This window comes from Novipirellula artificiosorum, assembly GCF_007860135.1.
Classification (GTDB): domain Bacteria; phylum Planctomycetota; class Planctomycetia; order Pirellulales; family Pirellulaceae; genus Novipirellula_A; species Novipirellula_A artificiosorum.
On sequence record NZ_SJPV01000006.1, the window covers coordinates 291,304 to 348,974 of the forward strand.

General features: G+C 55.5%; 45 protein-coding genes and 2 pseudogenes. 19 read left to right on the plus strand and 28 right to left on the minus strand.

Going from position 1 to position 57,671, the window contains the following annotated elements; all coding sequences use genetic code 11:
• Positions 1–837 precede the first annotated feature (837 nt).
• The 3 genes from Poly41_RS18005 (at position 838) to Poly41_RS18015 (ending at position 4,563) form a co-directional block, all read left to right on the plus strand.
• The gene (locus Poly41_RS18005; RefSeq protein WP_231615754.1) at positions 838–2,136 is read left to right on the plus strand and encodes a hypothetical protein; all 1,299 of its coding nucleotides are present in this window, start codon (positions 838–840) and stop codon (positions 2,134–2,136) included.
• Positions 2,137–2,241: 105 nt separating this feature from the next.
• A complete protein-coding gene (locus Poly41_RS18010; RefSeq protein ID WP_146528103.1) occupies positions 2,242–3,897 on the plus strand; it encodes a PP2C family protein-serine/threonine phosphatase in 1,656 nt (551 codons plus the stop codon).
• A gap of 117 nt (positions 3,898–4,014) precedes the next feature.
• Positions 4,015–4,563 carry a hypothetical protein gene (locus tag Poly41_RS18015; protein WP_231615755.1) on the plus strand — a complete coding sequence of 183 codons (549 nt, stop codon included), beginning with the start codon at positions 4,015–4,017 and terminating at the stop codon, positions 4,561–4,563.
• A gap of 53 nt (positions 4,564–4,616) precedes the next feature.
• On the opposite strand, the gene Poly41_RS18020 is transcribed toward Poly41_RS18015, so the two are convergent.
• The 9 genes from Poly41_RS18020 to Poly41_RS18055 all read right to left on the minus strand — a co-directional run bounded on the left by Poly41_RS18020 (position 4,617) and on the right by Poly41_RS18055 (position 14,018).
• Positions 4,617–5,516, minus strand: coding sequence for a PSP1 domain-containing protein (locus Poly41_RS18020; protein ID WP_231615756.1), 900 nt, complete (start codon positions 5,514–5,516; stop codon positions 4,617–4,619).
• Between the two features lie 4 nt (positions 5,517–5,520).
• A complete protein-coding gene (locus tag Poly41_RS18025; protein ID WP_146528104.1) occupies positions 5,521–6,525 on the minus strand; it encodes an AAA family ATPase in 1,005 nt (334 codons plus the stop codon).
• Positions 6,526–6,665: 140 nt separating this feature from the next.
• Positions 6,666–6,872, minus strand: a complete 207-nt coding sequence (locus tag Poly41_RS34180) for a hypothetical protein (RefSeq protein WP_197231415.1) — start codon at positions 6,870–6,872, stop codon at positions 6,666–6,668.
• 42 nt (positions 6,873–6,914) lie between these two features.
• Positions 6,915–9,206, minus strand: coding sequence for a ferrous iron transport protein B (gene feoB / locus Poly41_RS18030; RefSeq protein ID WP_146528105.1), 2,292 nt, complete (start codon positions 9,204–9,206; stop codon positions 6,915–6,917).
• A gap of 149 nt (positions 9,207–9,355) precedes the next feature.
• On the minus strand, positions 9,356–9,598 hold the full coding sequence (locus Poly41_RS18035; protein ID WP_197231416.1) for a FeoA family protein: 243 nt from the start codon (positions 9,596–9,598) through the stop codon (positions 9,356–9,358).
• Positions 9,599–9,794: 196 nt separating this feature from the next.
• Positions 9,795–10,427 carry a hypothetical protein gene (locus Poly41_RS18040; protein WP_146528107.1) on the minus strand — a complete coding sequence of 211 codons (633 nt, stop codon included), beginning with the start codon at positions 10,425–10,427 and terminating at the stop codon, positions 9,795–9,797.
• Positions 10,428–10,671: 244 nt separating this feature from the next.
• Positions 10,672–11,622, minus strand: coding sequence for a ribose-phosphate diphosphokinase (locus tag Poly41_RS18045; RefSeq protein ID WP_146528108.1), 951 nt, complete (start codon positions 11,620–11,622; stop codon positions 10,672–10,674).
• 7 nt (positions 11,623–11,629) lie between these two features.
• The gene (locus tag Poly41_RS18050) at positions 11,630–12,385 is read right to left on the minus strand and encodes a sugar phosphate nucleotidyltransferase (RefSeq protein WP_146528109.1); all 756 of its coding nucleotides are present in this window, start codon (positions 12,383–12,385) and stop codon (positions 11,630–11,632) included.
• A 529-nt stretch (positions 12,386–12,914) separates the two neighbouring features.
• Positions 12,915–14,018 (minus strand): coiled-coil domain-containing protein, encoded by a 1,104-nt coding sequence (locus Poly41_RS18055; protein WP_146528110.1) that lies wholly within the window; start codon positions 14,016–14,018, stop codon positions 12,915–12,917.
• Between the two features lie 188 nt (positions 14,019–14,206).
• Here Poly41_RS18055 and xseB point away from each other — a divergent pair, with 188 nt between their 5' ends.
• From xseB to Poly41_RS18075, 4 genes are read left to right on the plus strand one after another with little or no spacing between them, the layout of a single operon-like run.
• The gene (gene xseB / locus Poly41_RS18060; protein ID WP_146528111.1) at positions 14,207–14,623 is read left to right on the plus strand and encodes an exodeoxyribonuclease VII small subunit; all 417 of its coding nucleotides are present in this window, start codon (positions 14,207–14,209) and stop codon (positions 14,621–14,623) included.
• 13 nt (positions 14,624–14,636) lie between these two features.
• Complete coding sequence (locus Poly41_RS18065) at positions 14,637–15,623, plus strand: polyprenyl synthetase family protein (RefSeq protein ID WP_146528112.1); 987 nt, start codon at positions 14,637–14,639, stop codon at positions 15,621–15,623.
• 8 nt (positions 15,624–15,631) lie between these two features.
• A complete protein-coding gene (gene dxs / locus Poly41_RS18070) occupies positions 15,632–17,581 on the plus strand; it encodes a 1-deoxy-D-xylulose-5-phosphate synthase (RefSeq protein WP_231615757.1) in 1,950 nt (649 codons plus the stop codon).
• Complete coding sequence (locus Poly41_RS18075; protein WP_146528113.1) at positions 17,568–18,479, plus strand: NAD(+)/NADH kinase; 912 nt, start codon at positions 17,568–17,570, stop codon at positions 18,477–18,479. The genes dxs and Poly41_RS18075 overlap by 14 nt, the downstream gene beginning before the upstream one ends.
• Before the next feature lie 72 nt (positions 18,480–18,551).
• Here Poly41_RS18075 and Poly41_RS18080 read toward each other — a convergent pair whose 3' ends face one another.
• The 6 genes from Poly41_RS18080 to Poly41_RS18105 form a co-directional block, all read right to left on the minus strand.
• Positions 18,552–19,367 (minus strand): glycoside hydrolase family 16 protein, encoded by an 816-nt coding sequence (locus Poly41_RS18080; RefSeq protein ID WP_146528114.1) that lies wholly within the window; start codon positions 19,365–19,367, stop codon positions 18,552–18,554.
• A 79-nt stretch (positions 19,368–19,446) separates the two neighbouring features.
• Positions 19,447–20,724 (minus strand): aminotransferase class I/II-fold pyridoxal phosphate-dependent enzyme, encoded by a 1,278-nt coding sequence (locus tag Poly41_RS18085; RefSeq protein ID WP_146528115.1) that lies wholly within the window; start codon positions 20,722–20,724, stop codon positions 19,447–19,449.
• 225 nt (positions 20,725–20,949) lie between these two features.
• Positions 20,950–22,758, minus strand: a complete 1,809-nt coding sequence (locus Poly41_RS18090) for a peptidylprolyl isomerase (RefSeq protein ID WP_231615758.1) — start codon at positions 22,756–22,758, stop codon at positions 20,950–20,952.
• Between the two features lie 185 nt (positions 22,759–22,943).
• Positions 22,944–23,666, minus strand: a complete 723-nt coding sequence (locus Poly41_RS18095) for an ABC transporter ATP-binding protein (RefSeq protein ID WP_146528116.1) — start codon at positions 23,664–23,666, stop codon at positions 22,944–22,946.
• Between the two features lie 199 nt (positions 23,667–23,865).
• Positions 23,866–25,461, minus strand: coding sequence for an ABC transporter permease (locus Poly41_RS18100; protein ID WP_146528117.1), 1,596 nt, complete (start codon positions 25,459–25,461; stop codon positions 23,866–23,868).
• 196 nt (positions 25,462–25,657) lie between these two features.
• Positions 25,658–26,230 (minus strand): glutathione peroxidase, encoded by a 573-nt coding sequence (locus tag Poly41_RS18105; protein ID WP_146528118.1) that lies wholly within the window; start codon positions 26,228–26,230, stop codon positions 25,658–25,660.
• A gap of 324 nt (positions 26,231–26,554) precedes the next feature.
• Here Poly41_RS18105 and Poly41_RS18110 point away from each other — a divergent pair, with 324 nt between their 5' ends.
• The 6 genes and pseudogenes from Poly41_RS18110 to Poly41_RS18130 all read left to right on the plus strand — a co-directional run bounded on the left by Poly41_RS18110 (position 26,555) and on the right by Poly41_RS18130 (position 32,521).
• Positions 26,555–27,970 (plus strand): cytosine permease, encoded by a 1,416-nt coding sequence (locus tag Poly41_RS18110; RefSeq protein ID WP_146528119.1) that lies wholly within the window; start codon positions 26,555–26,557, stop codon positions 27,968–27,970.
• Between the two features lie 263 nt (positions 27,971–28,233).
• A complete protein-coding gene (aspS, locus tag Poly41_RS18115) occupies positions 28,234–30,021 on the plus strand; it encodes an aspartate--tRNA ligase (protein ID WP_146528120.1) in 1,788 nt (595 codons plus the stop codon).
• Positions 30,022–30,041: 20 nt separating this feature from the next.
• Positions 30,042–30,527: pseudogene (locus tag Poly41_RS18120) on the plus strand (DUF1501 domain-containing protein); the annotation flags it as partial.
• A gap of 160 nt (positions 30,528–30,687) precedes the next feature.
• Positions 30,688–30,879 (plus strand): annotated as a pseudogene (locus Poly41_RS34965) (c-type cytochrome domain-containing protein); the annotation flags it as partial.
• Between the two features lie 44 nt (positions 30,880–30,923).
• Positions 30,924–31,217, plus strand: a complete 294-nt coding sequence (locus Poly41_RS34970; protein WP_231615772.1) for a hypothetical protein — start codon at positions 30,924–30,926, stop codon at positions 31,215–31,217.
• Between the two features lie 122 nt (positions 31,218–31,339).
• The gene (locus tag Poly41_RS18130; protein ID WP_146528122.1) at positions 31,340–32,521 is read left to right on the plus strand and encodes a redoxin domain-containing protein; all 1,182 of its coding nucleotides are present in this window, start codon (positions 31,340–31,342) and stop codon (positions 32,519–32,521) included.
• Positions 32,522–32,526: 5 nt separating this feature from the next.
• Here the strand turns inward: Poly41_RS18130 and Poly41_RS18135 are convergent, their stop codons facing one another.
• The 6 genes from Poly41_RS18135 to Poly41_RS18160 form a co-directional block, all read right to left on the minus strand.
• The gene (locus Poly41_RS18135; protein WP_197231417.1) at positions 32,527–33,276 is read right to left on the minus strand and encodes an ankyrin repeat domain-containing protein; all 750 of its coding nucleotides are present in this window, start codon (positions 33,274–33,276) and stop codon (positions 32,527–32,529) included.
• A 111-nt stretch (positions 33,277–33,387) separates the two neighbouring features.
• The gene (locus Poly41_RS18140; protein WP_146528124.1) at positions 33,388–33,879 is read right to left on the minus strand and encodes a 6-pyruvoyl trahydropterin synthase family protein; all 492 of its coding nucleotides are present in this window, start codon (positions 33,877–33,879) and stop codon (positions 33,388–33,390) included.
• Entirely contained in the window at positions 33,876–34,784 is a 909-nt protein-coding gene (locus Poly41_RS18145) for a triphosphoribosyl-dephospho-CoA synthase (protein ID WP_146528125.1), read from the minus strand. Before Poly41_RS18145 ends, Poly41_RS18140 begins: the two co-directional genes overlap by 4 nt.
• Positions 34,771–35,694: an alpha/beta fold hydrolase gene (locus tag Poly41_RS18150; RefSeq protein ID WP_146528126.1), complete on the minus strand. Its 924-nt coding sequence runs from the start codon at positions 35,692–35,694 to the stop codon at positions 34,771–34,773. The genes Poly41_RS18145 and Poly41_RS18150 overlap by 14 nt, the downstream gene beginning before the upstream one ends.
• A gap of 40 nt (positions 35,695–35,734) precedes the next feature.
• Positions 35,735–37,705, minus strand: coding sequence for a sialate O-acetylesterase (locus tag Poly41_RS18155; RefSeq protein ID WP_146528127.1), 1,971 nt, complete (start codon positions 37,703–37,705; stop codon positions 35,735–35,737).
• A 336-nt stretch (positions 37,706–38,041) separates the two neighbouring features.
• Positions 38,042–40,627: a dockerin type I domain-containing protein gene (locus Poly41_RS18160; protein WP_146528128.1), complete on the minus strand. Its 2,586-nt coding sequence runs from the start codon at positions 40,625–40,627 to the stop codon at positions 38,042–38,044.
• A 179-nt stretch (positions 40,628–40,806) separates the two neighbouring features.
• On the opposite strand from Poly41_RS18160, the gene Poly41_RS18165 reads away from it, so the two are divergent.
• The 5 genes from Poly41_RS18165 (at position 40,807) to Poly41_RS18185 (ending at position 46,575) form a co-directional block, all read left to right on the plus strand.
• Complete coding sequence (locus tag Poly41_RS18165; RefSeq protein ID WP_146528129.1) at positions 40,807–41,388, plus strand: hypothetical protein; 582 nt, start codon at positions 40,807–40,809, stop codon at positions 41,386–41,388.
• A gap of 12 nt (positions 41,389–41,400) precedes the next feature.
• Positions 41,401–42,069 (plus strand): hypothetical protein, encoded by a 669-nt coding sequence (locus Poly41_RS18170; protein WP_146528130.1) that lies wholly within the window; start codon positions 41,401–41,403, stop codon positions 42,067–42,069.
• 290 nt (positions 42,070–42,359) lie between these two features.
• Positions 42,360–43,436, plus strand: a complete 1,077-nt coding sequence (locus tag Poly41_RS18175) for a beta/alpha barrel domain-containing protein (protein WP_146528131.1) — start codon at positions 42,360–42,362, stop codon at positions 43,434–43,436.
• 265 nt (positions 43,437–43,701) lie between these two features.
• Positions 43,702–44,280 carry an RbsD/FucU domain-containing protein gene (locus tag Poly41_RS18180; RefSeq protein WP_146528132.1) on the plus strand — a complete coding sequence of 193 codons (579 nt, stop codon included), beginning with the start codon at positions 43,702–43,704 and terminating at the stop codon, positions 44,278–44,280.
• Between the two features lie 63 nt (positions 44,281–44,343).
• Positions 44,344–46,575, plus strand: a complete 2,232-nt coding sequence (locus tag Poly41_RS18185; RefSeq protein WP_146528133.1) for a rhamnogalacturonan lyase family protein — start codon at positions 44,344–44,346, stop codon at positions 46,573–46,575.
• 22 nt (positions 46,576–46,597) lie between these two features.
• Here Poly41_RS18185 and Poly41_RS18190 read toward each other — a convergent pair whose 3' ends face one another.
• A complete protein-coding gene (locus tag Poly41_RS18190; protein ID WP_146528134.1) occupies positions 46,598–47,866 on the minus strand; it encodes a glucuronyl esterase domain-containing protein in 1,269 nt (422 codons plus the stop codon).
• A gap of 230 nt (positions 47,867–48,096) precedes the next feature.
• Positions 48,097–51,873: a DUF5696 domain-containing protein gene (locus Poly41_RS18195; protein ID WP_146528135.1), complete on the minus strand. Its 3,777-nt coding sequence runs from the start codon at positions 51,871–51,873 to the stop codon at positions 48,097–48,099.
• Between the two features lie 219 nt (positions 51,874–52,092).
• On the opposite strand from Poly41_RS18195, the gene Poly41_RS18200 reads away from it, so the two are divergent.
• Positions 52,093–52,329 (plus strand): hypothetical protein, encoded by a 237-nt coding sequence (locus tag Poly41_RS18200; protein ID WP_146528136.1) that lies wholly within the window; start codon positions 52,093–52,095, stop codon positions 52,327–52,329.
• A 9-nt stretch (positions 52,330–52,338) separates the two neighbouring features.
• On the opposite strand, the gene Poly41_RS18205 is transcribed toward Poly41_RS18200, so the two are convergent.
• From Poly41_RS18205 to Poly41_RS18225, 5 genes are all read right to left on the minus strand, one after another.
• Positions 52,339–53,568 carry a PQQ-like beta-propeller repeat protein gene (locus tag Poly41_RS18205; RefSeq protein ID WP_231615771.1) on the minus strand — a complete coding sequence of 410 codons (1,230 nt, stop codon included), beginning with the start codon at positions 53,566–53,568 and terminating at the stop codon, positions 52,339–52,341.
• A gap of 95 nt (positions 53,569–53,663) precedes the next feature.
• Positions 53,664–55,040 carry an outer membrane protein assembly factor BamB family protein gene (locus tag Poly41_RS18210; protein WP_146528138.1) on the minus strand — a complete coding sequence of 459 codons (1,377 nt, stop codon included), beginning with the start codon at positions 55,038–55,040 and terminating at the stop codon, positions 53,664–53,666.
• 462 nt (positions 55,041–55,502) lie between these two features.
• The gene (locus Poly41_RS18215) at positions 55,503–55,913 is read right to left on the minus strand and encodes a hypothetical protein (protein WP_231615759.1); all 411 of its coding nucleotides are present in this window, start codon (positions 55,911–55,913) and stop codon (positions 55,503–55,505) included.
• A complete protein-coding gene (locus Poly41_RS18220; RefSeq protein ID WP_146528139.1) occupies positions 55,910–56,131 on the minus strand; it encodes a hypothetical protein in 222 nt (73 codons plus the stop codon). The genes Poly41_RS18215 and Poly41_RS18220 overlap by 4 nt, the downstream gene beginning before the upstream one ends.
• Positions 56,132–56,360: 229 nt before the next feature.
• Positions 56,361–57,308 carry a tetratricopeptide repeat protein gene (locus tag Poly41_RS18225; protein WP_146528140.1) on the minus strand — a complete coding sequence of 316 codons (948 nt, stop codon included), beginning with the start codon at positions 57,306–57,308 and terminating at the stop codon, positions 56,361–56,363.
• Positions 57,309–57,671: the final 363 nt, after the last annotated feature.

Sequence of the window (57,671 nt, forward strand, 5' to 3'; positions counted from 1 at the left end):
GCGGCTTCATCGATCGACCAAAGAACGATCCTGGGACGCAAACGCTTTGGGTTGGAATCCAGAGATCCTACGACCTGTCCAACGCATGGAACGCTTTTGGGCCAGGTGCAAAAAATTTTTCAAGCGTCTAACTTATGTGGTACAACGAGCCCTCTGGGAGAGGTCGAGCCTAAGCGAGGGAGAGGGAAAACGGGCTGCGATTACAACATGAAATTCCAGCACTGTTTCTATACCGGCCCTCCCCCTCGCTGCGCTCGACCCCTCCCGCTGCGCGGGCAGGGGTGGATGGATACCTAAACACTTCAGCAGTCACAACTTAAAAACTGCACGACCTCTGCGCGGGCAGGGGTGGTTGGATACCTCAACACTACAGTAGTTACAGCTTTAAACTGCACGAGCTCCTGACGGGGGGTGTGTTTTTGCCCGACACGAATGCGCCCCGGCGAGGCGGCGAGGCTGTTTTTCCCATTCCATCTTGACTCGATGTCGCCGCGCTGAGTAGTTGCTTGAATACGAATTTCAATTACTTTCGCGTTTCGATTAAAGTTCAAGCACGACATGGCATGGATTCGCCATTCTCAACCGAGCCAGACGCCTCGTCTGTGGTCCCCGCTGCGCCGAATTTTTGTGATGGCACTGGGTTGTGTCATTTTGACACTGACTTTGATTTCCATAGAAAACGCCAGCGGCCAGGGTTCGGCCTACCCGCCTGGCAATTCGTTTGACACGCCTCAAACCAACTTGCAACCGATTGGCCCACCACCGGGGGTCAATTCTCCGTCGACATTTTCGACGCCGCCTCCGTACCCTACGACGGGATCGGTAGGATCCCCCACGATGGACCCTTACGCGACCTCCGGCTCTGGCGCGAGTCTTGGCTCTGCAATCCCGATGTCGCCGGGAGGCACCAGTTTGTTCGGCATTCTGTTCTCGAATCCCAACGCGCCTGTTGCCCCGCTTCCAACCAATCCATTCAACGTGGGGGCACCGGTTGGCTATGGCTCGGCGCCTCCATCCTATCCACCGTCCGGCGGCTACGGATCGGTCTACGGAGCGCCAACGACGAGTGTTCCACCTCCGGTTTACAACACGCCCCCTGTCTATTCAACGCCTCCCGTATACTCCACGCCACCCGGCTACCCCAGCCCGACGTCCCCGTATCCGACGTCCCCGTATCCGACGTCCCCGTATCCGACGTCCCCGTATCCGACGTCCCCGTATCCGACGTCCCCGTATCCGACGTCCCCCTACCCTCAATCCACACCGTCATCCCTGTATCCTGGCGGGATGTTCGGCAACACGAGTTTGTGGGACACGGCAACGATGAGCGCCTATCGATTGCTCCAGGGACCTCGTTTTCGCTACACCTACATCGATTCAGGCGATTCGCCAAATGATCTGAACATCAACGATTTTGACACGTCCATCGTATTCGCATGGCAAGATTTTTTGTGGTGCACCGAACCGTTGATGATCGCTCCATCATTTTCGCTACATTTGTGGGACGGCCCCGACGGAATTACCGGCGCCGACTTGCCGCCGAATGCCTATAGCGCGTTCCTTGATTTGGGTTGGCAGAGCGATCCGAACCAGATTTTTGGTGTTGAACTGGGAACACGGATTGGTGCGTTCACCGACTTCAATACTTACAACTCCGAGAGTTGGAGGTTGATGGGCAAAGCGTTACTGAACTTCCGTTTGACTCCTGCATCCACGCTGAAAGCAGGCGTCTATTATTTGGATCGCAACAAAGTCAAATTGTTGCCCGCGGGTGGATTGCTGTATCAACCCAATCCCTACTCTCGATGTGACATTTTCTTTCCTCAACCGAAGTTCTCGAAGTATTGCCGAACCGTTGGCACTCAAGACGTTTGGTGGTATGTGGCAGGTGAATACGGGGGAGGGTCGTGGACCGTCACGCGAACCGATGGCGACGAGGACAGTGTTGATATCAACGACCTGCGCGTGATGATGGGCTTCGAATGGGGCCAGCACGAGTACATTCGTACGGGCCGCCGCAATTCGTTTGTCGAACTTGGCTATGTCTGGGATCGCGAAATCGAATATCGCTACAGTCCACAAGACAACATCTACCCGAGTGACGGGATCATGCTGCGCTTGGGAATCGGTTATTAGCCGATTATGCGGCTTTCGCAGGCATCCTGGTAAGTTTCGTTGACTTTGTGGGTCATTCCTGTCAGCCAAAGCCTGCCCTCGCTCCGATGCTCAGTTGTACCACTGATGGATAACGGTGCAGATCAACGCCTAGCTGCTTCCTCGACGACCGAGGAAACGTTTCGCACGTTCTGTTCATTGCTCTGGCATGGATCGCCAGCGACCTGTTCCCCTGCGATCCCCTACCACTATCGAGCAACAATCAGCGTGACCACGACCACCCCAAGCTACTTGCGCATCCATCAAGGGCCGAGAACAACGGCCGCCAGCAAAAACAATTACGACAATGCTGAGGCCATCGAGGGGTTTTGGCAAGCGTTTGGGGATGCGACGGGGTGGCGTGTCGCCCCTTCGAAACCGCGGAGTTCAGCAGGGCTGAAACTGCTGCCGAACGTCAATTGCGATTCGCTTGCTGACCCAAGCGAGTCCTCACCATCGGTCACGCAGAACAGTGCGTTGCGGCTTGCCGAATCGGCAACACGGCTCGCCGAACAACTGATCCGATCACGTGAATCGCTGCGTCAGCAAGAGATGGAGCTCGCCGCTCGTGCGACGATCATCTCGGACGCCGACACGCGTCAGAAACTGGCGGATCGCATTGGTCAGATTCTTGCGAATGCAGCCGAAGCCTGTGGATGTGACGCGGCAGCGCTGTACTTGCTTGATGATGACACGCAAGTCTTAAACACACGAGCGGTTTACGGATTGCCTCTGTCTCGATTGGAGGATGCACCCCGTGAGCTACGGGGCAGTCGCGGCGACTTGGAGGCGTTGGTACGAAACGTGGTGACCGTTGATGAATTCCATGCCGGCGGTGTCGATACGTGGTCCAGTCCTGAGCCATTTCAGGCAGGCATTTGCGCGTCCTTGCTTGACGACTCGGTCCCGATCGGAACGCTGTGGTTGTTCGCCGATGAAGTCAAGGCGTTCAAGAAATCAGATCAGGCAGCGGCTCGCATGGCAGCGGCAGCCATCAGCTGTGAGTTGTCACGGGCTGCTGCAAGCCGAGAACAGAAGGCCCAACACAAAAGGGCCGAGTCGATTGCCGATTTGACCGAGTGGCAGCACCTCAGTTTACCAACAGGCAACGAATTGGCCCCGGGATGGCGAGCCGACGGAATGATCGAATCACCCTGCCAACATGCGATCGGTTGGCACACTTGGGACATCTTGCCTGATGGAACGATCATGATGGCAATCGGTGAGTCGGTCGATCCTTCACTTCGAGGCGCCGTGCAGGCGGTCGTCGCGAGATCTGCAATGACGGCCCATAGTGGATATCGGCATTCACCGGCTCAGATGATTCAGAGGATTGGCGACTCACTTTGGCAAACCAATTCAGGCGATCAATTGATGTCGATGCTGTACTTTCAGATTGATCCGGAAACGGGCGATGGTTCGTTTGCGGCGGCGGGAAGCATCACCGCGATGATCAGTAGCCGCTATGGCTACCGCCCGCTGGTCGATGGCCGCAGTGAATCGATCGGCGTCCAAATCGACGTTCGACCGGCCACCGGATCTTTTTCGCTGCTCCAAGGCGAAACCTTGCTGGCGTTCACGGACGGATTGTCGGTGGACGGAGCGACACAAACGTTTCTCGGCGATTGTTTGAGAACCAGCATGGCAGCAGCCGACAAGAATCCTTTGGCTGCGATCCGACGAAAAATGGTCGATCGTCCCCTGACAAAGGAACGAGGCGCCATGACACTGCTTCGCAATTAGTTTCGATCCGCAAAGCAATCTTTGACAAAGATTTCTCTTGACGTCCGCGGTGATTCACAGTAGTTGTGGATACAGGCCAATCCGAATAGGACCTGTTTCGATATCTTCGCGGAGGCAATGATGAAGCCTGAGCCGAACGAGAATCCGTCCAAGGAAAGCTCGACAATCGAGCGTTTTTTGGCTGGTATCAGCGAGTGCATTTTCTTATCGAAGTTGGGAGTCGCCGACATCCAACTTGTCGACTACCTCAGCGACATGATGCTACGGTTTGTTCGTGTCGAATCGCTGCATCGCGTTCGCCGGGCGAATGGCAAACCCGCCACCGAAGTGTTCGAAATGGTGGCCGAGGCGGATCGCCGCATCGGTCTGGCTCGCCGTGAAGTCCATCGCCACATCGGCGATTTCACCCTGTTTTGGTCGGGCATGTATCCGGAAAGCCTACGACGCATCAATCCGAATGAATCCGCTGACGGATTTTTGAATTATTGCCGTCAAGGCAAGCGGGCTTACGCGATTGCAGCGGAAATTGAAGGAGGTGACGATCGACCTTCGTGTGACCTGCTGTACCGATTGAGCGAGCAGTTTGAACTGTGTGCATACGGACTGCGCGAAGTTCGTCGCGAGTGGGAAGAAGGCGACCAAGGCAGCGATTTGTTGTTGTCGTAGTCGGGATGTTCACGCCATCCACGAGACGCTCGTCTGTTGCAGACCTTTGGCAATCACTTTTTCTTGCGGCGTTTTTTTTCTTCGAAACCTCGCCGCGTGATGGAGACGACCTCGGAATTGCCAATCATGATGCGGCGGTTATCTTCTGTTTTGATCGCAATCTGCTGCGACAAGATATCATGCCCAAGCACCGATGCACTACCGTCCCGCATCATGATTTGACTGCCGACCGGTGGCAATTCAGCGGCTAATTCTTCGTACGTGTCGAACTCATAACGCAAACAACACTTCAGCCGTCCGCAGCGTCCTGAGATCTTGCTCGGATCGAGCGTCGCTTTTTGCACCTTGGCCATCTTCATCGACACGGGGGGCATCTTACTAAGATGAGTCGCACAACAAATCGGCTGTCCACAATCTCCATAATCGGCTAACAGCTTGGCCTCGTCCCGAACTCCAATCTGGCGCATCTCGATTCGAGTTTGAAAGTGCCCCGCGAGTTCACGGACCAGTTGCCGAAAATCAACCCGCTGTTCGGCGAGATAATAGACAATGATGCGTTCACCACCGAGCAACCGCTCGACGTCAACAATCTGCATCTCCAAACCCAATTGGTTCGCCGATCGTTGGCATCCATCAATATCCTCGCGAGCGATGGCCTCGTATTGATCTCGTTTGCTACGATCGTCGGACGAGACTTGTCGCAGGATCGAGCCATCCGTCGGCTCTGGCAAGTGTTCGATTGCCGCCGCCGTTGCCTCACAGAGCACGGTTCCTATTTCCGTTCCGCGTGCGGTCCGGACAACGACTTGATCACCGTAACGCCAACTCTGATTGGCCCTCATCACACCGAGAATTCGCATCGAACCACAACGAACCACGTACTGCGGGTTCATGTCGCCGTTGGGGGAAGTCGTCGTGTTTTCGTTTCCCGTCGAACCGGTGCTGTTGACCATCGATTCAATCCGCCTTTTCCGGTACGCGTTCCAAAACGTCCAGTAGCACTTGATCGGGCTCGATCCCTTCGGCTTGGGCTTCGAAATTCAACAACACGCGATGCCGCAGCGCAGGGAGAAAAACGCGACGAATGTCTTCGAAGCTTACATTGTATCGGCCGTCCAAGAGCGCGCGAACTTTCGAAGCAAGTGCAAGCGTTTGCGCCCCCCGTGGACTGCTCCCCCAACGAATGTAGTTATTGGTTGCTTCGACGCTGTGCGGCCCGTCAGGATGCGTTGCCAGGGTCAAGCGGACCAAGTAGTCCTGCACATGCGGTGCCAAGATCACTTCGCGCACCAAAGCTTGCCACTTCAAAATTTCGCTGCCATCCATCACCTTTGACAACTCAGCCGTCTCGCCGCGCGTGGTACGGTCGACGATCGTGTTGAGTTGTTCCCGCGTGCTGTAGCCCACGACCAACTTGAACAAAAAACGGTCCATCTGTGCTTCGGGTAACGGGTAGGTGCCTTCCTGCTCGATCGGGTTTTGTGTCGCCAGAACAAAGAACGGTTTTTGAAGAACGAATCGCTGTCCGGCTGCCGTGACGGTGCCTTCTTGCATTGTTTCGAGCATCGCTGATTGAGTCTTAGGCGTGGCCCGGTTGATTTCGTCGGCGAGCAAAATCTGAGTGAAGACCGGACCTCGTTGGAACTCGAAACGACGATGGCCGCGTTCATCTTCGACAATCATGTTCGTGCCAAGTATGTCCGCAGGCATTAAGTCCGGTGTGAACTGAATGCGACTGAAATCAAGACTCAACACCTCTGCCAAGGTTCGAACCAGCATGGTTTTGCCAAGTCCAGGAACGCCTTCAAGCAGACAGTGGCCCCCGCACAACATCGCGGTCAACACGCCGTGGACAATGTCGTCATGACCAACGATCACTCGTCCGATCATGTCACGAACCGTCGCGTAGCGTTGTCGAAATTCGTCAGCTTGCGCCTGCATGGACTCGACGGTGGTCGTCATGGTGAGGAGGGTTCCTGTGATGAGGGCGGCAAGGCGTCAACGAGAGTGGAGAGTTCCGAGAGGACGCCATTCTAGCTCAAACCGCCATGGCGTGGGACCGGACCCGAAAATTTGACATCTTGCCGAAAACGGCCGACCTGCTACTCATCCGAAGTGGGAGGGCCACCAAGTTGCACCAATTTGTTTTCCTTCTTGGTCGTCGGGTTCATCACACACTTGCTACACGAAACACACTCTCCCGCTTTGGCTTTCAACCCGCGGGCCACCGTTCGAACCGCTCGCCGTACTAACCAAATACCAGCAGCGGCGACAATGGCGAACGAGAGGATTGATTGCCAAGAATCCAACGACTGTCTCCCTCTTTTGAGCGGCTTTGTCCTAAGGGGCTGCTAAAACAACCTTGATCCGATTTGATACGTCAACAGCGATCCGACATAGGCCAGCGCCGTCATGTAGGTGAAACTGAGGGCCGGCCAAAACCATGAATTGGTCTCTCGCTTGATGACGAGCAACGTGCTCACGCACTGGGCACAAAGTGCAAAGAACACCATGATCGACAATGCCACCGGAGTCGTGAACACCGGCCGACCATCAGGCCATTTGGAAGCCCTCATCGCCGCGATCAACCCATCGTCTTGTTCATCGACTTCGCCACCCAGGCTGTAAATGGTTCCCAGGGTCGCGATGATCACTTCTCGAGCTGGAAAACTCGCAACGGCTCCGACACCAATCCGCCAATCCCATCCCAACGGACGAACCGCCGGTTCGATCGTGTGACCAATTGATCCAAGCGTGCTGTTTTCCAACAGCGAGGAACTGAGCCGACGATGTTCCGCACGAAGTTGCGCAAGATCGCCAGACACCGAGACGCTTGCGTCACTGGAGTCCGCTTCCAATTGTTCGATTCGCGTCTGGATTTCAAATTGCCGCGAGTGGTCGCCGGGCCAATAGCCAGCAAACCAAATCAAGATCGATGCAGCAAAAATCATCGTTCCGGCGCGCACCACGAATTCGCGGCTCGCTTCCCAGACTCGCGAAAAGACGACTCTCGCCGATGGAACTTTGTATTCGGGAAGCTCCAAGACAAACGGTGCCGTTTCACCTCGTAGCAGCGTCTTTTTCAAAATCCATGCCACCGGAATCGCGACGAACACGCCGACAAAGTACATCGCCATCAACACCAGCGGCCGTGCAGAGATCAAGCCGCCCAGCAATCCACTCGCCGGCACAAACGCGCCAATCAACAGCAGGTAGACTGGTAGCCGAGCGCTGCAGCTCATCAGCGGTGCCACCATAATGGTCGCAAACCGATCTCGACGATTTTCGATCACTCGAGTGGCCATGACGCCCGGGACTGCACAGGCAAACGAACTCATCAGAGGCAAGAACGACTTGCCGCTCAACCCAAAGAGCGTCATCACTCGGTCCACTAAAAACGCAGCGCGCGACATGTAGCCGCAGTCCTCAAGAACGGCGAGAAAGAAGAACAGCAAAGCAATCTGCGGCAAGAAAATCAAGACACCGCCAACTCCAGCGATCACACCGTCCACCACCAAACTACGAAGCATGCCTGGCGGAATGATCCCAGCCACAAACTGAGAAAGAACGCCGGTCAGCGATTCAATCAAGTCCATCGGGATTGAGGAGAGCGAGTAGATGCACTGAAAAATACCAAACATGATCAAGAAAAAGCAGATCATGCCGCCGACTCGATGGGTCAAAATCGCATCGAGCCAATCGGTCGCATTGCGGGGTTTGGCTTGAGTCCGCGAGACAACCCCCTCCAAGCTGTGGGCTGCCCATGAATAGCGGGCGCTGCACTCCAACTCGGTGGGATCGCCACACACCGACGCCAATTTTTCTCGCGCCGAAACGATCGCCGGCAAGACACCGGCGCCTAGCCTTCGGATCGCTCGACGTTCCGCTTCACCCCCGCGGTCGAGCAACATCCGTTCAATCAAATACTGGTCAGGGACCATCGTGCGAGAACAATTCTGTCGAGTCAGCGATTCCGTCGTGCAAGCTCGCTCGACAAGCGCATGGCGCAGCTCGTTGCAAACCGCATAGAATTCAGCCGGCAGCGGACGATCCCGCTCCAGCGACGACACTTGCCGATTGGCGACCTGCTCCAACTGTGTTGACATCTCGGACTTGAGCTCCGCCAAACCGGTTCGTTTGGACGCGCTGATCGCCACGACACGTACGCCCAGATTCTCGCTCAATTGATCGGTGTTGATGGATAGCCCGCGAGCTTCTGCGGCATCACTCATGTTTAACGCGATGATCGTCGGCTTGCCGAGCTCTACAATCTGGCTGACGAGAAACAGGTTTCGCTGCAGAAGCGTGGCATTGACCACGCAAACAACCAAATCGACTGGGGATTGGTCCGCGGAATCACCGGTGAGGACATCGACAGCGACCATTTCATCAGGCGAACGTGGCGCCAGACTGTAAGTGCCCGGCAAATCCACAAGTTCCACCGAGGTGTCGCCGAACATGCAGCGACCGATCTTCTTTTCAATCGTCACCCCCGGATAGTTGCCCGTGCGGACATTCATGCCGGCCAAGGCATTGAACAGAGTGCTCTTGCCTGTATTGGGATTGCCGACCAACGCGACGCGGAACGATCGCGTAGCAATTTCGAGCGACTCAGATGCAGTGGTTTCGGCGAAATGCGCCATGGACCTAAGAACGTGTAAGAGAAGGGTTCTGCCCGTTGGTGACGACAGCAATGACGGAACGCATTTTTAACGTCCGATTCTTGTTCGCGAAACTCCCGGCCGCGGAATCGACGAAGCAGCCCAGGGCCCGCCTCGCTCTTCAAGCCGACCTAAGAGATCGGTGCCGCCATTGGCTCGATATAAACTCGCCGCGCCTCGCCATTTCGAACAGCAATGCGACTTCCCTGAACCGAGCACTTCATCGGATCGCCAAGCGGCGCGGTACGCAAAAACTGCACAGGCTGCCCGGGGACAAAACCCATTTCTCGAAGCCTTGATGCGATGCCATCAAATCCGTCAATGCGCACAATTTGCCCAAATTGGCCGGGCTGCAGCTGGTCGAGTGTTGTCACGAGCGATGCCTCCATTATTGAGAATCAGTCTCAGTAAGGCTATTGTGCACGTCTCGATGAAGAATGTCAAGCCAAGCCGCAGAGAATCTTGGTTAGGGCGTTTCCAGAGCCGGAAACCGGTTGATTATGGAAAGGAAGCAGAAACGAAAAACCAAGAGGCCTACCAGGTGCGGCAGGTTCGATGAATCCCAAAACGCTATTGAACGAATGGATTGACTTTCACGTCCGATCCAATCGGCAGGATCGTCCCAGGGGTGACCGAGGACTGTTTTCCGGAGGAATCAATCGCCGGAGCGAGGCGAGCCGGTTGAGCTGCAAGCGTGCCCTGCTCCGCGGAGGACCAGGTTTTGGGATCCCCCATGTCATCCTTGTTGACCGTAAACGACAGCATCTGGATCCCATCGTTATCTTTGAAAACGTGATCGAGCCCGAGATCGTACTTGAAGATTGCCATGCCCAGCGGTGTGTTGCGAAGCTCCTTGACTCTTTCTGCCTTGAGCGCCCAGCGCCGTCCCCAACGGATTTCGTCGCGGCCCGATTCACTCACTGCATAACGAAACTCATAGCGGAACAGTCCCGTCCCGCTCGGCTTCACATATTGCAACGTTAAATAGTCCTCGACCTTTTGGGGACACTTTGCGTTTTCATCATCCATAATCTGGCGGAATGAGGTCGGGGTCGATTCGGTTGCGTCTGCATCCTCCCCGCGATCCTGCATGCCTTGCATGGCTGCTTCAAAGCTTTCGGCACAACCGCTGAACAGCGGCAACGCGAAAGCAAGAACGAGTGAAAACGCCAAAGGGCTAGCTGAGTGGGGAGGTTTTTTCATCGCACGAAACACCAACGAATGGGACAAGCAAAACACCGACGTCGGCAATCAATCGACGATTCCGATATTGAACTGTAGGTCGCCAATCCCGAAGTCCCTCGTCAACTCGAAAGGATCAAAAAAGAGAATCTTCGAGCGCGGGCACACAACCGGCGCAACCGAAACAACTCCTTCCCTTCGAAGGCTCGAAGAAGGGGGGCTCGAAGAAGGGGGGCTCGAAGAAGGGGGGCTCGAAGAAGGGGGCCTAGCGTTCGCGGAACAACTCGCTGATCGATTGATCGTGATGAATCCGCTTGATCGCTTCGGCCAACAATGGCGCGACGCTCAGTTGGACTAAATTGGGTAGTTGCTTCTCAGGCGGGATCGGAATGGAATCGGTCACGATGATCGAATCGAGAGGCGCTTCACGCAATCGCTCGATCGCCGGGCCACACAAAATGCCATGCGTACAAGCGATATGGATCTCGCGAGCCCCAGCCTGATGGACCAATCTCGCGGCGCCACAAATCGAACCGGCGGTGCTGATCATGTCGTCGAACAGCAACGCCACTTTGCCAGTGACCGGTCCCCCGATAATCGTACTCTGGCGAACCTCTGTCGCGCTGGTCCGTCGTTTGTCGACGATCGCCAACGCCCCCCCGAGTCGTTTTCCGTGGCCGACCGCACGTTTGATGCTCCCTTCATCCGGGCTGACGACCACGATCTCGTCCTCCGACAAACCACGATCCAGGAAGTGCTCATTCAGTACCGGAGCCGCATAGAGATGATCGACGGGAACATCGAAAAACCCTTGAATCTGAGCGGCGTGCAGGTCCATCGTCAACACACGATCGGCGCCCGCGCGCGTGATGATGTTGGCAGCCAACTTGGCGGTAATCGGGACTCGGCCTTCGTCTTTGCGGTCCTGCCGTGCGTAACCAAAGTAAGGAATAACGGCAGTGATCCGTTCGGCACTGGCCCGCTTACAGCAATCGATCATGATCAACAACTCCAACAAGTTGTCGTTCACGGGGGGGCAAGTGGGTTGGACCAAGAACACGTCGCGACCGCGAACATCCTCGTCCAGCTTGCAGTAGTTTTCGCCATCTGGGAATTTGCCAAGCGTTATTTTGGCTGGCTCCAGGTGCAGATGCCGACACATTTTTTGCGTCAGATCGCGGTTCGCTCGTCCGCTGAAGATTTTCAGTTCGCGCATTTGCTGCCTAATATCCCATCGATCGCATCGTTTCGTCGACCAATTTTAGCTCGTCGGTGTTGTTGATCGAAAGCGACTCGCACGGCTCCAAAACGGCGATCGCTTCGACGACGCGGCCCGCTTCCCGCAACAACTTGGCACAGTCCGTTAGATAATACTCGCTTTGAGTGTTGTTGTTGCTCAGTTTGGACAACGAATCGAGTAAATCGGGCGTATGGAACAAATACGTACTCATGTTCACTTCGCAGATCTTTCGCTGCTCGTCCGTCGCGTCCTTGTGCTCGACAATTCCCCAAAACGCTCCCGCCCCATCACGAACGATCCGACCGAGCCCTTCGGGGTTGCTCTTCTCGAGCGTCCCGAGCAGCAGCGCGGGCCTGGTTTCGGCAAAATGGTCGAGCAGCTTCTTGAGGCTCGTTGGCTGAATCAACGGCGAGTCGCCCGCAACCACAATGGTCGGTCCGACTTGGGACTTGAGGGCCGAGTGAGCCATTTGGACCGCATGGCCGGTACCCAGTTGTTCCTCTTGCAGCACAAATTCAATGTCACCCTCGCGGCCGGCCAGTTCCTTTTTGACCGCATCGGCCTCATAGCCTACCACAATGATTTGGCGACGAATCCCCGCTTTTTCAAGTGCATCGAGCACGAAATGAATCATGGCCCGGTCGACGACCGGGCACAACACCTTCGGCAGATTGCTTTTCATTCGTGTCCCTTTGCCGGCGGCCAGGACGACGGCGCAGGGTTCATTCCGGTTCGACATGCGTTTGTTGAGCTTTTGAGAAGATCGGGTTCAGCTGCGGGACACCGCCCCGCATGCCTCGCAGCGGGCACGACGCTCCACGCTATGTTGGCAACTTGATGACAATCCAGCAAGGCCCGCGTGTTTCGCCCCCCCGCTAGACCGCATCCACGGGGATCGGAATGCGACTGGGGTCGTCGATTGAATGACTGCCGCTTTTGGAGGTGGGTTGCACGGCAGTCATCCCGAAGGGTGTCGCGGCTCATCCTACGTTTACTGCGACGCCCTTCGGGGTCGAAAAGCTGATTTTCGTTTTCAACCCCAGATGCGCTCGCGCGATCCGGGGATAATTGCTGAAATGCCTTGGGACGTTCGGTAAATAAGTTTAGGAATTCTATTTACCGCGAAGCGGTTAAATTCCAGAGCCCAGGGTCGACGCGCAGCGGCGCACCCTGGGGGCCACGTATAAATCGCACGTCCCTCGGCATGGTCAATGAAACAAACGATGCAGGAACAAAATCGATGTCCTGCGTCGCCGCAACGCAACAGCCTAATCAATGTCGCTGCTGGCCAGCCCTAGCTTGGCCAGCCACTTGCGTGAGTGGCCCTCGGCTTGTTCGGCTTGTCGCGTGTCGTGCCGCAGGTGCTCGAGTTGTTCTTCCAATTCGGCCGTTTTTCGTGACAACTCTTGGCGTTCGCGTGACAACTTGGCTCGTTCAAGCGATGCTTCGATTTCTGATTTGCGGAATTTCTCTTCCCACTCGGCCTGCAGTTGTTGTAACCGCATACGTTCTTCCTGAATCAATTCATCGCTGTCTACCATTCCGGCAATCGCAGCCGCTCCGATGGCAACCCCGTCATCGCTGGTGCCCGGTCGTTGCTCAAGCAGGTGGTTGAGTTCTTTGATTTCGCGTTCTCGTCGATCGAGCTCCTCCATTCGGTGCTCCAATTCATCATGCATCTGCTCGACGTAATCGGCTGGGTCGATCATCCAGGATTCCCCATCGTCTTCATCCGATTCATCCAAATGCTTTGCGATCGTGTTGTTGATGAACGACTCGGCATCGAACGTATCCTCTTCCATTTGCCGAAGGATCAACTGTTTACGTTGCTCCCAAGACAACGCTTCGTTCGAATCCGACGTGGCGCTGTTGACCGATTGGCGAACATTTGAACTGGCTACCTTCGATGCTAAGTCGCTGTTCTGTTGCCTCAACTCATCATTGTCATCACAGAGCTGACGGTTTTCAGCCTCCAAAGTGTTGACTTGGATTCGGAAGGTTTGAAGTTCCTGCTCCAACTCGTCCAACGTTTGCTGGGTTTCGTGATCGGGCTGTGTCCAGTTGGTTTGTACTGGCTCGGTCGCCTTCGCCTCGGTCACCACCTTCAATTCGGCGCGAAGCTCACTGATTTCGGCGACCAACTGCTGCAAAAGGGATTCATTTCCCGCAATGGCTTCGAGCAGCGGTCCCGTCGTCTGGGCAGCGGGGCCGCGCGCTTCCGAAACCGCTGGATTACATCGATCAACGGTGGTCAAGTCCGATGCGATTGGCCGGGGCGGCGCGAGGTTCTCGGTCGTCGTCGTTGTTTTCTTCGCCGGCGCAGCGGTCGACTTCGCGGGGCGAGTTCGGGACTTTCGAGGCTTCCGAGTCATGAGAATCGTTTAGTGAGAGCGGTTGTGGTTGAGCCGCGTTTCGCTCGACCGCCTTAACCGTTAAAATCGGACACCGTTAGCGGTTGGCTGGGAAGGTTGGTTCGAGCCATGTTTCGCAAAAACGACGTCGTTGTCGTTAAGCTTCACTGAATCCTTACGTCGCAACCAAAACGCTGTCAAAAAACACCATGCCAAAAAAGAAAAGGTCGCAACCCGATTCGGTTGACCATGCCGATTCTGGCGACATCGACTTTGAATCGGCCCTCAGCGAAGTCGAAAAAATTGTCCATCAGCTCGAAAGTGGTGAGCTTGGATTGACCGAGTCGCTTCGCGAGTACGAATTGGGCATCAAACGGCTGAATCAATGCCATCAATTGCTGGAATCTGCCGAGCAAAAGATCACGATGCTCTCGGGTTTCGATGCCGAGGGCAACGCGGTAACGGTATCGTTTGGGGATTCGGAATCATCCGAGGATGAACCGACTCGCGCGGGTCGGCGCAATCGTAGCGGTTCGCGGGCGTCACAAAAAAAGACAGTGGCCTCGTCGGATATGTTCGACGATTCCGATAATGATGACGATGCCGAAATTGACGGATTGTTCTAAAGAAAAGGCTTTGATGTTCGAACCACCGTCCCCTTTTGTCGCTCGTCCGGCCGCCGTCCCGCTGCCTCAGCCTGCAGGTACGAATCCGACCGGGATGGAGGATTTTCGCCCCAAGGTGGAACAATCGCTTCAACAGGCATGTGATTTCGGCCAGGGATGCCCCCCACGATTGGCTGAAGCGATGCGCTATGCGCTGCTGGCTCCTGGGAAGCGTTTGCGACCGGGTTTGGTGTTGATGGCCAGCGAGACCTGCGGGGGGACGACCGAGGATGCCATGCCCGCAGCCGTGGCGATCGAGATGATTCATGCTTATTCGTTGGTCCACGACGACCTGCCCGCAATGGATGATGACGACCTGCGCCGGGGCCGCCCGACGGTTCATGTGAAATTTGACGAGCCGACAGCGATCTTGGTAGGTGATGCCTTACAGGCCCAAGCCTTTTCACACCTGCTGAGCCACGGGTTGCAACGTCACCCGACCGATCCCAGCCGGGTTGCGTCTGCGGTCCAGGTTTTGGCGTCCGCCGCGGGAGCCGGTCAATTGGTAGGTGGACAATTCGACGACCTGGCAGCTGAACGGGAAGCAGCAACCGACTCGCCAAACAGCCAGCGCATCCGTACACTCTCGCATCTCGAGGCGATTCACCGCCGTAAAACGGGAGCCTTGTTTTCGGCGGCGCTCGATTTGGGGGCCATCCTGGCCGGCGCCAATTCGCAGTCACGGCAAGCCCTTTTCGATTATTCTAAAGATCTCGGGTTGGCGTTTCAGGTTGTGGACGATTTACTTGACTTCACTTCTGACGAACAATCTTTGGGAAAACGTGTAGGAAAGGACGCCGATCGGGGTAAACTAACGTACCCCGGATTGCTGGGGATCGAGGGTGCTCGAACAAAGGCGAAGCAATTGGTCGAATCGGCTCGAAAGCATGTCGGTGTTTTCGGGGATGCCGCTTGGCGGTTAGCCCGATTAGCGGACTACGTATTGCATCGCACGCATTGACAGGAAAGATGATGAACAACGAGGAATCGGTGGTGTCGAAACACCCGCTGCTGGAAAGTCTGACCGATGCGATGCCGCTCCGCGAAATGACGCGAGATCAGCTGGTCGGTTTGGCAGCAGAAACCCGTGATGTCCTGTGCAATCTGTTGGCCACTCGGACCGCCCACTTCGCTTCCAATTTGGGGGTCGTCGAATTATGCATCGCCCTGCACTGTGAATTTGATTTCCGCACCGATCGACTCATTTGGGACACGGGCCACCAAATCTATCCCCATAAGTTGGTGACGGGCCGCTATCGCGACTTTCCAACGATCCGAACACGTGGCGGTTTGATGGGGTACCCCAATCCGCAAGAAAGCGTCTACGACTTGTTCATGACGGGCCACGCGGGAAGCAGCGTGAGCACGGCGGTGGGGCTTCGCAGCGGAGACGTTCTTTCGGGAAATCCCGACCGACGAACGGTAGCGGTCATTGGTGACGGTGCCTTTCCGAGCGGAATCGTTTTCGAAGCCATGAACAATGCTGGCGAACTCGAAGACGACCTGACCATCATCTTGAATGACAACAAAATGTCGATTTGCCCGCGCGTCGGTGCAGTGGCAACCTATTTGGATCGGCTTCGATCCAATCCGTACTACACGGGGCTGAAGACCGAAGTGGTGCGATTGCTCGATCTCGTCCCGATGTTTGGTGATCCCGCGGAGCGATTGTTGGCTCAGATGAAAGAAGGTGTCAAAGCCGGATTGCTCGGCGGCATGCTGTTTGAGGAACTTGGGATCCGCTATGTCGGACCGATCGATGGTCACGACATCTCGCTGATGCGAAAATACTTAGCGATGGTCCGGGAAATGAAAGGCCCCGTGCTGCTGCATGTCGTGACCGAGAAAGGCCATGGCTACAAGCCCGCGGCCGAAGATCCGGTCTTCTTTCACACACCCCCTGCGTTTACCGAAGAACGTGGAAAACCGGTCCCGACCGCCAGCAGCGGGTGTCCGCCATTTACCCTTCACGCTCGAAACGCAATCCGCAAAAGCATGGCCGAAGATGATCGGGTCACCATCATCACCGCAGCGATGTGCCAAGGCAACAAATTGGAACCGGTACGGGAACAGTTTCCCGAACGTTTTTTTGATGTGGGGATTTGCGAATCGCACGCGGTTGCCTTCGCCGCCGGCCAATGCAAAACCGGCTTGCGCCCGATCGTGGATATCTACAGCACGTTCTTGCAGCGGAGCTACGACCAGATTTTTCAAGAGGTGGCCTTGCAAGATTTGCCGGTCGTTTTCCTGATCGATCGTGCCGGGCTCACAGGTCCAGACGGTCCCACGCATCACGGCGTCTACGACCTCGGTTACTTGCGCGTGTTCCCAAATATGGTGGTGATGTCGCCTGGCTACGCCGCAGAAGTCGAACTGATGCTTTCGGCCGCCATTCATCACGATCATCCGGTAGCGATTCGATACCCGAAAGCCTCTGCACTAGAGCTGGCAAGAACTCCCGATCCGATCGAGATCGGAAGAAGTGAACGAATTCGTGATGGACGGGACGGAACGATCGTCGCCTGTGGATCGATGCTGGATCAAGCGTTGGCTGCGGCGGAGTCACTCTGCGACGATTTGGATGTCGGTGTGGTCAACGCTCGGTTCATCAAGCCGATCGATGTCGAAATGGTTCGACAAAGCGTCGAGACAGGCAAGTTCGTGATCACGGTCGAAGAGCATGCCAAAATGGGTGGATTCGGCTCTGCGTTCCTGGAAACTGCGGTTGAGCAGCGACTCGATACGCGACGGATTCATCTGCTCGCTTTGTCGGATAAGTTCATCGATCATGGAGATCGGGACGAGTTGTTGGCCGAAGAAGGTTTGGGGGCCGAACAGATCGCTCAGGCGTGTCGCGATGCGGCGGATGATCGCATCACAATGACTCAAGATGCGAAGCCGATCCATGCCACCCACTGATCCGGCGAAGACGCGAGAAACCAGCAAGTGGTGTCACGATGGTGATCGGCCAAGTGTGGTGATTCTCGGGGCACCCAACCGTGATCGCGTTCAATCGGAACTCGCTCGTTTGCGGCCCACCCTTGCGGAAAGCGCCCACATTGTTGCCGAGGATTTGGCGTTTCAGTACGAGTTTGAAGACGTCGAAATTGATCTGGTCATTGTGCTTGGTGGTGACGGCTCGATCTTACAAGCGGCCCGCCAAATGGGTCAGCATCAGTCGCCGGTGTTGGGCGTCAATTGTGGTCGTTTGGGATTCCTCGCCGCATTGTCCCCAGACGATTTTCTACAGGCCTGGCCCGATGTGCTGCGGGGATCGTTTGATGTGATTGATCATTTGATGATTCAGATCACGGTCATGCGTGGCGAACAGAAGATCGCAGAACAATTAGCACTAAACGAAGTTGCGATTCTGCGGGGCGCCCCCTACTTGATCCTGGACATCGACCTGTACGCCGACGGCCATCTCGCGACTCGCTACCGATGCGACGGCTTGATCCTCGCAACGCCCGTCGGATCGACGGCGCACAATTTGTCCGCCGGAGGGCCGATTCTGAGGCGGAACCTGCAAGCGATCGTGATTTCACCGATTAGTCCGCACACGTTGACCTATCGCCCGGTCGTCGACTCGGCCGATACGGTTTTCGAATTGTCCGTGACCGAGCCTTACGAATCGACCAGCGTCGTCGTGGACGGACGCATCCTGAGCCAATTGTTGCCGGGGGATCGAGTGCGCGTTGAGCGGGCAGGGGCAACGTTCCAAATGTTGTCGGTACCCGGCCAGGACGACTATCGCACGCTCCGAGACAAATTGGGCTGGGGAGGTACGGTCAATGCGAATTCCAGGCAAAGCGATTAACGAGCGGTTAGAGCTTGCGCTGCCGAGAGCGTGGGAGGGTGTTCCATTCCCCTCACGCTTGAACTGCTTTTGTCACTGATAGACGCGCACGTAGTCGACCAGCATTTGCTGTGGAAATTTGGTTTCTTGGTTGACGGGGCCAACGAAACCACCCCCCACCGCCAAGTTCAGTAGCAGATGGAACGACTGATCAAACGGTGCAGGGAAACCCGCAGCGGACGAGTTCCACTTGGTTTGCGTTTGATAGAGATGGCCGTCGACACGCCACTCGATCTTGCCTTTGCTCCAATCGACGGCGAAGGTATGGTAATCGTCGGCAAAGCTGCCTTGGGGAAGGGTATAGGAGTCGCCAGTGTGGACGTTGTTCGGCCAAGCGGGTCCATAGTGCAAGGTGCCCAAAACGGTTTCCGGTTGTTGTCCACGCATTTCCATGATGTCGATCTCTCCGCTGGCGGCCCATCCCCCGTAGGTTTCCTCGGTTGGCAACATCCATATCGCAGGCCAAATCCCTGCTCCGCGCGGAAGTTTCGCTCGGACTTCGACCCGCCCATATTTCCAATCTCCACGGCGTTTGGTGCGCACCCGGCCCGACGAATACTCTCGCTCGGTACCGCTGACACCCGCGTGATCTCGGTGGGCCTCGAGAATCAAGGATCCGTTCTCGACGCGAACGTTCTTGCTCCGATCCGTGTAGATCTGAAGCTCATGGTTCCCACCACCAAAGGCATTGACTTCGATTTCCCACTTGGAATAGTCGAGCAAATCGCCGTTGAATTCGTCCTGCCAAACCAGGGAATCAAAAGGGGGTTCGGCGGATGCCTGGGCCCAAATCGCGTTGGCAAAACAAAACGATGCAATGAGAGTCAGCACGACGGAGAAACGACTCATTCGGTTGCCTTGAGAAAAAGGGATTTGCCTATTAAGGAACAGAGCAAGGTTGCGGGTCTTCTTCCGATTCGAAAGTTCGTTAGGCCAAGGGCGTCTGAGACAAACACTTGCCAATTTGTCGGACTGCCTGACGGAGCCGTTGTTCATTCTCGACCAAGGACATGCGTAAAAAGCCCTCGCCCGCTTGACCAAAGCCGCTTCCGGGACTGACCGCCACGTTTCCCTCTTCGAGCAACTTCAAGGCAAAGTCCATCGTGCTCATCGTTTTCCGCCACGCTTCGGGAACCTCGGCCCAAACGAACATGCCCGCTTTTGGCGGTGTCACATTCCACCCCAAGCGTTTCAGTCCGCTGACCAACACGTCCCTTCGTCCTTGATAGATCTGCGACTGTCTTTCAACGTTCGCTTCGGTTTCACGCAACGCAACGATCGCCGCGATTTGGATGGCTTGGAACATCCCATAGTCGTAATAACCCTTGACAGTCCCCAAACCACGAATCATTTCCGAGTTTCCAGCACAAAAGCCAACTCGCCATCCGGCCATGTTGTACCCCTTGCTCATCGTCGTGAACTCGACGCCAACGTCTTTTGCGCCAGCGGCAGCAAGAAAGCTGGGCGGCCGATACCCGTCGAATGCGACATCGGCGTAAGCAAAATCATGGATCACCATGAACCCGTACTTCTTTGCCAGCCGAACCACTTCCACGAAGAACTCCGGTTCGATCACCGCGGACGAGGGGTTATGAGGGTAGTTGACGATCAGCACTTTCGGCGTTGGTGCCATGTGTTCGCAGGTGTAGGCAACGTTTCGCAAGAAACGCTCGGAATCCGCGACGTCCAGCGCCACCACGTTGCCGCTGGCAAGAATCACTCCATACATGTGGACGGGAAAGTAAGGGGACGGGATCATGGCCGTGTCGCCCGGTCCCATCAAGGCCAAGCACATGTGCGAGAAGCCTTCCTTGCTGCCCAAGCACGACATGACTTCGAGTTCGGGATCAAGCCGAACGCCATATTGCCGATAGTACTTGCTGGCGACCTCTCGGCGCAGGTTTGAAATTCCATTCGATTTACTGTAGCCGTGGTTCCCCGGGTCTGCGGCCGCGTCCGCCAATTTTTGGATCACGGCCGGATCGGGCGGATCCGACGGGTTGCCCATCCCCAAGTCAATGACGTCATCGCCCGCGCGACGTTTCTGATACAACGAGTTGTTGATTCGCCCAAACATGTAGGGAGGCAAGCGATCCACGCGAGATGCAAATTTGACCTCGAACGGTTGGGGAACCGGATCGGTCGTCGGTGGCTTGATCGCCGGCGCATCGATATTGGGCGTATCCGAATTAAACGGTTGACTCATGTTCGTCACGTTAGGGAGTAAGAATTCAGCCTTGAGACTGCGACCCACAGAGTAGGGGGCTTGTTGGGCCGTGCAGGTCACCATTGTCGACAAGACACGCTCACTCGCCCAGGGGTTATCGGAAACACGATTTTTGATCTATGGCTGGCCCGAACGGCGAGGACCAACACGAAAAAAGCCCGGCCTTTGCAGACCGAGCTTTCACAATTTCCTTGAAGAGGATGCCTACTTTTGGGACCCTTCCGATGCGTTTGCGACTCGCGGTATTTCCTTCGCTGCGACGAAGAAATTATCGATTTCAGCGGCTGACTTCAGTTGCTCAAACTTGAGACTCATCGCCAAATTCGTCTTCTTCTCCATCAGGTCGCGAATCAACTCGTCGCGAACCGCTGCCATATCCTTAACAACCGGTTCGGTGTACCCCTGGCAACGCATCACGATGTACTTGTCGCCCGTCACCACAATCCCACTCAGATCGCCCGGTTTCATGGCAAACGCTTCCCGTTCGATCGCAGGTTGACCACTGTGTTTGCGGATCGGCGGTACCTTTCCCATGTTGCTCGCTGAAACCGGTTCGACGCTGTACTGTTCGGCCAGTTGTCCAAAGAACGTGTCGGTGGGGTTATCGCGGGCCATCTCCCAAACTTTCTGGGCAGACCGTTGGTCCGAGAGCACAACGGCCAGGACTTCAACACGAGGCCCGAAAGCTGAGTCATAGCCCTTTTGGATGTCTTGTTCGGTCAACGTGACCGATGCCTCGACCAGTTTTTTCATCGCAACGCTTGGCCACACTGCATCGCGAAAGTAAAGTTCACGGGTGCTGGACGAGTCGGCGGTGACCGATTCAATCCAAGCGTCGACATCGGCCTTTCCGTCACTGCGGATGTAACCGAAACTGATCGCAGCTCGTTCGACCTCTTCTTGCAAGTCGGCATCCACGACGACTTGGTTTGCCTTGCGAAGTGCTTGCATCAACATTTTGCGATGAATCTCGCCTTCAAGCACTTCCTCACCGTGACGTTTGATACATTCGGCTGCAACGGATGCGAGGGTGACTTGCTGTCCGTTGACGATGGCGGCGACTCCGGGGTATTGGTTCATCTTTGCTTCGTCGCCTAGTACGGTGACGACTTGGGCTTCTCGTTGCAAATTCACGAACAGTTCGCTCGCGGCGCCTCGCATTTTTTCATCGCGAATGCGATCGGTGATCTGTTCACGGATACTTGGCATGGCTTGCGGGCTCGGAGTCGCATCACCGATCCTGCGAACCGCTTGCAGGATGATCCACTGATCGCCAAGCTGCAGTACATCGGAAACCTGATTCTCACGGAGTGCGAATGCTGCGTCTTCGAGCCGTGAATCACCATTGTATCGGCGAATCGGAGGGATCAACCCCCCCACGCTCGCGCTGGATTCGTCTTCACTATATTGCTTTGCTAACGATGCAAACTGATCGGGCTTGGCGACTGCCTGTTGGTGAAGCGAATCCGCCGTGGCACGGTCAGCGACCATGATCAAGCGACACTTGACTGCTTCCCCGAATTGGGAAAGGAACGCTCGATCGTATTCCTGTTGGCTGACTTGGACTTTGTCGGCCACCAAACGACGCAACGCCAGCATGGGCCAAATGATTTCGCGGCTGTATTGATCTGGTGCGATGTCACGTTCTTCCTGCAGCAGTTGCAAGTAGGCTTGCATCGACAATCCAAACTTGGCCGCAACTCGCGAGATCTCTTCGCGAACTTCCGTCGAGGTGACTTCAATGCCCTGCGAATTGCAAGCTTGCAAGATCAAGTGTCGATTGACCATGTTCTCGAGCACTTCGTCGCCATACCGCCGGAGCGACTCGTCGGCCAGCGTTTTCCGAGTGATCGGGTCGGCATTCACGACCGCGACCACGTCGTTGGCCGTGTCTTGTGCCGTTGTCGTTCCAGCGGAATGGGCGGAAAAAACGCCTAGCGCCAGCGACAAATAGAGGCCAAAACGAAGTAGTGAAGTCATCCACAATTTGAATCGATGGGGTTGGTAAAGCATCCCGGTCACTCCTTTGAACCGATCGTTGGGTCAAATGGCTCACCAAAGTACGAAATCCAAGCGTTTTCGCAGCGAGCGCGTCTTAAGAAGCCATCTTTACGAAAATATCCCTTTTCGCTCAAGATTGAATTGCAGAGTCTTTTCGGGCGTAGATTCATACAAGCTGACAAAACGGTCGCGGCTGACTACGCTGCCTGCAGTGACGACGGTTTCGTTTCCAGAAGCCCATCTTGCATTCGGTAACACACATCCGCACTTTCGGCGATCGCGTCGTCGTGGGTGATCATGACGATCGTCAAGTTCTCTTCCCGGCTGAGTTGGACCAGCAGACCGAGGATCGATTCCCCCGTATCCGTATCCAAGTTGCCAGTGGGTTCGTCTGCCAACAGCAGGGTTGGATCGGTCATCAGTGCTCTTGCGATCGCCGCCCGCTGCATCTCCCCGCCGCTCATTTCGGCTGGCCGGTGTGACGCGCGATGCAACAGCCCAACCCGGTCGAGCATGGCCTCGGCACGCTTTCTCGCTTCGCGGCGGTTGCAAAAATAGCTCCATAAGCTTTGTCCGATCATCATCGGTGCAAGGACGTTCTCAATCGCGGACAACTCCGGCAACAAATGGTAGAACTGGAAGATGATGCCAATGTCATGGTTGCGATAAGCATCACGCCGCGCCCGCGGTGCATTGTCAATTCGCTGGCCTTGGAAATAGATCTCGCCCGAATCGGGCTGATCGAGAGTCGCAAGCAAATGCATCAGTGTGCTCTTGCCGCTGCCCGATCGCCCCACAAGCGCGTTGACCTTGCCCGCTGTGATGTCGACATCGACGCCGCGAAGCACCGGGACCTCAATGCGATCTTTGCGGTAGCTCTTATGAACACCGTGTGCTTGGAGAACGAATTCACTCTTCATGGGGATGGCTTTTGAATTAATAGGTTTTGTCACAACGGTGTCTCGTGTCCAACGCAGGCCAATGCTCTGTTCAACGCTGGTCAATGCGCGGAACCGCAACGCGGTGGTCCAGCTATTCGGAACCGCAACGCGGTGGTCCAGCTATTCGGAACCGCAACGCGGTGGTCCAGCTATTCGGAACCGCAAGGCGGTGGTCCAGCTATTCGAATCGCAACGCTTGAACCGGGTGCATTCTGGCCGCTCGCAGTGCCGGCAAGACACTTGCCATCGCTGCGATCGCGACGGCACCGGCCATCACCCAACAAAGTGTAAACGGATCAATGATCGTAGGGATTTCGGTAAAGTAATAAACGGTCGGATCGAAAACCTCTTGACCGGTGATTTTTTCAATCCACCTTGCGACCTCGTTGATGTGACCAACGAACAACAAACCGCCAATCAACCCCGCACCGCTGCCGACCACTCCCAGCAACAGCCCGTAGCTCAAAAAGATGCTCATCACACCTCGGCCTGATGCGCCGAGGGCTTTGAGCGTGCCGATGTCGCGTGTCTTTTCAACGACGATCATGAAGAACGTCGCCAGGATTCCGAATCCCGCAACGGCGATGATCAGGAACAGCAGGATGTTCAAAATGGTCGTTTCCAACCGGACGGCCGCCAACAGGGGGCCTTGCATGTCTTTCCACGTTTGGATGTTGTAGGCGTAGATTTCTGGTGGGAAGCGGTGACGAAGGGCATCGCGGACCGCGTTCAAGTCGGCCCCTTCCACCAATTTCAATTGGATGGTGGTGACGCTGCGAATGCCCGATTGCGGGTCGATCATGCCGCGAAAATCTTGCAATTGGTCGAGCCGAACGAAGGCGAACGTGCTGTCATATTCGCTCATCCCGGATTCGTACAAATCAACGACGGTAAATTTTTGATTGATGACTTTCGTGTTGTCCGACGCATTGGGGAACATCATCCGCACGTCATCGCCAGGGCGGCAATAGTAAGTATCGCGAACGACGTTGTCCGCGTCGCGATGTTTTAGACTGCAGGTTGCAATCCCCAAGATGATCCCTGGGTGGGGGTCAAACTCGGGGTCGAATTCCTTCGCCGCCTCGACCCCCGTCCCACTGAACAATTCGGGTGACATGACTGCCGGAAACCTGGGGCTTTCGGGCCCCGTGGCTGCAGCAAGTCCGGTGGCGTTTGGGTTGGCAAGTGGCGACGGTTGTGACAATTCCGCGTTCCGTTTCGCCTTCAGCACTTCGATCCGTTCGCGTTCGAGCTCAAGGGCCTTTTGCATCCGCGCGGCTCGGCGTCGCCACGCCCAACCCGACTCGGGAAAGCCCTCGCGATCGGGGGCATACCCGTTTTCGCGAAGGTCGAAACTGACTTTGGAACGGTTTTCAGGATGGAGCAGAAACTGGCCAAATTGGCTGACCGTGTTGTAAGTTTCCGGATCAAGCCCGACCAAGTTCACATGTCGAGCGATTTGTTGACCATTGAAATCGATCCCTAACATGCTGGGGACATGCACGCTGACCGAGGATCCTGCGATTTGGTCACCGGCGACCTCATGGATCTCTCGCAAATGACGCTCAGGATCGGGCATCCCGCCTACGAGATGGCATTCGATCAGAATATCGGAGGCTAGGCCGTGAAGCCGGTTATGCATCTCGACTGCAAAGCCGGACATCACACTGTTGACCACAATCAACGTCGCAACACCAAGGGTGACGCTGATGATGGAGGCGAGCGCGATGTAACGAGTCCGCAAATAGCGGAAACAAAGCAACCAACGATACATGGCCGTTCCTTCGGCGGTTCAGATGAAAGCGTCCCAATACCAGGGACGAGATGAGCGGGAGTGTAGGACAGAACCGCGATGGGCGTAAACGCCAATTGAGCGATGGTTTCCCACAGATTCCTACAAAAAAACGCCGTCAGCCCATCGCTTGGCCTTCGGCGTTTTCTATCTTCATAATTTCAAAGGTGATGGCAAACTATTGCAGCTCCGCTTCAATTGCTTTGAGTAAATCGGGATCACTCGGCGTCGTCCGTGGCCCGAAACGATTCACCAATTGACCGTCGCGATCGACGAGAAATTTCTCGAAGTTCCATGAGATCTTGCCATCCCCAACCGGTTCGACCTTCTTGGATGTCAGGTACTTGTAAAGGTCATTGGCCCCGTCACCGTTGACCTCGATCTTGCTGAACATGGGGAAGGTGACCTTGTATTTGGTCGAGCAAAACTCTTTGATCTCGGCCTCACTGCCCGGTTCTTGACCCGCGAATTGGTTGCAGGGGAAACCGAGCACGACAAAGCCATTTTCCTCATACTTTTTGAACAGATCCTCTAATCCCGCGTATTGGGGGGTCAGCCCGCATTTACTGGCCGTGTTGACGATCAACACGACTTTGCCTTCGTAATCTTCAAGGTCAACGTTTTCACCGTCGATGTTCTTAACTTTGAAATTAAGGGCACATTCGTGGTCGGTCGTGGCTTTTGTGTCATCGGCGTTGGACATTGGAATCATGGCTCCAAGGGCGAGAAAGAGGATCATCATCAGTCGCATGGGGGTGGTCTCCGAAAGGTCGATCAGAAGGGGTGTGACAGTTTGCCGCGAGTACGGCGTCAATGAATAGCTGTAAACAGTATACCGAAGTTGGCAATCACGGAGAGGTGGCAAACTAGGTGGATTTTGCGAACACAAAACGAGGCTTCACGTAAAAAAAGTAGCCTTTGGGCTAGTTTACTCGCGTTTTCAAGCGGCTATACTTTGCGGCTTGACATGCTAGCACTGTCGGGTTTGCGTTGCGGTTAGATGCAAGAAGCATCGACGGGGCGAGTGCACGGTCCTACACCTTCCCATACCAGTCCCCTACCGTAAGAGGCCCCCATGGAAACCAAGCTCCCCGATTATGTCGCGTCCTCGCAGCCAGTGCCAAAAGAAGGACGGATGCCCTGGTTCAAGAGTACGGCTCAAACGTACGCCGGCATTATGCTGTGGTTCGTGTTTTGGCAAAGCGTTCCAGCGAGCGGTGCGACCAATCCTGGCGGTATCTTGGCACATGGTTTAGGCGTAGCCATTTTGGGTGTCGTGTTTGCCGCGTTCATTTGCCACTTTGCCTGCTACCTTGCCCCCGGTCTGATGGGGATGAAAACGGGTCGCTCGCTGGCGGTTGTCGGGACGAGCACCTACGGAGTGAAAGGTGGTTTTTTGATGCCCGGCTTCTTCATGGGGATCCTTCAATTCGGCTGGTTAGCAGTAAACGCCTATTTCTCGGCTGAACTGGTTGCTGCGTTCTTGGGGCAGGGCCAAGGCTCGACGGTCCATATGGGAATTGGGATCGTTTGGGCGTTGTTAGCTGTGTTTGTTGGTATCAAAGGGATCGCTTATGTTGCCAAGGTTGCGACCTACCTTCCGTTGATCCCACTGGTCATTTTGATCGTTTTGGCATCGGGGACATTCTCTGGGATTTCCCAGTTCAGCCCCGAGAAACTTGGTGTTACGGCGGACGTTCAAGTTTCCTCGTTCAGTTTGATCATGTTGGTGATCGCCAATGTGGTTGGCTTCTTCGCGACGGCGGGGGCGGCTGGTGTCGATATCGCATCGAGTAACCGGACGAGCAAAGACGTTCATCTCGGCGGCTTAGTCGGGGTTGCGGGCGTGACCATTTTTACCGGTGTGTTGTCGCTGATCATTGTTGCTGGCACCTACGGCCAAGGCTTGTTGGAATCGCCCGCGATCTTGGATCCGACCAAGTTGATGGAAGCGATCATGGGACCGCAGGTCGGAAAGATCTTTATGTTGCTGCTGGCTATTGCAGCATTCCCGCCAGCCTGTTTCAGCTCGTTCATCGCCGCAGAGAGTTTTAAGAATACGCTGCCAAAAGTGAATCCCTTTGTCTCCTGTGGCATCGGAGCGGTTTGTGCAATCGGCTTGGTGTTGTCCGGAAAGGCGGGCGACGCGGCTGGCGTCTTCGGGTTCATTGGTGCATCGTTCGGTCCGATTTGTGGTGCGATGTCCGCAGACTACTTGCTATCGGGGCGCAAATGGCCTGGTCCGCGAGCCGGTTTCAATCCTGCGGGTTGGATTTCTTGGGCCGTTGGTTTTGTGGTTGGCGTTTGGCCCAAGTTGGCTCCGATGCTTGGCGTGAACTTCGAAATTCCTTGTCCGCCCGTCGCTGCAATCATCGTTGGCTTCGTGCTTTACATCCTTTTGGCCAAAGCCGGTATGACCAGCCGTTTGCTGCCGATGCCGGGTGCCACTGCGGATGCGGCAGCCACGGATGCTGCGATCGCCGACGCATAAAGAAGGGCTTCAACGCATAGAACGGCATCGCCGCAATTGGCACGCTTGCCGTTCTGGGTTAGATGCCGCTCTGAGTCAAAGGGTGGTCCGATCGAAAGAGTCTGCCCGATCCATGATTGAGGCCGTTTGCCCAACTCGAAAGCCGACCTGTAAACTAGGTCGGCTTTTGTTTGAGGCAAACACCCCTCTGAGCAACCGAACGATTTGCGGCTAGAATCTTGGCCGATTGTCAGAAGAACAACCCTCTAAACCCCTGATCGACCTTGCTACGCTCCCATACCTGCGGCCAACTCCGCAAAACCGATGTCGGAACTGAAGTGACCCTGTGTGGATGGGTCGAGAGTAAACGTGACCATGGCGGAGCGGTCTTTATCGACCTGCGTGACCGCTACGGATTGACCCAAGTCGTTGTTGGGCCTCCGGAAGCCGACACGCAAGCGATTGAATCGGCCGGCCGTATTCCGACGGAAAGCGTTATCTTGATCAAAGGCAAGGTGACCGATCGTCTCGAAGGCAAGACCAACGAAAAATTGGCCACCGGTGAAATCGAAGTTCGCTCGGATCACGTCGAGATTCTCAACAGCTGTGCCAACCCACCGTTCACTCCGAGTCAGGCTGATTTGCCCGGCGAAGATCTTCGGCTGAAGTATCGTTTCTTGGACTTGCGTCGCAAGGAGATGCAGCAGGGCTTGATCCTGCGGAGCAAGATCATCAAGACCATGCGAGACTACTTTGCCGAGCACGATTTCATCGATGTGGAAACGCCGATTCTCGGCCGCAGCACACCCGAAGGAGCCCGAGATTATTTGGTCCCCAGTCGCGTGCATGCGGGCAAGTTCTACGCCTTGCCACAATCGCCTCAGTTGTACAAACAAATCTTGATGGTGGCTGGTTTTGATCGTTACGTGCAAGTCGCCAAGTGTTTCCGCGACGAAGACTTGCGCGCGGATCGGCAGCCCGAGTTCACTCAATTGGATTTGGAAATGTCGTTCGTCGACGCCGACGACATCATGGGATTGATCGACGGGCTGGTAGCACGAACGGCAAAAGAAGTCCTCGGCAAAGAAGTCAAAACGCCACTTCCGCGGATGACGTACGACGAAGCGATGCGGCGTTACGGTCATGATGCTCCTGATTTGCGTTTTGACATGGAAATTGTTGATGTCACGTCGGTTGCTGCCAAGACCGATTTCCGAGTCTTCCGCGCGACCGCCGACGCGGGGAATTTCGTACGAGGCATGAACGTAAAGGATGCCGCAACCAAGTATTCGCGTCGCCAAATCGACGAACTGACGGACTTCGTAAAGGAGTTTGGTGCGAAAGGTCTGGCATGGTTCCGTGTCGAGGACGATGGCACGCTGTGGAGTCCGATCAGCAAGAACCTTGATCCCGCTCACTTGACCGAGATCAAAGAGTTGCTGAAAGGCGAACCCGGCGACTTGCTGATGTTCTTGGCCGATACTTGGGAAGTCACCTGCAAAGGGCTTTATGCACTTCGCAAACGTCTCGGCGCCGAGTTGAAGCTCTACAACTCCGACCAACTCGATTGTAGCTGGATCACGGAGTTCCCGATGTTCGAGAAGGATGAGGAAACCGGCAATTGGTCGGCTATGCACCATCCGTTTACCGCCCCGCTCGCTCGCGACTTGTCAAAATTGGCCGAGGATCCGCGGGCTTGTCGTGCTCAAGCCTATGATCTTGTCATCAACGGCAGCGAAGCGGGTGGTGGGACCATCCGAATTCATGATTCCAAGACTCAGCAACAAGTGTTCGAACTGTTGGGCATCGATGAAGCGACCGCCGAAGATCGGTTCGGGTTTTTGCTCAACGCACTGCGCTATGGTGCTCCGCCGCACGGCGGAATTGCATTGGGCGTCGATCGCTGGGTGATGCTGCTCGCTGGCCTCGATAATATTCGTGAAGTCATCGCGTTCCCCAAAACGCAAAAGGCCGCGGACTTGATGACCGAAGCGCCTGGCAACGTCGATACGGCGCAACTCAACGAACTGTACCTTCGCACGGTCGGCATCAAGCCGTCCGAGTCCAAGTAAAACGAGATCACAGCGAAGGCGATTGTTTGCTGGCACGTCGGTTGCTAGAGCGAGGCGTTCGGTTTGTTCAACTCTACCATCGCGGTTGGGATCATCACAGCAATTTGATTCCGAACTTCACCACCTCGGCCAAGGCAACCGACCGACCTACCGCTGCCTTGTTGGCCGACTTGAAGACGAGTGGGATGCTTGACGACACGCTCGTGCTGTGGGGCGGCGAGTTTGGTCGCACGCCGATGGCCCAAGGCAGCGGCCGCGATCACCACATCAATGCCTTCAGTGTATGGATGGCAGGTGGCGGAATCAAAGGCGGGACGACCTACGGCGCGACCGATGAACTGGGTTACAACTCCGTCGAAAACGTCGTCACGGTTCATGATTTGCACGCCACGCTGTTGCACTTGTTCGGAGTGGACCACGAGCGGTTGTCGGCACGCTTCCAGGGACTCGACCTGCGTCTCACCGGAGTCGAACCGACTCGTGTCGTCCGTGACATTCTTGCCTAAAATTTTTTTGCCTTGCTCTCCTTCCCTGCCCGTCATCATGAACCGATTGCTTGTTCTGTCTCTTTGCCTGGTCATCGGCAACCACTTCGCGGATGCCCGAGACCGGTTGGCTCGACCGCTGCCAGATCGTGTGACCTTCAATGCTCACATCCGCCCGATCATGTCCAACACCTGTTTCGTATGCCACGTTCCGGACGACGAGGACAACGAGAGTGGATTTCGACTTGATTCGTTTGAGGCCGCCACCCGTGTTTTGCCCTCGGATGACGAGGCCGTGGGGATCGAACCTGGCGATCCGCAACGCTCAGAGGTTTTTTTGCGAATCATCGATGAAGGCAACGGCGAAGCGATGCCGCCAGAAGATTTCCGGCACCATTCGCCGAAGCTTCGCACGCGATGGCAGCTGAGCTGGTCGGCGACAACCCCGAAGCCGACTTTGCGGAAATCTTGGTTGTGGCCTTTCAACGCGCGGTGGCTCGTGAGCCAATTGACCGGGAAACGGAAAACTTGGCGGAACTCTATCGGCGCCAGTATGATTACTATGGTGCCCATCCGAGTGAAGCGACCGAGTACCTGAGCATTGGCAATCGTGACGATTCGGCCGATGCCATCGATCCTGCTAAGCTGGCCGCTTGGGGCCAGGTTTGCCGAGTGATCTTGAATTTGCAGGAAACGATCACACGCTATTAGGAACGCGGAAACGCGACGCGATGTCGTTGCCGTGTTGGAGTCACGCTAGAGTGTCGTGATCAAAAAGTGTTGTCATTCACCAGCGTCCTTGACCTCGTACTGATTTTCCACGGAGTATTTTCATGATGACCCGAAACCTTTTGTCCGTCTGTCTTTTGTTTCTGACTTTGCCTTCGATCGTTCGAGCCGAAGATCCACCTGGTTTTCAGGAGCTGCAAATCGGTGACCGGGCTCCCGACTTCAAGCTGCCGGGCATTGACGGTCGTGATTGGTCGCTTGCCGATTTCGATGGACCGAGTGTTTTACTGGTCTACTTTACATCGAACCACTGTCCGGTTTGTCATGCTCATGACCCGCGATTGATGACGCTGTTGGAAGAACTGAAGGACGAGAGTCTTGCGGTGGTCGCGATCAATCCGAACTCAGGTGACGGACTGCGATTGGAAGAGCTCGGCTATTCGAAGTACGACGACAGCTTCCAAGATATGAAGCCCTATGCCGAAGAACACCGGTTCACTTTCCCGTACCTGTATGACGGAGAAACGCAAGCGACGGCGAAACGTTACGGGTGTTTGGCCACGCCTCACGTGTTTGTCTTTGACCAACAACGGAACCTGCGCTACCGCGGACGGTTCGATGATTCACGCTATCCCGATCCAGCAACCGTAACGAAGCAAGACACGCGCGATGCCATCGTTGCCTTGTTGGCCGGTCGTGACGTCGAAGTACCCGTGACGCGGCCATTCGGTTGCTCGACGAAGTGGAGAGAAAAAATCGCTTCGGTGGCGCGAGCGAACGATCAATGGGAACAAGCCGAAATTACGCTTGACGACATTGATGCTGCGGGGGTTGCCAAATTGGTGAAGAACGACACCGATAAATACAGGCTTTTCAATGTCTGGTCCACCACCTGTGCGCCATGTGTGGTCGAGTTTCCCGGCTTGATCCGGATCTCGCGACGAATGGGCATGCGTTCGTTCGAGCTGATCACGCTCAGCACAGACCTCCCACAAGATCGCGAAAAGGTGATCGCATTTCTTGATAACCAGCGAGCCGCACTACCAAGTCGCCTGACCGCTTCGCTTGAAAAAGAAGGGCGAAAGTCAAACAATTATTTGTACACTGGCGCCAGCATGGACGAGTTGATCGAAGCACTCGACCCTCAATGGGAAGGACCTCAACCACACACGGTCTTGGTGGCTCCGGGGGGAGAAATCGTGTTCCGGCACAACGGATTGCTCGAAGAAGAAAAACTGCTGGAAGCGATTCTCAAAAAGTTGACCGGCGCATATCAGCCAGAGTGATCGTGTTAGGACTCTGGCGAGGCTTGAATCGCTTCGACCACTTCGCCGTGACCATTGTTGGCGGCGAAGGTTTCGGCAGTGTCGCCGTCGATGTCTTTCGCTGATTTGTCGGCGCCGCGCGTAAGCAGCGTCTTGACCACCTCAAGTTGCCCTTCGGCAGCAGCCATCATCAGTGCCGTGAAACCTTCGGTTTGGTCTGCGAGGTTCATATCCGCACCCTCATCCAGCAGCAGCACGACCGTCTCGTTGAACGGACCCGATGCGGCATGGATCAACGCCGATTTGCCTTCCCCATCACGCAAATCGATCGGCATTCCTTTGTCGAGAAAAAATTTCACCAACTCGGTGTGTCCATTGAAAGCGGCGAAGTGCAAGACCGTGTGTCCCTGTTCGTCTGGGACATTGATGTCCGTTCCCGAATCGAGGGAAAGCTGGATGATCCGCATGTTGCCATCGAGTGCAGCTCGGTGAAACGCATCGTCGCTGAACTTGGGCCCGGTGGCACTCGGTTCCGTGTTGCTCGTTTTCGGATCCGCCGCTTGAATGGGGACCTCGTCCGACACGGCACGCTCGTCCACGGATGCAGCCTCGTCATCCGACGCGGCACTCTCGTCCACCGACACCGCCTCGCTGGTCGAGCTAGGTTGGCCTTCGGATTGCAGCTCCCCCTCAACGTCCTCGGCCTTGTTGTCGACTAACACCGTGGCGGGGCGGCAGCCGATAGTGCCCCCTAGAACCAACAGGCTCAAAAGCATTGAAGCGGGGAGCAGATGTGAAAATTGACGTAATCGGGGAGTCGTAGTATTCATTCGCGTATTGTAAGAACCCCAATCGGAAACCACCAGCAGGCTTGGCCGTTGACCCGGCTACCACTTGATCCGGCAAACGCCCCATTGCCCTTCATTTTCATCGACTCCGATTTCAAGGAACGTGATCGCGTCACCAAACCGTTCTCGCATCCGGTCGCGAACTCGCTCGGCAATCACTCTGGCAATTTCCTCAGCGGTTGTATTGACCACAGGCAAGATCACGCAATCCTCGTTTGGAAAAACCCAGCGCCGGTCGCGGAACGTCGCCGTGGTCTCCTTCGAGTCGCTGGTGAGTTTGATTTCGGCATGATGCTCTGGAAGAATCACGTGGTGATCGAGAACCTTGGTTTGCTCCAAAACCGCATCCCGCAGGGCGATAAAATCGACCACATACCGGTTCTCGTCGAGCGGACCTTCCACCATGGCCCGCACTCCATAGTTGTGCCCATGGATTCGTTCGCAGATGTCTCCGGCAAACGTAATGAAATGGGCAGCCGAAAAAACGAATTGCTGCTTGGCTACTTCAACTCGATAGGTTGCGTCGGTCATGAATGCGTTGTCTCGATCAGGGGGGAACTGAGCAATTGGAAGAGGGCCGCAGCGATCAGGTCGGCGGTGGTTCCCGGATTCAAGCGATTGCCGTCACTACGTAAATACTGATCGAATTGAAGCCGGTCTGCACCGGAGAGTTTATCGAGTCGACAAGCCCGCCGCTGAACATCAACGGCAGCCTCTCTGCCACACTTTCGAGAAATCAGCGTGTCGGGCGAGTCTGCTAACAGTTCCAAATGCGCGTTGGTGATGCCTCGCAGCAGGTCGCCGGCGACGACGATCGCAGATTGAACCGTTGGGACCACTCGCGAAAAAAAGTCAGCAAATCCGCATGTGTATTGAAAGGCGATCGCGTCGTGGTGGGCAGCGGACCGCATCGCTGCGATCAAGTCGATGGGGGCATCCGATACGTCGTTTACGTCCATGGAGTCGACTTTTCCCAAACCACCCGCCGATGCAATCCGAATCGCGGTGAAAATGTTCACCGCGTCCTGAGCCGCTTGTTGCTTCAAGCACCTTGCGATGGCTGCGGCCCCATCGAGGGTGTTGCTGCCTCGTTGAGAATGAACCACTTCCACGAGAGGGGCCATCAAAAGCGTGATGCCCAAATTGACATTGGATCCACACTGTTTTCGTGTTTGCCGAACGGCATCAAGCGTCATCTCGCTAAAGCGTCGACCGGGATCGGCAAACGCCGCAGCGGTTGCTTCCGCCGCAGCCATGAAATCGAGAAAACAGAGGTCATCAAAGGATTGTCCCGGAAACACATTGCCTGCCTTGGGAGCGGTGGCTTCCAACACACACGCCCAGCGAACGGCGTCCGCTACCGAACGAACGTGAAGGCGGATCGCATCAAGCGGATCGGCCCCATCACCAGGGTCCCTCGCCTCACCGCCCGGCATCGTCGCCCTGCTTGTCCGTGTTGATTAGGAAGCGTTCCATGCCTGCGAGCACCTCGGCGTTTGCATCCTCGATCACATAGTGACCGGCATCAGCGATTTCCAACGTCGTCGCATTGGGCCAAACCTCTTCGAAACGACGCAGACATTCAACGCGGAAACACCAATCCTTCATCCCCCAAACCAGCAGCGAAGGAATCGAGGCCAGTGACGGCAGGTCCGCTTCAAGCTTGGCCAACGTCGGATAGGTGGGATGAGATCGCTTGGTTGGAATGTCTCTCACGAACGCATCGATTGCCACGCGGTTTTCCCAAGTGTTATAAGGGGCCAACAATCCCTCTCGGGCCTCGGCCGACAAACGTTGGCGAGACATGGCCATGCTCACCGCAGCGCGAGCGAATGCGTTGAGGCCACGGACTGCGGCGGTGCCGACGAGTGGCCATCTGCAAGCCGCAATCCGCCATGGAACATACGGCGGTGGAAAGGCCCCCGTGTTGAGTAGCACCATGCGGTCAAGTCGTTCACGCCTCTGAAGCATCGCACTCAAACCGATGGCACCGCCCCAATCATGGGCCACCAACGTGATCTGCTCCAGATCGAGCGCGTCGATCAGTTTTATCAGATTGTCCCGATGGTTCGCCATTCGGTAGGGGAACTCACCCCGCGCTACATCTTCCCCCCGTGGCGGTTTCTCGCTTCGGCCACAACCCAGATGGTCGACGGCCACGACGCGATACGAGGACTGGAATCGGTCCACGACACTTCGCCAATAGAAACTCCATGTTGGGTTGCCGTGAACACACAGCAATACCCGATCATTGGAAACGCCTTCGTCCAAATAACGCAGCCTGTGGGGACCGATCGTTAATTCGTGCGACGGATACGGCAAGAGGTTTTCAGCAATCGATTTCATCCCCAAAGTGTGCCCCACTTTGAGGTGGATTGGAAGCCGCCTAATCCGTATCGCTGCGGAACGGAATCGCCGGCAAACCCTCTTGGTTGTAAAGATTCACCGTCGGGTTGTTGGCCCACCCGTATCGAACCGACGCTGGAGTCGCTACGCCCGGCGACGAGACGATGACGGTATCACCGTCGATCTTCGCCTCACCCCATACGAAGGTCTTGTCATCGCCGGCAATGGCGAATCCCTTTAAGGAATCTCCTCGGGCGACCAGTCCCGATCCGACATGTTTGAATTTCACAAAGGCCTTGCCGTTGCGGTATTCCACCGTATCAAACTCGGGCCCGCTGTAGACGAGGTCCTGACCGTAAGCGATTCCGAGAGCCGACAGTGCGAGACGTCGCCCCACTTCCTGCTTGTTTCTCGGGTGAATGTCATTGGCTTCCCCAATGTCGATCGCCACTGCCAATCCGACCTGGTCGTCATGCTTCGCGGTCATGGATTGAGCTTCGCGAAGTTCCGCCCATCCTGGTTCAACCGGTTGCTGTTGGACTGCCATAAAGTTTGCTAATTGAACCACCAAGAACGGAAAATCACCAACGCCGAAATGGTCACGCCAATCCTTGATCATCGTTGGCAGCAGCGTTCGGTACTGTGCCGCCCGACCTGCATTCGATTCCCCTTGGTACCAAATCGCTCCCTTGATCGCGTAAGGCAACAGCGGGGCCAACATCCCGTTATACAAAACGGTGACGATGTTCGGGTTGTTACTGAGTTGCTGAGGCGCCGGTTTCAATTCGCCCATCGATGCCGTGGACTGGTACTTCCAAGATCCGGCAAGGGAGATCGACTCTTCGCCCTCCACTTGGATCTGCATTTGAGACCGTTCGCCGTACATACCCCCGCCACCACCGGTGTCAAGAACGCGAACGGTGATCACGTTCTTTCCTGGTTTTAGCGTACCCGCAGCCAAGGAGTATTTGCGGTTTTGATTCCACTCATCCATCCCACCGACTTGTTGGCCATTGACCCATGTCGTGTCCCGGTCGTCGATCGTGCCCAGGTTCAAGACGGCAGCCTGATCCGCAAGCGATTGTGGAACGTCGATTTGTTTTTGAAACCAGACGACACCGTCGAATCCCTCAAGTCCCTTATCTTCCCATCTGCCCGGCAACTCCATCGTTTTCCAGCTTTCGACGCTTGCGTTGGCCTCAAACCAAGCCTCGGAGGTTCCTGGATCGTTTTCTTTCCACCACCTGTCCATTGCCGCCTCAAACTTGTCGTTTCCAGTTCGCTGCGATTCCGCCATTTCTTCAAAGGACTCCATTGCTTGGTGAAAATCATCCATCGTTCGAAGTGCCTCGGCACTGGTCCATGCTTCCGCAACCGTGCCGCCCCACGAGGTGTGGATCAATCCGATCGGAACATCAAGCGTTCGGTTCAATTCGCGACCAAAGAAATACCCAACCGCACTGAATCCGGGTACCGTCTCGGAACTGCAAACCTCCCACTTTCCGCGGACGGTTTCCATGGGCTCGACCGCAATCCGCTTGGGAACCGTGAACAGCCGAATCTTTGAAAAGTCCGCGGATGCGATTTCATTTTGCGCATCCTTGGTCGCAGCAACCGGCCACTCCATGTTGGACTGACCCGAACAAATCCAAACGTCACCGACCCACACGTCGCTTACCGTCACGGTGTCGCTCTGGTCGCCTTTGGAAAACTCGACTTTCAATGCGTAGGGGCCGCCTGCATCGAGCGGACGAAGTTGGACGGACCAGCGGCCCGATGGGGCCGCCTTCGTGGTCGCCGATTGGCTCGCAATCGCCACCGTTACCTCTTGCCCTGGGTCTGCCCATCCCCAAACTGGTGACGGCGTATCCCGTTGCAAAACCATGTGGTCGGTAAACAACGGATGAAGTCGCGGCAGGTCTTGGGCGACCGATTGTGTCGAGGCAAGCAACAAACTGAAACAAACAAGCACCCCCGCGCCAAAGGCAGGGCAACAGCAGATACGTTTCATGGAAGCGTTTTTCAAAAAGGCGAGAGCGTTGGAGGGATCAAGATCGTAGCGAACAACACGGCAGCTAGCCAGCGATCCAATCCATCCATTCTACACCGAAAGGTCCGGCATTGGAGCAGCCACGACAGGAAAAAGCTGGCGCGCCGGGCAAGTCACTTGGTGTACGTTCTTCGGCGGGGAACATGCGCAGAAATCTCGGCATCTTCCACTGGCGGCGTCAGCTGGAACCGAGTCAATCCGAAACGGATCCATCGTCTTTCCGCACCAGCCAAAACCATAGCAGCCCGGCGCTCGAGAGAATCGTGACCAACGAGAAAACGGCGATTAGCAAGGAAATCATACGAGCAGTGTCGTCGCTTGATCCGTCTCCGACAAGCCACGGTCACTTTCCTCGTCGTCGTCTTCCTCTTCGATCATCGCCATCGGAGTCGGAACCAGCATGGCCCCCACCCGCTCAGGGTCGCTTGGGGTGGTCGGCGTTTCATTCAATTCGTTGATAATCAGCAACGCATCGAGTGCGGTGATCATGTAGTCGCCGTTGGCATCGAAGTAAAACGCACCCGGCTGTTCTGTGTTCGGATCAAGTAACTCACCCTCGCTCCGTTCCAAAAGTTCATTGATGATGACGAGCGCATCGTAGGCCGTCACATCACCGCTAACGTCGACATCATGGGGGAAGTCATTGTTTTGAAAGAATGCCGGCTCGTCATCCAGTAAATCAATCGTTGCCGTGTCGGAAACGTAACCGATTGCAGAAAAGGAATAAGCGAAGGTCATGGTCGGCTCCGGTTCCATATCGTTAACCGGATCAAGCCCAATCACGACACTCTGTTTGCCTGCGGGAATGACCATCGGACCGTTAAAGCCAAGTTCGCTCGCATCGCCACCGGATACAGTCAGGACCAAACTCTCCGTAACGTTCGTGTTGCTTCGTGACAGTGTCAAGCTGACCGCCGATACCAAATCCTCGGTAACGTTATCGGCACTAAAAACCGCACCGAGTGTTTCATAGTCTCGGACGAGGAGATCAATGGATCCGGGGTCGACGCCCGTTGCCGTCGCGGACAACTGCAACGTTTGTTCGCCATCGAGCAAAGTATCGTCCACGGCGTTGATGGGAACGGCGACGGAGGTGGCCGACGCCGGGATCACGGCGGTTGCCTGAACGGAAGCTTCGCTGGTGTCACTCGATTTCAGATTCACGGTCAATGCGGCCGTCGAAGCGGGGCCGCTTCGCGAAATCGTCAACAAAGCTGCGGCGTTGCCGGCATTCTCGCCGATCGAAGCGGTGGTGAGTGCCAGCGTCAACCGAGGAGGCGTCAGGACCGTGACGCCAAAGGTCTCTTCGTCGCTGCCCCCATCATCATCGGTCACGCGAATGCGAACCGTGTAGTTGCCTGGCGTTGGGTAAATATGGCTGCCGTTGAATGACGCCAACGTATTGCGGGATGCGTTGCCGATTTGGTCGACCGTCGCCGTCCCCGTCGAAGGCTCGGATTGATCGCCCCAATCGATTGAATACGTCATGGTTTCGTCCGAGGGTGGATCCGCAGCCGGTTGCCTGAAACCAGGGTCCGAGATCTTGCCGATATCGGTCAGATTTAAAGCGACCCCTGCGACCACCGATTGAGGACCAAGTGTCGTCAACGTGGGGTTCACGTTGGTGACCGTCGCGATGGCCGCGGGAAAAGTCGTCTCTCCAAGCTTGCTGCCGCGCAGCACGATCTCGGTCGGGTAGTGACCGTTGTCGCCATAGACATGCGTTCCGCTGACGGTCACCTGCGAACCGACAAGCGTCCATCCGATGTCGTCAAGGGCGGCGATGTCGAGTGCGGTCATCGATTGGCGTGCATTTTGGTTCAAGGTCTCACGCATCAAGGTGGGTTGGTTGTCTTGTTCAAGAATGGATGCTGCCCAGTGGTAGGTTTGATTCATTGGCGGGTTGCCGGTACCGACGTACGCTGCCGTTGCTTTCGGGCCGGTGAAGGTGCTGCCCGAGGTGTAGGTGTCCCACGATCGGTTGATCCCCGCCCGACCGAACCCGAGCACGTGAGTCAGTTCGTGCATCGCAACCGTTACAAAGTCGGTTTGTCCCGGCTGGATCCCGTCAATCTCGCGGCCGAAGTACCAGTTGGTTCCGTTGTTGTCGAAAGCCACCGAGCCACCCCACGGCCCAAAGTCGGTCGCCGGCGTTGCCTTTGCACCGGTTTCGCCGCGGTACTGAACGGTCTCAAAGAAAGCCAAGATTTCCCTTTGTTCTTCCAGACTACTTGGTTGCACCGGTGGAAACGCATACCCGCCGGGGCCACCGCGGCCACGTTCATTGCCGGCCAAATCACGGGAGCCGATGAAGACGACCAACTCGTTGGCATTGACCCGCAAATTCCTTGCCGCCGTGATGCTGGTCGAGCCGTCCGGGTTCAAGGTCGATTGCCCCGTCGATGGATGGATAAACTGCGCGTTCCACTGCTTCTTGCCAGCCGGAACAATCGCCTGCAAATCATCACTGAACCGGCGCACGACGGCATCCGCAACATCTTGCATGAGCACGCGACGTGATTGGTTGGCGCCGGAAAAAAAGCCTCCCGTGTCCAGCGAATAATCAAGTCGGACCGTCAGCCCGCCGGTGGGGGGTTGCGACGAAACGGTTGCCGCGGACGTCGTCCCGTCACTCCATCCAATCTCAGCCGATACCGTACCCAACAGCCCTGTCGTATCAACACTGCGGCTTATCGAAAACGGCTCGCCTTCTGCAACCAACAATCGCCGAATTTCGAGTGTCTCCACCCGAGTCGTACGAAACCGGTGCCCAGGTCGCCGCCCCTGAGGCGGGGCGCTGCGACGCCGTGTCGGATGGAGAGATTTCAAGCCAGCCGCCAAGCTGAGAGCAAGGTGTTTGAGCATGTATCGAGATCGAAGCATTCGATAAACAACTGTAAAACGGAGACGGCATAAAACCTGTGGAAGTCCATCGGTGATTATACGCATCACAAGTATGGGGGTGGGCTATCCCCACGCATTGTGTCATGCGATGATAATGCTTCCTCGAACCGTCTGTATCGCGACAGAGCCGAAAGAGTCAATACAAACAAGGCGATAGCATGCCCAACGCACCCCTCGGTGGGGAGAACCCGTACTCTCCGACCCAAAAGACCACGCCGACCCTTCCCAGTGGCGGTGCGATCGATCCGTCGAACTTGATGTCGCGGGGTTTGGTTGGGCAAGTACAGATTTTGGGCGTGCTGATGATTGTCCAGGGCGTGTTGGTCTCCTTGGCTGCGATTGTCATCGGATTCTACGCTGCATTCATGCCGACCTTCCTCGAACAGATGCGCCAAAATGCCGCGGCTCAGGGCGGAAACAATGCACCGGTCCCACCGGAATTTGGCTCGATCATGATGATTGTTGGCGGAGTGATCACCGTTTTGATTTTGACACTTGGGTTTTTGCACATCTACTGCGGGATCCGAACGATGCAGTTCCGCGGCCGTGTCTTCAGCATGGTCGTGCTGTGCTGCGGTTTGTTGACCCTGATCACCTGCTACTGCCTACCCACACAGTTGGCGCTGTCCATTTATGGTCTTATTGTGCTTCTCAACGCTCCCGTATGTGAAGCGTTTCGGTACGCTGAACGAGGTCACACACCGCGAGAAATTCAGCAAGCCTATCTATCGCTTCCTTAGGTTTTTTCAACCATGAACGATTCCAGCAACCCCTACGTCGAAGCACGAGTCTCAGAGGCAGTCACCGGACCCAACGATTCGGCGACGGTCGTCCGGCCGACCGGGATCACCGTGGTCGGCGTCTTGTCGATTTTGGCTGGTATCCTCGGACTTCTCGGTTCCGTCGGCGGCGTCGTCAACTTGATCTTCGGCCAAAAAATGGCATCCATGTTCAATCAAGGCATGCCACAGCAGGACGCGCAAGCGGAAATGCAACGCGAACTTGCTGCGGTGGTGGCCAAGTACATGATTCCCAACGTTTTGATCCTGATCGTCGGAGCGGTACTCGGAGCGTGCTTTCTGAGCGGGGGCATCGGTGTCATCCGTCGCAAACCTTGGAGCCGTCTTCTGCTCCGACGTACTCTCTTCTTTGCAATCCTGTGCGAAGTTTTGCGGATGATCCTCTATGGATTCACTCAACTGGAAATGGTTCCCATCACCAGGACCTACTTTGAACGGATGGCTGCCGATCAGGGTGGCGGGGCTGCAGCCATGGCTCAGTTTTCTGGATTTGCCATGCTCATCGGTCTCGCGTTCTACGCGGTTTGGGCACTCATCAAATTGGGGATTATGTTCTGGGGCAGGATGTATCTGAATCGCAGCGAACTCGACCCCTATTTCACCACCGAGTCGGTGGGCTGAACTCGTTGGTGGGAGGAACGCTCCTTCACCCTTGTGCTTTGTCAGGGATCCCGCTTCGGGATGGACAAAGCAATTCGAGACAGATCGTCGCACCAAAGTGCCGGGAAATTGACGCAGATTGCGCAGTTTATCACCGAGTGGTTGGTTTACTTCCTTTGAGCGTGTTACCAGGCCACTTTTGCGGCGTTTTGCCAGCCGCCGTCTCTTCCCAGCGGCAGCCGAATCGCCCATGATAAGGAGGTGGCGGGGACGGGGTTAATGAGCACGGAAATCAATAGGACGGGACCACTATGTTCGGAAACATCACAGCGCGATACCTGGGCCTCGAGCTGAAGTCGCCCGTTTTGGTTGGCTCAAGCTCGCTTGCTCGCGATCCCGAAGCCGTTCGAGACTTGTGGCTGGCCGGTGCCGGGGCGATCGTGCTGCCCTCTTTGTTTGAAGAGCAGGTGATGGAACAGCGGTTTGGCAGCGACCACCGCGAATCGATTCATCATCCCTATAACGAACGGTTGAGCTACGGGCACGTTGCGACCAACTACAACGGGGGAACCGAGCGGTATCTCGAACTGATTGCCGAACTAAAACGTACGTCGTTGATCCCGATCATCGCTAATCTGAACGGATTCACTCACGGCCAGTGGCTAAGCATTGCGTCAGAGATTGAACGAGCGGGAGCCGCCGCGATCGAATTGGTGGTGGATTGCGATATCACCGATCCCAACACCCGTGGGGAACAGATCGAACAGTGTTTGATCGATTGTGTGGCCGAAGTGTGCGATCAGGTTGCGATCCCCGTGTCGGTGAAGCTGTCATCCTTTCATACCAGTATTGCAAACTTAACGCGGCGAATCGCGGACGCCGGTGCGAAGGGCGTTGTCTGTTTCGCGCACGCGCCGGCTTGGCGAGTCGAAACCGAGTGCATCGACACGACACTCCATTGGTCCTTGACTGCCGCCGGCAATATCAACCCGACCATCGCAGGATTGATTCGAGCTCGCGGTGCGGGCGCATCGATGGATATCGCGGCAAGTGGCGGCATTTGTTCGACCGACGATTTTGTTCGCTCGGTGATCGCCGGAGCCGATGTGGCGATGATGACCAGCGCGGTCTATCGAAGCGGCCCTTCGGCGATCACCAAAGTTGTCAATGGGCTTCAGAACTATTTGTCCCGAAGCGGCTTCGCTTCGTTCGCTGAATTTGCAGCCGCTCGACCCAAGTTGCATGCATGCATGCGAAGCTCCTACCTGAGGGGAATTAGCGAGATCGACCGCTACCACGATCCGACCCCTCAACCCACGACCGTCACAGGCGACCGCTACGGGCACCTGGACCATGTCATGCCCCCAGAACCCCACTCGATCGTTTGACAAGTGGTCGTGAACACTCGCGAAAGCGCCGTTTCTTTTTGAGCCATCACCGCCTTGAGACGTGTTGACCCACCCTCTTTCCGCAAGCCCGGTGACTCGCTGTTGTCCCGGTTCGGTGCCTCGCGAGAGACCGCCGCGGAACGTAGCGGAGCGAGGGTGTTAAAGTACTTGGACGCACATCGTCACGGGCGGTGGTTTATAATGGCGTCGCTGACCTCGCTGTCGTTTTCCCCCTCCCCGCTTCCATTCTCTCTCGGTAGATCCCATGCATAAACTGCTCGCCTTTACGTTCCTCGTTTCTCTCTTCGCTTTCGCATCCCCGGCACGGGCACAGACCGACCCAAGAGCCGAGGCACGAAGTGCAGCAGCGAGGCGTGCCGTGGTCCAGAATCGACTGGATCAGTTCGGTCATCGGAATTGGATCGTGATCGCAGATTCGGCCTACCCCTCACAGACCGCTGCGGGGATTGAAACGATCGTAACGCATCAATCGCAACTGCAAGTGGTCCGTGAAGTGATCGATGCGGTTGGAAACGCAAAACATGTTCGTCCGACGGTCTACCTCGACAAGGAAATCAAGTATGTCGACGAGCAGAATGCAGCAGGGATCAGCGACTATCGTTCGGAACTCTTGACCTTGTTGGCGGGCCAAAATGTCAAGGCGCTTCCGCACGAAGAGATTATCGCGAAGTTAGACGAAGCGGGGAAAACGTTTCATGTTCTCATTCTGAAGTCCAACATGACGCTGCCCTACACCTCGGTCTTCATCGAATTGGATTGCGGCTATTGGTCAGCGGAAGCCGAGGCAAGTTTACGAAAAACCATGAACTTGCAAGCAGACTGAGATCACCTCTTGATTGCCCCACCCTTTTTCCCACCTTTGTATTCTCCGTCCGGAGTTTCCATCATGTTTTTTCCATCCGCATTTGGCAAGCTGCTTCGCATCGGTTCGTTGACGCGTTGTATGTTAGGGGTCTCGTTGATGGTGTTCGTCAACGCGACGGCATCCTCGCAATCGTCGCTTCGCTTTGAGGCCGAGACGATCACGGAACCCTCCTCGGCTTGGAAAGTGAATCGTCATACCGACGACCATTGGAACCTTTGGTCTACCGATCAGGGGGCCAATGAAAAATGGTCGGGTGGAATCGTGCTTCAATCCCCTGTGGTCAAAGCCGATCGAAGCACGCCCCAAGCCGGTGCCCCACCACTACACTCGGTGGTTCGAGACATTCCACCGGGAAAGTACTACGTCGACATCGGTGGCGTAGGACGTCCCATCGCGATTTCACGCGACGGCGTTCATTGGATCTCGTCGGATGTGCAAACGCCCCATCTGGGATTGGTCGAGATCGGTGAGGAGGGGTTTGAGTTGTGGCTTGATGATCGCTATGCATCCAAGACCAATCCGGGATCCTGCTACTATGATTTCCTCGAATTCACGCCACTTCCGGACCCTCAACGAAAACCGAAGGTCGACGGCTGGGCTTCGGATCGTGTGACGGAAAAACTGAGCCGTGGGCTGACGGTGATGACGCGACAAGATGGCAGCGTTTACGTCGGTTGGCGCTTGTTAAAGAGCGATCCGGAATCCATTGCGTTTCACGTCTATCGTCAAACCGAAAAGGAAAAGCCGATTCGTCTGAACCCTTTGCCGATTACGCAAACGACCGACTTTGTCGATTTGGATCCAGTCGCCGATCAATCGAGTCAGTACTTCGTCGCATCCCTGGTACAAGGCAAGGAAATCGAACGTTCCGTGGCGGTCGATCATGGGGCCAATGCGTCGGCCAGGAATCATTTTACGATCAAGCTACAAGGCGATTATTCCTTTCAGAAATGTGGTATCGCCGACCTCAATGGCGATGGCAACTATGATTTTGTGATCAAACAACCGGGTGGCAATGTGGACCCCTACGAAAAATATTGGAAGCCGAGTCCAAGTACGTTTAAGGTCGAAGCCTACCTTGCAGATGGAACCTTCCTGTGGCGATATGATCTTGGATGGTCGATCGAGCAGGGAATATGGTATTCGCCGATGATCGTCCATGATTTGGATGGTGATGGGAAAGCGGAGGTCTGCTTGAAAGCGGGCGAAGGGGACCCACGTGATAACGATGGCCGTGTCCAGTCTGGGCCCGAGTATTTGCTGGTTCTCGACGGCATGACCGGCAAACCGAAAACGCGTGTGGATTGGATTTCTCGCGAGGAGATTCCGACCTACAATCGATCTTCCCGCAACCAGATGTGCGTTGCCTACTTGGACGGTAAAACACCTTGCTTGATTATGGAGCGTGGAACCTACAAAGAGATGCAGGTGAAAGCGTTCGAGATGATCGGTGGAACGCTTCGCGAACTGTGGAGTTGGAGCGATGCGGAAGAAGGACGGCGATACCAGGGACAGGGAGCGCATAGTATGCATGCGATCGACGTCGATGGCGATTCGCGTGACGAAGTGTTTCTGGGCTCTTCGGTTCTTGATGACAACGGTGTGGGGTTGTGGTCCACTGGATTGGGCCATCCCGATCACCACTACGTCGGAGATATCGATCCGGACCGCCCCGGTTTGGAGGTCTATTACGGGATGGAAACTCGACAATCCCTCAACGGATGCTGCATGGTGGACGCGGCCACCGGTCAGTGGATTTGGGGGATCGACTTCCCCACTCGTCATGTCCATTCGACGGGAATGTGCAGCGATTTGGATCCCGCCATCCCCGGCTGGGAATGCTACTCGTCGGATACCGATGCGGACAAGAAATCGAATGCGCGGTGGTTGTTCGATGCTCGCGGAAATCGGCTTCGCAGTGATTTGGATTGGGGATTTGGCCGGCAAGCGGTTTATTGGGACGCGGACCCGCAGCGAGAATTGATTGGCAAACGAAGTGTCGACAAATACACAGGCCAGGGATATCCAACGGAGATTGCAGGATCACCGGTCGCCTTTGCCGATCTGCTCGGTGATTGGCGTGAGGAATTCATCACCAGCGTTGGCGGCGAGCTTCGAGTTTACACGACCACGATCCCTGCATCCGATCGACGGGCCTGTTTGATGCAAGACCCGATTTATCGAGCCGATGTTGCCATTCAGGCAATGGGGTACACCCAAACGCCGATGTTATCGGAGGGATCGGGTCTGTAACATGTGTGCGTCGCGAATGGACCTACTTCAACAAGGTATCGGCGAAGTCGAGAAAGAAATCCCAGTCCTGTTGTTCCAGTCCGTGACCACCCGAGCGAATGTGGTAGCCGGTTTTGCCCACGACTCGCGGATGGTTTAGCGGTGGCATGACCGGATTGGTAATCGACTCGGCGCCAAGCAAGTTGAAGACGGACGCGGCAGCAACCAACGATGCATATTCGCCCGCCGGGTCGGCCCACAAGTCCTCGTCAGAGCTGGTCACGTAAACGCCTCTCGGAGCGAGCAATGCAATGACCTCGTGCTGATCCACTGGCAACTCGCTCTCTCGATCCGCGTAGGCCGAGAAATTCTTGCAAAACCAGTAGGGAAACACCGTGGTGATTCTGCTGACCGTTTCTCCGTAGGCTCGCCGAGACAACGCAGCACCACCACATCCTGAGTTGTTGCTGTAGCCAATCGCAAATCGAGGGTCCTCCGCCGCAGCCCACAACGCGGTCTTACCACCTCGCGAATGTCCAACGACCGCGGCACGCGATGCATCAACCGAATCGATCGTTTCTAAGTGATCCAGTACTCGGCTGGCGGCCCATCCCCATGCCGACAAACTTCGCCACGCATCGTCCGTCGGGGGCTGTCCGTCTGCGAAGAACGAACGAATCCCATCGAGATAGCCCTGTTTGTTGTCCGGATCCACATCGGATGTGTGGAAGGACGCGGTCGCATACCCACGGTCAAGCAACGTTTTGACTGGCCAAAACGGATCAGGTTCCGCAAGGGCCTTTTCGAGTGGCACAAAGTAGCGATTGTTGATCAACACAACCGCCGGTGACTTACCCTGACTGCGATTTGGCAACAACACCGTGAACGGAAACTCGTAGCGACGGTCGTCAATGCTGACGATCGCCTTCATGCTGCGACCGGTCGCCAATCCATCGAAGGCGTCTTCAACTTCGTGCAAACACTCAAACTTGATCGAATAATCCGTACCGGGACGACGACCGTAAACATTCTGACGAAACAGTTCCATCAATTCATCTCGTCGCTCGTTCGTCCATTGATTCGCCGTCGCGACTGATTCGCCAGCGTTGTTGACCAGCGGATCAGGCAGCGTGAAGGCTGGGACGTTCGCTTCCTCGTAGTTGAACTGGCCCCCTTGTGATTTCATCGACTTTGCAACGCGATCAGGATTGGCAACCCAAGGTGTGGCGTCTTGTGCGTGCAATGTCGCCGCGATCACCAGCGAAGCGGAGAAACTCAATAAGAGACAAGAACAAAATCGTCGTCGATACATGGAATGCACTTTCGATGTGTTTGCGGAGTTGGAGGAAAAAGGGGGGGCGTCAAGTTGAAAACCGCGAGTTCCGCTACCCCAAAATCACGACTGGATGATGCACCAGTGGACCGTCAGCATTACATGTTAGGGTAGTGGATTTCGCCAGACATCCGTAACTCAAATGTTCTTAGGGACTTCTGGCGAAGTCCACTACGTCCCAACTCGCCGTTTTAACCTTGACGGTCCAGCTAGTCTAACCGATAGGCAAATGCGACGGGGTCGTGCACCAGTGGCTCCCCTTCGTCAAAAGGCTTTTGCCAAAGTTCCATCCCAGACTCATCGATCGCCGTGATCTGAGTCGGTTTGGGGACCGACCAAGGCAATTGGTCGAGTCGCAGTTCCCAATGCACCTTCGCCGCGTTTTCATCGGGCAGCGGTGTGAGGAGGAGGGAATCCTCTTGGCGGGTCAAGCGACAGGAGCCCGCGGTCACCACCCAGCCAAAGTCCACTTGCTTTGCACGAGGATTACTCCGTTGTAGCAGTGGGTTGGGTCGGTCTTCCGTCGACGTCCAAGTCAGCCCAGTGACTTGGTCACCGCCACCCTCTACCGTCAATTGGCCGAGTGTCACGCGTCTCTCGCCATCGTCACCCGACATCAACTTCAATCGCTCTTTGGTTCCGGAGGGGTCGTAGAATCCGACACGCAATTCAAATGAATCGCCGGGACGAACGGTCTCAGGTAGTCGAACTGTCGCAGGAACTCGAACCAATTGGGCGGGTCCGGTGAACAACAAAGCAGGATCCATCCATCCCTGAAACGCGATCTGGTTCTCGTCATCGACAAAATGCAAGAACGGTCGGAAATCGTCTGGCACGTCCTCGTCGAGTTTCCATTCGGTCGTCAGGTTTGCTTGTTTGGGGGAAGTGGAATCAAACGATGTGACCTTGGGCCAGATTCTCGCTCCTCCGCCGATCGTACTTCGTGCATTGACGTACAAAGTGTCCGCTGCACTCGCTTGCTCAACGATCAAACCAGCACGCCGGGTGATCGATGCGGTGACGTCGCCATGCTCGGTGGGAAGCTTGGCGGCAAAGCCGAAGGGCGGCAAGGTCATCCCATCCAGTTGCCAATCGGAAGTCGCACGATTGACCCAGACGTCGCCGCCGCCTGACCACCGCACGTGTTGGCGATGCAACGTGTCCTCTACAAACTCCACCCTATCAATCGTTTGCAGCGCCAACTCTCGCATCACGTCATGAAGCAACCAGTACTTTCGAACCCCGTCTCGACCAAACGCGTCGCTGACCATGGCCGGATGGCCGGTCAGCACTTCGGTGGTGATGTAATCGTCACTGTAGATCCCGTGCATCGGAGCATCTAGCCCTGCTTGGTAACGGTTCGAGTAACCCGCGCCGTGTAGAGCGAACCTGTCATGGTAGACGGCATCGAACCAAGGGATTCGTTCGGCGTCCTGACAGTTGATGTTCCAAACGCTCCATGCATGGTCGCCGCCCGCGGGCGGTCCTACTCGAAGATGGTTCGTTTGGGCACCGTCAAGCCATCCGATCAATTGATCATGGCCGCTTTCGGAGATCTGTGGGGCGTCGTTACCAAGGGTTTTGCGAATCGACTCGAAATGTTCACGCCATCGGTCTCGGGTAAAGACGGCATCAAAGTAATTGCCTGATTCCGTCCAGTAATCAAAGGGTTTCACACTCGACCAAACATCGATGAAATAGGCGGTCGGCGCGAGCGAAGCGTGGATTCGTCGCACGTTGTTCTGTAAGAAAGGGGCAATGGCGTCGCTGCGATATCGATACGAACGAGCGTCTCGATACTCGTTGAGCCAAGCCTTCACCGGGCGCCCGTTTGGATCGAAAGCAATCACGTCGCGATAGGAGAAACCCTCGGCATCCGGGTAGAAGTCGATGTAGTTATCATGCAGCGCAAACAGCACGTCGCGTTGGCGGCACTCGTCAATCATTTGACGTAACTCCGCTTCGCTGCCAAATTCCGGATTGGGCGGATAGATCTCCGGCAGCCGGTAATCATAGCCCCAACGTTGCCAAGCGTGCCAAACAACCACCGAGTCGGTCATCCCGTAGGCAAAGGATCGCATCAGTTGTTCGCGAGATTTTGCATACCGGCCACCCCACAGATCAAACGCAAATCGGCCTGCCAAGCGTTTCACGCCACTCGCTGCCCTGCTACTGCTGCTTTGACGAAAACGCTTACACAAATCCCACACATTGGATCCCGCGAAGAACGTGAACGTAGCATTGCCGCCCGCGGTCAGTGCATACCGTCCCTCATCCGGGTCAATGGTCAAATGGTCGGGTGGCACATCGACGGCCTGCAAGAGCGACATCGAATCGGGAAAGTCGAGGCCAACAAATGACGTTGACAAAAAATGCCCGTCGAACCGCAACGTGAAGGGGCGAGGTTTCTCAATCACATTTCCATGGCCGGCATAAATGCGATTCGCGACAGAGGAAAAATTCCCCGCCGCAATCGATTCGATCCGTGTCACCCGCCAAGGTCGATTCGCGGGCTCGTTCTCAAGCGTCCATGCAACACGCAGCCCCCCGCCTCTCACCGACACCCGGGCGACCAAATCAAACGCAGCCGTCGCGGTTGCAAATTGATGCCGATACTCGACCCCGTCATCGGTGGGTTGTTCGTCCACGCGGAGCAAAGAGACCGGAGCCCCACGATCATGAAGTTCCAATCCGGCGACGCGAACGGTGAATCCGCGAAACGAGATCCGGCTTTCCTCGTTGCCACAAAACTCAATATCGGCGTCAAGCAGTCCGCGTTGACCGGGTTGAATCTTTACCGAGCCACCATCCGGTAAAGGGGACTGGAATGTTTTTTGGGTTGCGGCGGTGCGTTCAAGCGACTCCGGATCTCCAACGATCACCGTCGGGGTTCCCCAATAGCATTGATCAAAAGCAGTGTTCTTCTTTGGACCGGGATGAGATTCGAGTTGAAGACGGATCGTCTTTCCGGCGAATTCACTCAAATCGACCTCCGCCGGTCGCCAAATGCTTGAATCACTGTGCCGCTCAAACAGAACGCGACCGAATGTTCCTGGGGCAGAGTCGAAATCGGCAGCTCGAACACGAAACGTCACGCCATCTCCGCTGCCCGTCGAGGAGACCGCGTTGGCAAAACTCAGCTTGATCTTTTGATGTTTGGGTAGTCGAATTGGGTATTCCGTCAACACGGTTCCCGATCGACCGTCGAACCAAGGCGGGTGCATGGTGAGGCAACGTCGTTCCGATTCCTCAAGACGCATCATCGACGTCGGATCAACAAGGGCTCGGTGTGGCTCGATTGTCCCTCGGATGCCCACCGAATGGGTTTCGGCCAATGCTCCAAAAACCTGAGTGACGACGCGATAGACCGGCATTTGCCAAAGTGAGAGCACACGGTCACGTCCAACATCCAACGCTTGCCAGGGCAAATCGGGACGCAGAATGTCCGGCGGCGAGAGGTTCGCTTGAACAATCGCTATCGGATGCAAGGTGCGGCGCCGCATGCCCGTAACCAGCTCCGCAATCGCGTGCAGCGGGTAATGTGCTGCATGGGTTCCCTTGTCGGGAGTCACACGAAACAGGAACTGTGACCGCTCCAACCCACCGACTTGAACCGAGACCGCTTCACTGGGGTCGCACTTCCAACCATCGATACCGAAAAGTCTTAACGTCCCATGGAGGGCCTGTTCATCATCATTGATCACGTGAACGGTGGCGGTAAACGGCAAACCACTTTGTTCGATCGAGCGAGGGCATTCGATCTCGACCGTGGTCATTCCCTGGCGAGCTACTGGTGGCGTGTAACCCAAGGAACTGCTGATTCCGAGTAGCAAGCTCGCGCAGACGGCTGGCAGTAACTTGCAGTAGAGCGGCGCTGCCGCAGTGAGCGAGATGCAGCTCCGAGACGATGCCGTCATCGGAAAACAGGCATCCGTCCCATGACGGATCGTGGGAACAGGGCGATGCGGTCGAGGAAGATCAATCATTGCGGGCGCAGGAGTGGAGGGGGCAAGGAGGTAGGAACCCTGTAGGCAGGGCCTTCCATTCTAGCACCTTTCGATCACCCTCAATCACACCGACCGTTTTACGCTGATGGCAAAGAAGAATCCACGTTTTTGTGAGGGCTTTGCTCAATACTCAAAGGATTCGAAACCGTAGCTCGATCAATCAATTCGATGGGCGTGCCTAAAAGTGAAATAGACTCGATGCAACACTTACTTCTTACGGTCCTTCTCTTCTTGGTTGGCACAATTTGCTTGAACAATGACTCGAGTGCAAAGGGGGATAAGCCACCATTCAAAATCAAGATTCGCCGCTTCGATGACGGTGTATTGGCGACGGTTGCATCGAAGGACAATTGCTTTGAGATTGAACTGCCCAAGTCTTTCTTCGAGGATGAATCCGAATCGGTGAAAATTAGCTGGATCGATTTCTATCGTTGACGAGCTTTTCTACCTTTGGATCTCACCAATGCAAAACAGGTGATAGAGTCCCCGGAGAAAAATTCGGTTACCCACAAAAGCAGGCGTCGCGTATACCGGTTCTCCAAGCTTCGATTCGCCAAGCAACTCGAACTCTTCACCAAGTTTGAAAACGTATGCGTTGCCAGCTAAGTCAATCATATAAACACGGTCGCTGACCAAAACGGGCGAACTGTTAAACCCATGATCGAATTCATGTTCCCAAACTACATCGCCGCTCTTGGCATCGAGGCAACTGACTACGCCGAACGCAGTGGGAAGTAGCACAAACTTCTTGTTCGCAACGGCACTCGACGTATCCGGCAAGTCACCATCCCACTGCCAAAGGATTTTAGGCTCTTGATCGTGTTGGCTGATGTCAATCGCCGTGGCTGGTGCTCCCTCATTGGCGACAAAAACCACTCCGTCGGAATAAGTGGCTGATGATGCAATTTCGCCGCTGAGACATTCGACGCGCCAATATCGCTCGCCCGACGCAGGATCATAGCTGACAACGAATTTGCTATCTGTTAAAATCAACTCCGCTCTGCCGGCGTTGTCAACCAGGATCGGTGACGACCATGACATCTGCTCACGCTCAGCCGTCCACACTAATTCGCCCGTTGCGATGTTCAGTGCCAGTAGTTTCGAGTTGTCTTTTTGGTCGTATTGGACGTACAGTCGCTCGTCATCGCAAATCAACGACGAAGCGTGGCCGTAGTGATTATTGGGAACTCCCAGATACTTGGTCCAAATTCGTTCACCATTGATGTCGAGACAAACCAGTTCACCGGTTGCAAAGATTGCCGCGACGAAACGACCGTTGGTTGCCATCGTCGGTGCTGCGTAGCCGGTTGCTTCCAGGACGCGAGGCGGCACGAAGTCGGCAGGCGCGTCGGGAAGGGCGGACACCGCGTGCTTCCAAGCCAGCTTGCCAGTGTCCGCGTCAACGCAATAGACATCGCGAGACTGGTGGTCCGCCCCAGTGATGAAAATGCGTTTCTCCCAAACAATCGGCGAACTCATTCCGTGTTTGTCGATCGGCATCTTCCAAAGGATGTTCTCGCCACTTTGAAGGTTCCAAGCCACTGGGAAAATCATGTCGGCAGCAAGCACACCTGAATGTTTGCCGCGAAAGCCGGGCCAATTATTCTTCAGCTCCTGAGGTGCCGACTGCGCGGATGCTTCCACTTGCAACCCAAGCAGGAACGTGACAATCATCACGTTTAGAAACATGTCATTAACTCGCGACCCATTTGATTTGTACGTTTTCACAGGCTGGGAGCCTGGGCCACTTGTTCTTCTTCGATTCATTGTCATTTGACAACCTTTACGCACTTCATCTGAGCGTGATCACGGATCAATAATTTGCCATCGGAGAGTGCCAGCGGTGCCCAGTTCTGTGTTCCGCCACCGATTCGGCCTGCAATGCCGCTGCTGTCACCTCCGCCAGCCCCAAGCCGCTCGGCGGAAGAGAGTGGTTTGAATTCCTTCGGGTCTGGCTCAATCAAGTACAGTGACTTTTCGCCATCGGTTGCAAGGATCAGACCGTCCACCAAAATCATACTTCCTTTGTTGAACCCAGGCGCCCGCTTGGTCTTCCACATGATTTCACCATCCATGTTCATGCAGACCAATCCATCTCGCCGATTGTTGGTTCCATATTGAGCATAGAAATGCCCATTGTGCAGAACCGGCGGCTTGGTTTGGTCACCGAACTCTTCGGTGGTGAACACTTCATTGGCAACATACTCGTTGCCCTGTTTCTCGATCTTGACCATCGTTGCACCGAGTTCATAGCCACCGACAACCATGACACGGTTGTCGCCTGCATCGATTGCCGGAGCTACCGAAATGTGGCAGTTCCAATTGCCGTATTCCCATAGCTGCTTTCCAGTAAGTGGGTCGAGGCCGATGAATTTGCCGCGATTGTTTTCGTTGGGGCTTGAACGTTGGAATGGGTTCGTCGACGGAGTTACCATGACCAAATGATCTTGGCCATCAATCTTGACAAGGTTCGGACTGACGTAGCCGACGTAACCGAGTGATGGCGTTTTCCATTTGACATCGCCCGATAGCTTGTCGTAGGCGACCACTCCGGCATCGGGAGCTTGCGAGGCGAGGATCAGCAGATCGCCGTAGACCAACGGATTTTGGGTAACGGCCCAGATTGGAAAGCTGCCGAGTTCACTGGCACCAAAACCACCACCTCCTCCACCGCTCGCCGGTGGTTTTCCAGCGAAGTCCGTCCATACATTGGCTTTCCAAACGGGCTGATGCGTATTGGTGTCGATGCAATAGACATCGCCGTTATGGCCGCACGTATAAACGTATCCGGCGTCAACGGTTGGAACACTTCGCGAACCGGGAAACATCACCGAACCAGGGGCGTCATACGCATACGACCAAAGTTCTTTGCCGTCGTTGAGATCGAAACAGCGAAGTGTATCGCCGACCTCATCCTCTCGATCGAGCAAATAGGCTTTGCCTTCGCTAATCGCAGGTCCACCGTAACCGCGACCAACCTCAACGGCCCACAAGACTTCCGGTCCGGCGTCAGGCCACGATCGCAACAATCCGGTCTCTGGAGAGGTCGAGTTACGCTGTGGGCCAAGAAACTGAGGCCAATCGGCGGCCAGAACCGTACTTGCCATCGCCCAAACGAATACGGTTGATAGGTAGGCTGATTTCATGGTTCACTCCCTAATGTGAATGTGATGATGGAGACTTTTCGATAAAGGAATCGGTTTGACTATTCCGTAATGAAGTTGTCGGTGATGTCGTCGTCAAAAAGTGGTGTTTCAAGGAATTCCATTATCCGCCTAGTTCTGTTACTCAGTTGTGAGTCGTGTTTCGGGACAGTCCCTCAGTTCGAGTTCTTCCAAGTCGTCCGGGGCGTTGTAGAAAATCTCATTGATCACAACATCGGCATTTGTTTGGCCACTGGCCATCGATGAAGAACTCAAGAGCAGAAGCAAAGCCGGCTGCTCCTTGCCATCTTTCGCACGATGCTAAGATTTGGCACTTACGCCTCGTTCGTCAATAAACTTCGGTATCGGTGGCATCCTGCCGCCTTTTTTGTGGATTTTTTGCATGGCGGCAAGATGCCGCCGATACGGTGATCAGGTAACATATTTCCGGAAGAGCACCTACGGCTATTGGGCACTCACGTCGTAACAGAACAGCAGTCCTTGATCGCGTATGAAGAGCTTTCCGTTTGCCACGATCGGATGGGCCCAAGCCGGTGCACGGCTTCGATCGGGCTGGACAAAACGACCCCGTTCAATGAATTCCTCTTGTGATGGCTCGATCAGGAGAATCTCGTCCTCTTCCGAACGTAAATAGAGCTGTTCGTTTGCCACCAAGAGTGAACCCTTTGGAGCCTTTCGATCTCTCCAAAGGACATCACCGGTATGAAAGTCCAAGCAGGTGAGAAAACCGCCGCCGTTTCCTCCGTTGGCTCCGTACAGACAGCCATCGATGACCACCATCCCACCATGATGGTTCTGCATATTTGATGTGAAGTAGACTTCCTCGGCCGCTATCTTACCACTGGCATCCTTCACCAATTTGACCGCTCCTCCGCCGGCGCACTATCGCCGCCGCCAAGTCCATCGACTCGCCACGCCAGCGGCGGCCCCCCTTCGGGCCACTGCTGCAACAGCCCCTGTTCGGTCGAAATTGCGTTTCGCTGCGGTCCTTGCCATTGTGGCCAATCTTCGGCAACGCTGATTGTGCTGGAAACGAGCAGCAACAAACTAAAAACGTACAACTTCCTTATCATTGGTTTCATCTCCGAGAGAGTGTTTGTGTGTTGGTGGTATTAACCGAGCAATGCGGAATCCAATACGATCCAGCGAAACGCCACGAGTGTGCAGAGCACGCGGTTTAATAGGCGGTAGCCTACTAACTAGTCCGCATTTGATGTTCGATTACTCGGTGCGGACTCGCTCTTGGTCGGTAATGCGAAATCCATGCGTCACCGGGGCCATTAAATCTACAGAAAGTCTGGATCAATCGGCGATCGACGCTTCGGCAAAGTCGTTCATCTGACGAATTCTCGGGTCGGTCACCGGTGTGTGCCCTTTGACAATGATGCTTGCCTCGCGATGATTTAGCAGAAATTCAATCCAGTCGATCCAGGGTATCACGGGAGTTCCCCTGGACTGGCCAACGCTCTCATCGAGTAGGCGGTCAAGCAGCGTCTCTGATTGCTCGAACCAGCGGAGTGCTTCGTCCGCACGTCCCATCCGATGATGGGCAATCGCAATCAACGGGGACTCGATGCCGCGACCGAGCCAGTTCGCGTTACTGGACTGCTCAAGACGTTTCATAGCCTTTTCGTTGTCTCCTGCTTTCAAATGAGCCCAGCCCGCAACGTACAAATTCGCACCTCGATACATCTCGCGATAATGAGTTCGTCGCTTGTCGAACGCATGAGTTGACTTCGATACAGACTTTTCTCCGCCATCGGAATCCGTCAGCATCCGTTCGACTCTCAGTGCAAGTTCGGCTGCGGTCGATGGTGAGATTTCGCCAACCAATCGTCCTCGAGTTGCGACAGAGGCTGGGTCGTCCTGTTGCGAACGAGAAAATTGTTCGCAGAGTTTTTCGTAGGCGGACGTTTCTCCCCCGTAGTACAGAAGCTGGGGCACACCCGAAAGTTCGGTCTGCTCGACGGGGCATCCGATCCTGACCGCTTTGGCAAAATCATTCGCGGCCGATTCCCAACGGCCAAGCTTGGCATTGAGCCGACCGCGTTCAAGCCAGACCAGCGAGTAGCTGGGCAGCATCGTGGTGGCCTCGGTGTACAATTCGTAGGCATCGGCCCAACGCTGGGCATCAGCATGTGCTCGCCCCGACGAGAGCAAGACGGTGGATGAATTGAGTCGTTGGTTAAATGCTTCAAGCTCGTCGCGAGCGTCGTTTGCAGCGTCTTCAGCCGCCCTAGCTTTTTCCAATGCCACTACTTTCTCATCACGCTCCGTGATCGCCGCGCGAGCCTGCCAGACACTTACGACCGTCCCCAGGACCAAAGCGCACGCGACCAGCGATACCGTCGGAGTTCAATAAGGGGACGGAGGTCGTTTTCCAGCGTCACGAAAGAACCAAAGAGAATAATTGCGGCCCTTTCTTCCTCTTTTACGCTTTGATTCACCCAATGACTTGAAAATCATCTTCATGTTCGATATGTTCCACTGCAGCCTGCTTCACGGTCGCTTCTCTTGGCGGCTATGCTACGCGAAGCTAATGAGGTTCTGGGATGGGGTTAATCACTCGTAAATCGATGGCGTGCGCCAAGGTGGTTGTAAGGTGCCGAAGGG

What these genes read in the sequence shown, in the direction of transcription:
- Poly41_RS18170 (WP_146528130.1), top strand. Translation starts at nt 41,401, where the DNA reads ATGAACGATTCCAGCAACCCCTACGTCGAAGCACGAGTCTCAGAGGCA.
- dxs (WP_231615757.1), top strand. Translation starts at nt 15,632, where the DNA reads ATGATGAACAACGAGGAATCGGTGGTGTCGAAACACCCGCTGCTGGAA.
- Poly41_RS18185 (WP_146528133.1), top strand. Translation starts at nt 44,344, where the DNA reads ATGTTTTTTCCATCCGCATTTGGCAAGCTGCTTCGCATCGGTTCGTTG.
- Poly41_RS18155 (WP_146528127.1), bottom strand. Translation starts at nt 37,705, where the DNA reads ATGAAACGTATCTGCTGTTGCCCTGCCTTTGGCGCGGGGGTGCTTGTT.
- Poly41_RS18085 (WP_146528115.1), bottom strand. Translation starts at nt 20,724, where the DNA reads ATGAGTCAACCGTTTAATTCGGATACGCCCAATATCGATGCGCCGGCG.
- Poly41_RS18010 (WP_146528103.1), top strand. Translation starts at nt 2,242, where the DNA reads ATGGATAACGGTGCAGATCAACGCCTAGCTGCTTCCTCGACGACCGAG.
- Poly41_RS18045 (WP_146528108.1), bottom strand. Translation starts at nt 11,622, where the DNA reads ATGCGCGAACTGAAAATCTTCAGCGGACGAGCGAACCGCGATCTGACG.
- Poly41_RS18100 (WP_146528117.1), bottom strand. Translation starts at nt 25,461, where the DNA reads ATGTATCGTTGGTTGCTTTGTTTCCGCTATTTGCGGACTCGTTACATC.
- Poly41_RS34970 (WP_231615772.1), top strand. Translation starts at nt 30,924, where the DNA reads ATGGCAGCTGAGCTGGTCGGCGACAACCCCGAAGCCGACTTTGCGGAA.
- Poly41_RS18025 (WP_146528104.1), bottom strand. Translation starts at nt 6,525, where the DNA reads ATGACGACCACCGTCGAGTCCATGCAGGCGCAAGCTGACGAATTTCGA.
- feoB (WP_146528105.1), bottom strand. Translation starts at nt 9,206, where the DNA reads ATGGCGCATTTCGCCGAAACCACTGCATCTGAGTCGCTCGAAATTGCT.
- Poly41_RS18130 (WP_146528122.1), top strand. Translation starts at nt 31,340, where the DNA reads ATGATGACCCGAAACCTTTTGTCCGTCTGTCTTTTGTTTCTGACTTTG.
- Poly41_RS18165 (WP_146528129.1), top strand. Translation starts at nt 40,807, where the DNA reads ATGCCCAACGCACCCCTCGGTGGGGAGAACCCGTACTCTCCGACCCAA.
- Poly41_RS18180 (WP_146528132.1), top strand. Translation starts at nt 43,702, where the DNA reads ATGCATAAACTGCTCGCCTTTACGTTCCTCGTTTCTCTCTTCGCTTTC.
- Poly41_RS18065 (WP_146528112.1), top strand. Translation starts at nt 14,637, where the DNA reads ATGTTCGAACCACCGTCCCCTTTTGTCGCTCGTCCGGCCGCCGTCCCG.
- Poly41_RS18020 (WP_231615756.1), bottom strand. Translation starts at nt 5,516, where the DNA reads ATGGTCAACAGCACCGGTTCGACGGGAAACGAAAACACGACGACTTCC.
- Poly41_RS18210 (WP_146528138.1), bottom strand. Translation starts at nt 55,040, where the DNA reads ATGAAATCAGCCTACCTATCAACCGTATTCGTTTGGGCGATGGCAAGT.
- Poly41_RS18105 (WP_146528118.1), bottom strand. Translation starts at nt 26,230, where the DNA reads ATGCGACTGATGATGATCCTCTTTCTCGCCCTTGGAGCCATGATTCCA.
- Poly41_RS18175 (WP_146528131.1), top strand. Translation starts at nt 42,360, where the DNA reads ATGTTCGGAAACATCACAGCGCGATACCTGGGCCTCGAGCTGAAGTCG.
- Poly41_RS18195 (WP_146528135.1), bottom strand. Translation starts at nt 51,873, where the DNA reads ATGATTGATCTTCCTCGACCGCATCGCCCTGTTCCCACGATCCGTCAT.
- Poly41_RS18205 (WP_231615771.1), bottom strand. Translation starts at nt 53,568, where the DNA reads ATGATTGTCACGTTCCTGCTTGGGTTGCAAGTGGAAGCATCCGCGCAG.
- Poly41_RS18005 (WP_231615754.1), top strand. Translation starts at nt 838, where the DNA reads ATGGACCCTTACGCGACCTCCGGCTCTGGCGCGAGTCTTGGCTCTGCA.
- Poly41_RS18220 (WP_146528139.1), bottom strand. Translation starts at nt 56,131, where the DNA reads ATGATAAGGAAGTTGTACGTTTTTAGTTTGTTGCTGCTCGTTTCCAGC.
- Poly41_RS18075 (WP_146528113.1), top strand. Translation starts at nt 17,568, where the DNA reads ATGCCACCCACTGATCCGGCGAAGACGCGAGAAACCAGCAAGTGGTGT.
- Poly41_RS18110 (WP_146528119.1), top strand. Translation starts at nt 26,555, where the DNA reads ATGGAAACCAAGCTCCCCGATTATGTCGCGTCCTCGCAGCCAGTGCCA.
- xseB (WP_146528111.1), top strand. Translation starts at nt 14,207, where the DNA reads ATGCCAAAAAAGAAAAGGTCGCAACCCGATTCGGTTGACCATGCCGAT.
- Poly41_RS18135 (WP_197231417.1), bottom strand. Translation starts at nt 33,276, where the DNA reads ATGCTTTTGAGCCTGTTGGTTCTAGGGGGCACTATCGGCTGCCGCCCC.
- Poly41_RS18160 (WP_146528128.1), bottom strand. Translation starts at nt 40,627, where the DNA reads ATGCTTCGATCTCGATACATGCTCAAACACCTTGCTCTCAGCTTGGCG.
- Poly41_RS18140 (WP_146528124.1), bottom strand. Translation starts at nt 33,879, where the DNA reads ATGACCGACGCAACCTATCGAGTTGAAGTAGCCAAGCAGCAATTCGTT.
- Poly41_RS18080 (WP_146528114.1), bottom strand. Translation starts at nt 19,367, where the DNA reads ATGAGTCGTTTCTCCGTCGTGCTGACTCTCATTGCATCGTTTTGTTTT.
- Poly41_RS18200 (WP_146528136.1), top strand. Translation starts at nt 52,093, where the DNA reads ATGCAACACTTACTTCTTACGGTCCTTCTCTTCTTGGTTGGCACAATT.
- Poly41_RS18055 (WP_146528110.1), bottom strand. Translation starts at nt 14,018, where the DNA reads ATGACTCGGAAGCCTCGAAAGTCCCGAACTCGCCCCGCGAAGTCGACC.
- Poly41_RS18015 (WP_231615755.1), top strand. Translation starts at nt 4,015, where the DNA reads ATGATGAAGCCTGAGCCGAACGAGAATCCGTCCAAGGAAAGCTCGACA.
- Poly41_RS18095 (WP_146528116.1), bottom strand. Translation starts at nt 23,666, where the DNA reads ATGAAGAGTGAATTCGTTCTCCAAGCACACGGTGTTCATAAGAGCTAC.
- Poly41_RS18150 (WP_146528126.1), bottom strand. Translation starts at nt 35,694, where the DNA reads ATGAAATCGATTGCTGAAAACCTCTTGCCGTATCCGTCGCACGAATTA.
- Poly41_RS18145 (WP_146528125.1), bottom strand. Translation starts at nt 34,784, where the DNA reads ATGCCGGGCGGTGAGGCGAGGGACCCTGGTGATGGGGCCGATCCGCTT.
- Poly41_RS18040 (WP_146528107.1), bottom strand. Translation starts at nt 10,427, where the DNA reads ATGAAAAAACCTCCCCACTCAGCTAGCCCTTTGGCGTTTTCACTCGTT.
- Poly41_RS18050 (WP_146528109.1), bottom strand. Translation starts at nt 12,385, where the DNA reads ATGTCGAACCGGAATGAACCCTGCGCCGTCGTCCTGGCCGCCGGCAAA.
- Poly41_RS18190 (WP_146528134.1), bottom strand. Translation starts at nt 47,866, where the DNA reads ATGTATCGACGACGATTTTGTTCTTGTCTCTTATTGAGTTTCTCCGCT.
- Poly41_RS18090 (WP_231615758.1), bottom strand. Translation starts at nt 22,758, where the DNA reads ATGCTTTACCAACCCCATCGATTCAAATTGTGGATGACTTCACTACTT.